The organism is Actinosynnema sp. NPDC050436 (genome assembly GCF_040655415.1).
GTDB lineage: Bacteria > Actinomycetota > Actinomycetes > Mycobacteriales > Pseudonocardiaceae > Actinosynnema.
Window position 1 is genome coordinate 1 of sequence record NZ_JBFAJV010000024.1, and the last position, 57,671, is coordinate 57,671.

Genomic DNA, 57,671 nt, shown 5'->3' on the forward strand with positions numbered 1-57,671 from the left:
AGCAGCAACGTCGAGTCCTTGCCGCCGGAGAACAGGATCACCGGCCGGTCGAACTCGCCCGCGACCTCCCGGAAGATGTGGATCGCTTCGGATTCCAGCGAGCGCATGACCCTGGCCACTCCTGCCTTCATCGCGCAAGCCGTCAATTGCGGTATGCCGCGGCCTGCAATCCGTACAACTGTGCGTAGAGCCCGCCGTGAGCGACCAGTGCGGCGTGATCGCCCACCTCCGCGATCCGCCCGTCCGCCATGACCACGATCAGGTCGGCCATCCGGACCGTGGAGAACCGGTGGGACACCAGGACCGTGATGGCACCGCGCTCGGCGGCGTGCCGGGACGCCTGATCGGCATAGCGACCGAACAGCACGTGCTCCGCCTCGGCGTCCAGCGCCGCAGTGGGTTCGTCGAGCACCAGCAGCAGCGGCTGTTCGCGCATGAACGCCCGGCCCAGGGCGAGTTTCTGCCACTGCCCGCCGGACAGTTCCACACCCGGCGCGTAACTCCGGCCCAGCCGGGTGTCGAGGCCGTCGGGCAGCCGGCGCGGCAGGTCGCCCGCGCCCGCCCGGTCGAGCGCCGCCTCGACCGCGTGCGGCAGGTCGGCGTGCGGCAGGTCGCCCAACCCCACCGACTCGCGGGCGGTGAACTCGTAGCGGACGAAGTCCTGGAACCCGGCCGCGACGCGCTCGCGCCACGCCGCGACGCCGATGTCGGCCAGGTCGCGCCCGTCGACCGTCACGGTTCCCCGGTCCGGGCGGTGGAACCCGCACAACAGCTTGACCAGGCTGGACTTGCCCGCACCGTTCTCACCGACCACCGCGACCGTGCAGCCCGCGGGCAGGGTGAGCGAGACCTCGCGCAGGGACGGTTCGGTCGCGCCGGGATAGGTGAGCGACACACCGTCGAGCCGGATACCGTCGCGCAACCGGTCCGGCGGCACACCCCCACCGCCCGAGGCCGCCTGCTCGGTGTCGGCGACGACGGCCCGGAACGCGCGCAGCCGCTGGTCCACCGACGCGAACCGCCGCAGCGCGGGCAGGAGCATCACGGTGATGGCCACCTGGATGTTGACCTGCGCGGCCAGCACGATGGTGAGCACCACCTCGCCCGCCGACGCCCGCCCGGTCGCGGCCTCCCACACCACCAGCAGCACCGCGCCGATGTAACCGGCCGCGAAGAAGAACTGCCCGAGTGCGCGCAGCAAGGTCGCCTTCACGTGGGCGCGCGCGAGCAACTCCGTGGCGGCGCCCCACAGCTCGGCGTGCCTGCGCCGCACGTCGGAGGCCAACCGGTAGACGCGCAACTCCTTGGCCGACGCCGCGTCGGTGGCGAGCCGGAAAGCGCCGCGCGCCAACCTGTTCGGCTCCGCTGCCGCGGTGCGGGCGTCGTCGACGACCTGTTCTGCCCGCTTGCCGGCGAACAGCGCGGGCACCCCCACGAGCGGGAGCAACAGCAGCAGCGGGTCCACCACGGCGAGCAGCACGGCGGTCAGCGCCATGCCGACCACCAGGCTCGCGGCGGTCAACAGCGCCTGCAGCGCCATGCGGACGTGCGGGACCTCTTCCTGCAACACGGCGAGCCGGTCGGCCTGCTCGGGCGTCTCGTGCACGTCCAGTCCGGTCGAGCCGTTGGCCAGTCCGATCAACTCGACGTCGAGGTTGACCAGGTTGAGCTCGGCGAGCTCGCAGTAGGCGATGTGGGCGAAGTGCGACAGCGTCACCGCGCCGGTCAGCAGCACCGCGACCACCACGCCCGCGACGGTCGCGGTGTCGCCGTCCCCGTCGTTCGCCGCCTCCAGCAGCACCTTGATCCCCAGCGCGGCCAGCGGGAGCATCGCGCCGGCCAGGAGCATCAGCACGACGGCGGTCCAGGTCTTGAGCGGGCTCTGCCGGTGGCAGCGGGCCAGCAGGTCGCGTGCGGCGGAGAAGACGTGCTTCACGCGACCACCTCCGGTGCGCCGCCGACCGGGTCGGCGAAGCGGTCGGCCTGCAGGTGGAACAGCCCGGCGTACCGCCCGCCCATGGTCATCAACTCCTCGTGGCTGCCCTGCTCGGCCACCTTGCCGTCGGCGAGCACCACGATGTGGTCCGCGTGGCGCACGGTGGAGAACCGGTGCGAGATCAGCAGGCTGGTCCGTCCCGCCGCCAGCCGGTGGAACTCCCGGAAGAACCGGGCTTCGGACCGGACGTCGAGGCTCGCGGTCGGCTCGTCGAGTACCAGCAGCGCGCCGCCGTGCCGGAGCCTGAACAGCGCGCGGGCCAGGGCGACGCGCTGCCACTGACCACCCGACAGGTCGACACCGCCGGTGACGTGGCCGGCCAACGGGGTGTCCGCGCCGGAGGGCAACCCGTCCAGGACGCTCGCCACCCCGGCCGCTTCGGCGGCGGCCCGGATGCCGTCCTCGTCGTCGAGGTGCTCGACCGCGCCCAGGCCGATGTTGTCCTTAGCGCTGCGCTCGTGCCGGATGTAGTCCTGGAAGACCACCGCGAGCCGGGCGCGCCAGTCGTCCACCGCGAACCGCCGGACGTCCACGCCGTCGACGGCGACCACGCCCCGGTCCGGCTCGTGCAGCCGGGTGAGCAGCTTCACCAGAGTGGTCTTGCCCGCGCCGTTGACACCTACGACGGCGGTGCAGCGGCCCGCCTGCAGGGTCAGGTCCAGGTCCTCGAAGACCGGTTCGGCCGCACCAGGGTAGCGGAACGCCACGCCGCGGAAGGCGATCTCGACCTCGGGCTGCGGCGCGGGCTCCGTCCCGGTGTCGGCGCGCGCGTCGTCGGCCATGCCGCGCTCGAACGCGAGGACGGCGTTGTAGGCGTCGGCGCCGTACTCGGTCTGGAGATCGGCCTCCGGGTAGTGCTCGGCCAGCCGCAGCGCGCCCATCACGGCTTGCACGACCAACGCGACCTCGGCCGTGGCCGGCTGCGCCACGCCCAACGCGCCGAGCACGACGGTGATCGACAGCAGACCGAGCACCGCGTAGCCGTAGAAGGGCCGCAGCATGATCCGGCGGCGGTCCGACCACGACGGCAGCAGCCACGACAGGTGCCGCCCGCGATACCGGTCGGCGAGCCAGCCGCGCAGGCCGAAGACCCGGATCTCCTTCGCCGCAGGCGCACCCATGGCCAGTTCGCGCAGGTAGTCGCACTCCCGGCGGATGCCGGAGGCGGCCCGGTAGACATTGGAGAACCGGTGCAGCCCCCGGCGGTGCCCATACCGGAACGCCAGCACGGTGGCCAGCAGCGCCGCCGCCGCGAGCCACGAGAACGCGATGCCCACCAGCGCGACGAAGCCGACGAGTTGGGTCGTGCGGGCGATCAGGTGCAGCAGGCCCGCGCACCCCTTGCCGGGGCTCTGGAAACCCCGGTCCAACTCGCGTCGCGCGCGGGTGAGCAGGTCGAGCCGGTGGTGGTCCTCCAGCCCGCCGATGCCGGGCGCGCGCAGGGCGGCGGCCATCAGCCGGTCGAACACCCGGCCGTCGACCCGGCGTGCGATCAACTCGCCCAGGCCGTGCTGCACCGGCAGCAGCACCTGCTGGCCGGCGAAGGCCAGCGAGGCCACGACCAGCGGGGCCAGCGCGCCGGACCAGACCGCGCCGCCTCCGGCGACCGCCTCGGGCAGCCGGTCGATCACCGCGCTGGTGGCCAACACGAACACCACGGGCAGCACACCCAAAGCCAGGTCGCACAGCACGGTCGCCCACACCAGCGGTCGACCCGCCAGGGGCAGCAGCGAGGCCAGTTGCCGGCGGGCCGTGACCGCGCCGCGCAACTCCGCGAAGTACCCGGGCCGGGCCGCCCGGGCGGTCGTCACGGGCCGACCTCCGGGCCCGGCACCGCGCCGACCACCGAGCCGAGCACCCGGGCCGCCGACCGCTCGGTGACCCCGTCCTGGGCGGCGAGCACGACCCGCACCCCCGGCTTCGGCAGCACCCGGTTGCCCAGCAGCCCCGGATCGGGGTCGATGCGCTGGTCGGGCTCCAGGTCCAGCCGGAACCGCTGCGCGACCCCGCCGACGATGGAGCGGAACGCGTTGCGCGCCAACTGCTTGCCGATGCACGACCGCTCGCCGATCCCCCACGGCTGGAACGCGGCCGAGGGGTAGCCGCCGGGGCCGCCCAGGAACCGCTCCGGACGGAACTCCAGCGGCTCGGGGAAGGACTCCCCGCTGCGCTGGGTCACCCACGGTGCGAGCATCAGCGCCACACCGGCGGGCAACCGCTGCCCGCCGACCTCGACCGGCCCGACCGCGCGCTTGACCTCCCACGCGGCGGCCGGGTAGAGCCGCATCGTCTCGTCCAGCACGGCCTCCAGGTAGGGCAGGGACCTCACGTCGGAGGGCAGCGGCACCCGGCCCTCGACGGCCGTCGCCAGCTCGTCGAGCAGGGTGCGCGCGGGCCCGGGGTGCAGTGAGAGCAGCAGCAGCGCCCACACCACGGCCGACGCCAGCGAGGTGAGACCCGCGAAGTGCAGCTGGAGCATGAAGTCCCGGACCAGCCCTGGATCGCGGGGCACCTCCTCCCGGTCGAGTTCGTCCAGCAGCGCGCGGGCCAGCGAGTGGTCGGCGGGCCGCACCCGCCCGTCGGCGATGGCCTCGACCTCCGCGTCGATGGCCGCCAACGCGACGCGCAGCTTGCGGCGCTGGGCGAGCCCGGGGACCTCGACGGGCAGGAACGTCGTCGCCAGCCTGCGCGGGGTGGATTCCAGGATGTCGATGTAGAGGTCCACGGCGGCGTCGGCGGCAGGCGAGCGCACGGCCGGGTCGGCGCCGAACATGTACCGCTTGAAGATCCGCCGGGTCAGGCCGGTCATCACCGGCAGCAGGTCCAGGTGGTCTCCGGGCGACCAGGTCGCCAACAGCCGCTCGGTCTCCTGCGCCGCGATGGTCGAGTAGGACGCCAACGACCGCCCACCGAGGGCGCGGTGGCAGATCCGGCGGTACAGCGCGTGCTCGGCGCCGGTGGAGTTGAGCACGCCCCGACCCTGCACGGTGTGCCGGGGTGGCAGGTCGACCCCACCGCCGCCGTCGATCTCGACCTGTTCCCCCAGTCCTTCGTTGACCGCGTCCACCTCGTCCGGGCCGAACGCCGCCACCGGGCTCCCGACCAGCGGCAGCCGCACCAGGTCGCCGTGGTCCCGGTGGGCCCGCTCCAGATATCCCAGGGGGTCGCGCAGGAACCGCCACTGGCCGACGACCGGGTTGCCCTCGGGTCCGGGCGGTCGCGGTCCCGGCGACGTCTCGGAAGGTGTCATGGCTCGGCCTCCTCTGTGCTGGTGCTGTCGTCTGGTCCCGCGGCGGGACGGTGGGCGAGGCTCGGGTGGTGGCCGCGCTCAGACCCGGTGCAGGCAACCGGTGCCGGTCAGGTCGGCGACGTCCACCACGACCTCGCACCGCAACCGGTGGAAGTCCAGGGTCAGCTCGCCCACCAGCCGGGCGGTGCCCGCGCCCACCGCGAAATCGGCACCGGAGACGTCGGTGGCGTCCTGGTCGAGGGCGATGCCGAGTTCGGAACCGCCGTCGGTGTCCGCGAACAGCACGTGCACGTACCCGTCGCGGACCGCCGCAGCCAGTCGTTCGGCCGACGCGGTGGGCCGCAGCACCACCCGCGCCCGGTGCTCGCCCGCACACAGCCTGGTGACCAAGTCGGGCCCCTCCGGCAGGACGGCCTCAGCGGGCGGTCGGTCGGCGGCCTCGGCGAGCGCCCGGCGCAGGCTCGCCGGGCGCATGTCCGTCCACACCCGGTCGACGTGTGCGACGCAGTCCTCCTCCGCACCTCGGAACCCCTCTGCGTGCCAGCCCGGGGGCAGGTCCCGGTGCGCGGGCCAGATCGAGTACTGCTCCTCGTCGTTGCGGACCACCAGGTAGGTCTCGCCCGTGGTTCGGCCGGTCATCGTGCCTCCTGCTCGATGGCGTGGGTCGACGGGAATCGGGGGACTTCAGGCCGAGCGCATCAGGCCCGCCCGGTAGGCGAAGGACACCAGTTGGCTGCGGTCGCGCACGTTGAGCTTGCAGCGCAGGCGGTAGACATGGGTGCGCACCGTCGTGATGCCGATCGACAGGTCCTCGGCGACCTCCCCGGTGGACTTGCCGCCGGCCAGCATCACCAGCACCTGCCGCTCGCGCGGCGTCAGCTCGGTGACCACGGTGCGCAACGGTTCCTCGGACTGCCCGCCGCCCCGGTTGAACCAGTCCACCAGGCGCTGCGCCACGAGCGGCGCGAGCATCGTCTGCCCGCGCGCCGCCGCCCGGACCGCCACCGTGATCTCCTCCCGGGTGGCGTCGGTCAGCAGCAGGCCGTTGGCGCCTGCGCCCAGCACGGAGCGCACCACCTCGTCGGTGTCGCGGGTGGCGAAGGCCACCACGCGGGGGCCGGAATCGGCGAACTCCTTGGTGAGCCTGCGAATCAGCTCCAGGCCGGACATGCCGTCAAGGACGAGCCCGGTGATCACCACGTCCGGGCGGCGGGTGCGGGCCAGCACCAACGCCTGGACACCGCTGCTGGTGCTGTCGACCACGGTGATGTCGGGCGAGGAACTCAGCAGGGTCGACAGACCGTCCCGGACGATGGGCAGCTGATCACAGATCAAGACTTGCAGAGACACAACGAACCCCCGAAGCACCGTCGCTCAGCGTCTACCTACTGTGGAACCCGCTCGGCTCCTCCGGCTGCCGAGGCGGCGGTCGTGGTCCAGTCCGCGACGCGGTCGACCAGCAGCCGCGCGCACGAGTCGATCCCGACGTGCTCGGTCTCGATGCGCAGATCCGGCTCCTCCGGGACTTCGTACGGCGCGTCGACCCCGGTCAGCCCGGTGATCTCGCCCCGGGCGTGCCTGGCGTAGAGGCCTTTCACGTCCCGTTCCCGGCACACCGCGAGCGACGTCGCGATGTGCACCTCGTGGCAGCGCAGCCCCTCGACCGCGTGCGCGTCGACGAATGCCCGGCGCGACGCGGCGTAGGGGGCGATGGCCGAGACCAGCACGACCACGCCGTTGCGGGCGAGCATCCGCGCCAGCAGGCCGATGCGGGCCAGGTTGCTCTCCCGGTCCGCGCGGGACAGGCCGATCTCCGGCCACAGCTCGCGGCGCACGACGTCGCCGTCCAGCACCTCGGCGCGGTGTCCCCGCGACCTCAGCTCGACCAGTGCCGCAGCCGCGATGCTCGTCTTGCCCGCGCTGGACAACCCGGTCAACAGCAGGGTCGAGCCCTGCCCGGTGTTCGCCGGCATCCCAGACCTCCCGTGTTCACACCGTCAGCCGGTGTTGCCGCAGCGCCTCGTAGAAAGGCAACTGGTGTTCCAGGTGGCCGCGCAGGTGGCCGAGGTCGGCCATGCGCAGCCCGTGCCGGGCGGACCGGCTCTCGAAACCGGTCGTCTCGGCGACGTCGCGGTGCCACCGGCCGGTGGCCCGCCACTCGGCGCGCTCGCCGGTGCCCCACGACATCGTCTCCGGCAGGTGCGGCACGCCCAGCCGCCCGAAGTAGGCGCGCACCAGCGACTCCGGCTCGCGCACCAGGTCGGCGGCATCGATCACCACCGGTCGTTCGCCGGTCACCCGCCACACGTGCGAGAACAGCTCGTGCAGGTGTTCGCACCCGATCTGGTCGGGCCGCACGTCCGGGTTCACCGCGTAGTAGGAGGGGATGGTCTCGGCGGGGTGCCGGATGAGGAACGTGCTGCGCACGTCGCCGGCGAGGAACGCCCGGTCGCCCAGGACCGCCGGGTAGCGCTCGTCGGTGGTGTCCTTGAAGAACAGCGGGCGTTCCCGGGACAGCGCCCGCAGCCGGTCCACCACCCCGTCCTCGGTGCGCACCACCTGGCCGCCGAGGTCGACCGACCCGAGTTCCGCCCTGGTCGAGAACGGCTCGTGCAGGGCCAGGAAGTCGGGCCGCTGGAGCACCATCCGGAAGAACGCGGTCGACCGGCTGCGCGGCAGGCTCCACAGCGCCACGATCCGCGCGGCGGCGCTCACACCGGCTCCCGGTCGCGGGTGCGCGCGTCCACCACTCGCGCCAACAGGTCGCGGTGCTCCCACACCTTCGCCAGCGCCTGCGCCACCATCTCCAGCACCGGCCCGGCGGCCGGGTTGAGGTGGACCCGCTGGAGCACGAACGAGTCGTCGAGCACGGCCCGCGTCACCGGCACGTCGAGCGACCGGGAGGCGACCGTGCGGCCGGCGAACACCGGTTGGTCGGACAGCGGCGTCGTCTGGTAGCGGGACACCGCGACACCCTCGGCGCGCAGCGCCCGCATGACGATCTCACGCAGCGCCGACGCCTGGCTCCGGACCAGGCCGAAGGCCGCCGGGCGCACCCGGAAGCGCAGGATGTGCCAGCCGTGCCCGCGATCGGGCGCGGCGGTGGGCACGGCGAACCCGGGCAGCTCGGCGACCGAGGTCAGCAGCCGCCGGACGTTCTCCTCACGGCGCGCCTGCGCCTGGTCCAGCCGGGTGAGCTGGACCCTGGTGAACGCGGCCTGGATGGCGTTGATCTTGGCGTTCCAGCCTGCCACCTCGGACACGTACGGGCGCTCGCCCCGGTCCGGCAGCCGCTCGCCGAACTGCCTCAGCACGCCCGCCCGGTCGGCGAGCGCCGGGTCGTCGGTGGTGATCAGGCCGCCCTCGCCGCAGGTGGGCAGGTTCTTGGAGACGTTGAGGCTGAACACGCCCGCGTCGCCCAGTGCACCGGTGACCCGGCCCCGGTAGGCCACCCCGTGCGACTGGGCGGCGTCCTCCACCACGACGAGCCCGCGCGCCCGGGCGAAGGCCAGCACCTCGTCCATGTCCGCAGGCAGGCCGTGCAGGTGCACCGGGAGCACTGCGGCGGTCCGGGGGGACAAAGCCGCCGTCAGTTGTGCGGTGTCGAGGTTGAAGGTGGTCGGGTCGACGTCGACGAACACCGGCACCGCGCCCAGGTGGACCGGTGCCAGCGCGGTGCCGACGAAGCTGAGTGCGGGCACGACGACCTCGTCGCCGGGGCCGACCCCGGCCGCCGTGAGCGCGATGCTCAGCGCGATCGTGCCGTTGGCCACCGCGAGGCAGTGCGCCGTGCCGACCCGCTGGGCCCATTCCCGTTCCAGCGCCGGGATCTCCTGCTCACCTGCGGCCGCTGCCGTGAACCTCCCGGTGCGCAGCACGCCGAGCACGGCCTCGCGGTCCTCCTCGGTGATCACCGGCCAGGCCGGCGGCGGAGTGCCGCCGGGTACTGCGGGGCGGCCCCCGAACATGGCGAGTGTGGACATGTCGGTCTCCCGGTGGAGTCGTGGGCGGATCGGCGGAAGGGGAATTACTCGCCCCAGTCCTCTTCGACCTCCGGCGCCAATGCGAGCAGCACCGGCTCGGTGGTGACCACTTCCAGCTCACTGCGGCACTCGCCGCATTCGACGATCTCGTTGGGCAGGGTCGCGCCATCGACCACGACACCCGCATCGCACGCCGGGCACAAGGTGGCAGTCACAAGTCTCCTCAAGGCTCGGTCCACGACACAATGAAATCGAGAGCGGCGACCGTCAACGCGATGATTACCCGACACTCGACTTTCGGCGCATTCCCCTAACCGCGCCGATCGCTTACTCATCGACAATAGCGTCACCGCGCGCCGCCGTGTCAAGCAGAGAGGTCGGATGGTCGAACGAAAGCACCCGGGGCCCGCCGAACGGGTTACCGGCGGACTTTGTTCGGACCAACCGGTTTGTCCCGGCGGCTTCGGCAGTCGCGCACGGCCTGCTACCCGTGGGCGGAGCAGGGGGCCGGTCGGCATGCATCCGCCGTTCCCCCAGTGCCGGCGCAGGCGCTGCTACGGCCCGGAGGAGCCGATCCGCGCGGCGGCGGCCCGCAGACTCTCCGCGCACCTCATCGCGAGGTCCGCGACCACCGACACCAAGTGCGCGGGCACCTCGTCCAGCACCCGGGACTGCTGCTCGCCGCTGATCGCGCAGACGGCGTCGAGCCAGCGCAGCAGAGCCCGACCGGTCTCGGTGAAGCGCAGCACCGGGTCCTGGCGCAGGGCCTGCAACGCCGCCTCCCGGTCGTGGGGGCCGCGCGGCACGCCCCGGTCCTGGTCGTCCGCGCCTTTAGCCTGGCGGTACAGGCCTTCCGGGATCGGGCTCTCCCCACGGCGGACACGTTCGCGTACGTCACGTGCGGTGGCGACGGCGATGCCGGACGCCTCGGCGATCTCCCTGAGCGAGGCGTCCGGCCTGCGCTCGAGGAACTCGCCCGCGCGGCGCCGTCCCGCCACCGGGTCGACCGGCCGCCGCCGCCCGTCGAGGCCTATCCGCACACCGCCGCTCAACTGTTGGGTTTCGACGGTTGAACGCCTGCGGATCGAACCGACGGTGTCGGCCGACAGGCCGGTCGACCGGGCGATGGACCGATCGGACCGGTCCGGGCACAGCGTGATCAGCCGCAGGGCCGCCGCCTCGCGGTCGGCGGAGGAGAGCGGCAGGCCGTGGGCGATGTTGGCCTCCACCGCCAACTCGACAGCGGCGCTCTCGTCGCCGTCGAAGAACTCCACCTCGATGGTCCGGCGACCGCGCAGCACCGCGGCACGCAGCCGGTGCATCCCGTCGACCACCCGCATCGTCGACCGGTGCACGAGGATCGGCGGCAACTCGGCCTCCGCCCGCGCCAGCGCCCGGACGTGGGCCGGGTCCTCGCCGACCCGGCGCGGCGAGTACGAACCCCGGAGCCGGTCGACGTCGATCACGGCGAACCGGTCCGCGCGCCGGTCCGGCGACGCCCCGCGCGAGGCCACCGCACCCGGGCCCGCTCCCGTCGACGCCGCGTCCACCTCGTCCAACTACTCCGGCCCCCTCGCTCGACGACACCCCCGACGACACCCGGCCCGCGTGCCGCGACCGGGGTGCCACCGATCACGGGAAACGAACGCGGAACACCGGAGCCGGGAAATTCCCACCGGCCCCGAGGCGTCGATGCACACGAGCCGCAAGGCGTCCGCCGCTTCGGCCGACGACCTATCGCACGAGCCACTCCGCTCGACCGCCTCGGCTCGCCGCAACGCGTGCACGGGAACAATGCGACTCCACCCCTGCAAAGCCGGCACCGACCGGACCCCCTTGAACCGACATACCGGCGAAAACGTACTCAAACACCACCGAACCACAGAGAGGTCACGCATTCAAGTACCACCGAGTACGCCGGAAGGGTTGTTTTCCAGGCCGCCCGGCACATCTGTCTCCGAAGCACTCCGCAGCCCGATCCGCCGGCGGGAACAAGTGCCGACCTGTGCCGATGCGACCGCGAAAGGCCGGGCCGCGCCCAGCACGTGGCACCGAACGCCAAGTCGTGCAAAAATGTCGCGCGCGAGGTCACAACGGATTCCCACCGACGTGGACGAGCTCGCAATCCTCCGGCCACAAGACGGCAAGAACACCGCAACCGGGTGTTCACCGCACACCACCGCCTCCCCTCGAGGCGTCCGACCGGGTGTCGGTACGGACCGAGTGATCGCCGACGCTCCCCCGGCGACAAGCGCACGGTCGCGCTTCTGTCCCAACGGAACCGACATGGGGGCGGGAAGTGACGACGCTGCTTTCAGCAGGCGTTGCATTAGGCCTACGGAGGAGCTGGCGCTGGTTCGCCCAGTGATCGAGGAGTTCGCCGCAGGCATGTTCGGCGGGTTCGCGCGGCATGACCAACGGTCCAAGCGCGAACTGTGTCTGCGCGGGCTGTTGTCGGACGGCAGACGCAAGTCGATGCAGCCGATGGCCGAACGCCTCGGGGATGGATCATCAGCAGTTGCAGCAGTTCGTCACCACCTCGGCCTGGGATCACGCCGAGGTGTGCCGCCGTTTGGCGGTGTGGACGCGCGACTTCGTCGACCCCGATGCCCTGGTGCCGCGTCCGCCTGATCCGGCCGTCCTACCGCAACCGGACTCCGCACCCGGGCGAACCCCTGCTCAAGTCCGTCCGCCAACTCGTCGAGTCGGTCAACGACACCTTGAAGGGACCTTTGTGTCGACAGTCAGTCGCACAACCGACCCCGTCGTCGTCAGCCACCAGGGCGATGACCGCGCGACGGCTGACCGGCCACCTATTCAGTAGTCGGAGTATCGGCTCACCTGCCCCCGCCGTGTCAGCGGAGGGGTTGTCGAGTTCAGCGAGTTGCTGTTGGACGCGTTCGGCGTCGGTGGAGCGGTCTTGTTCGCGGTACAACTCCAGCGCTTCCCTCCACACCGCGCGTGCCTGCTCGTGCTGTCCGAGGGCGGCGTGAGGGTAGCCGATGCTCTCCAGGGCGTCCGCGACCTGGTAGCTGGTGCCGAGTGAGCGGTATCGACCGAGGGCTTGACGGTACCGGTCGAGGGATTGCCTGTGGTCGCCGGCGCGGTGGGCGATGAGCCCTAGCTCAAGTCTTAACCTTCGAGCGGTGTTCGAGCACCCCGTTGATCATGGGTGCAGCCCTGTGATTGATCATTCCTTCTTGCGACAGTTGGAAGATCGACCAGAGGGCTGCGGTGATCAGTGTGCCTCATGCCGGTGGCAGGCTTGCAGATGGGGAGTTGTCGAGGTTCCGGCGGGCGCTTTATGAGCGTCTGACGCGGCGTGCGGATGCGTTGTTCGAGCTCGCCGACGCGGTCTTGTGCGCGGACGGGCCGGTGCGGTCGATCGCCGAGTTGTCCCTGGTGGGCGAGCATCGTCGGGGACACGGCAGTGGGTATGCGGCGCCGGCGCGCGGCGGGATCGACTTCGTACGGTTGAAGACGGCACTCGGCGCGGTGTCGGTCCCGCGCGCGGCGGACGGCAGGTTGGTGTCGGCGGTGGACGTCACCTGTTGGCTGCGTCCGGAGGCGCACACCGCTCGGCAGCGGATCCTGTGTCACACCTACGGTCGCGGCAAGGACCAGCACATGATGGTGCCCAGCTGGCCCTGTTCGGTGGTCGTGGCGCTGGAGGCCGGGCGTGGTTCGTGGACCGCGCCGCTGGACGCGGTCCGGCTCACTCCCGGCGACGACGCCGCGACCGTGACCGCCGCCCAGGTGCGCGGTGTGGTGGACCGTCTGATCGTCGTCGGGCACTGGCGGCCCGGGGATCCTGAGATCCTGTTGGTGGCCGACGCCGGCTACGACGGCCCCCGCCTGGCCCATGTCCTGGCGGACCTGCCGATCGTGGTGCTGGTGCGGATGCGCTCGGACCGGGTCCTGCGCCGCCCCGCACCACCGCGCGCGCCCGGTGCCCTGGGCCGGCCCCGGCGGCACGGCGGCGAGTTCGTCTTCGGCGACCCCGGCACGTGGGGCGAGCCCGACGTCGCCGCACACGTCGAGACCCGCCGGTACGGCCAGGCCCTGGTCCGGGCGTGGGACCGGCTGCACCCGAGGCTGACCCACCGCATCGCCTGGGCCGGCCGTGCCGGGAACCTGCCGATCCTGGAAGGCACCGTGATCCGCTTGCAGGTCGACCGGTTGCCGTCCGGGGCGATTCCGAAACCGGTGTGGCTGGACCACCCCGAAACTCCGGACGCCCGAGCAGGCCGACCGGTGGACCTGGTTGCTGCTGGCCACCTGCAGCCAACTCCGGCTCGCCCGCCGGTCGGCGGTCGACCTGCGCCGACCCTGGAAGAAACCGCTGTTGCCCCCACAGTTGTCCCCGGCTCGCCTCCGGCGAGGGTTTCGGCACCTACGCCCGAACACCGCAGTGCCCGCACGTGTTCCGACGTCGTCCCACAAAATCACGCTTGAAGCGATCATTGCACCAGAGACCAAGGAATACGTCCGGTCCACTGCGCAGTACTCGACAGGCCGCTGCGTCGGAGACGGCTTGTCCTCCACCCATCCGATTCCGGACCGGTTCGCCACGACGCTCGCGGTGGGTGCACGCCCAGGTCCAAGCCATGCGGGTCGGCTGCCGGGCCGGATGTCCAGGCGCATCAACCACGTCGGACCACCGTCCACCCTTACCGAACAGTCAGGTTCCCGTCAGGCACCGTGATCGCCACGGCGCTTGTCAGGGCGTTGACAGCCGTTACGTCGGTCAGGACCACGGAGGGCGGTACCAGAGGTGGTGGGTGGGCCGGGGTGAAGTCGACCGGGATGCCGATCAGGCCCAGCACGCTCACGACGCCGGTCAGCCTCAAGGCGAACAGTTCGACCGACGCGGCGAATGCGGTGGTGGCGTGCCCTGCGGTTGCGATCGTCAACCGGTGCCCGTCACCCAGGTCGGCGGTCTGCACCGGGTTGTCGGCCTCGACGCGCTCTGCGGTGAACCGCATGGTTTCGACGGGCCGACCGTTGACCACGATTCGTTCGATGCCGTGATACACGACGCCGTCCAGCCGGACCGTGCTCGCCGTCACCGTCCAACTGGACGCGAGCGGCGTGTCCCGGGCATTCGTGGTCCCGGCACCGGTGGCGGGAGTCATCGCGAGGAGCAGCACCACGCCGACGTGCAGCACCGGCCGTCGAGGTGGTTTCGGCTGGTCGGTCCAGGCCAGGGCGAGAGCTGCCCCGGTCAACCCCGCGAACGTACCGACGAGGAAACCCCCCAGGTTGGTCACGACCAGGGCGACCAGCGACAGGATCGCCGAGGTCACGCCTGCGGCGAACCGGAACTGCGGTCGCAACCACAGCGACAGGCCGCAGACCGCGAGCAGCGTTCCGATCAACAACGCCGACACGCCCCCCATGGTCGTGATGGAGATCATCAGATCCCCCACCTGGAACGTGGCGTAGGGCGGGAGGGCGATCACGGCACTGGACAGCAACAACAGCACACCAGCGGCGAATGGTCGGCTCCGACGCCAGTACGTGAACCTCCGCCAGACGCGGCCCGCTCGCCGCCACCCGCTACCCATGAGGTCCTCCCCTCGTCGCCGCTACGGTCAAAAGCACTCGCCTCCCCCGTTGTGCAGGGTCAGTTGGGCGTTCTTCAGGCGCAGCGTGTAGGCAGAGGCGCTCCACGCCGTCAGTCTCGGGCCGATGATCGTGGCCCCGTCCGCCTGCTGGCCGAACCCCCCGGCCTGGCCGACCACTCCGGGCGGGCCTTTCGACACCTGTCCGGCGTCCACCCCGATCTGCGGGTTGACCAGGGTCAGGTCACCGCTCAACCCGGCCACGCCGAGCACGATCTCCGACGCTGTCATGCTGCCCTCACCGGGAGAGGCGATCCGCAGCGTCACGTCGCCGACCAGCGGCAGGGAGCGCAGTGACACCGACTGGCAGAAGTTGTCGAGGACCACGGTGCGGAACGCGCTGGCCGCCACCGGGTGTCCCTCGGTCGCTCCGCTGTCGACTCCACCGAACTGGACGAATCCCGTTCCCTCCAGCTTGTCGGCCGCGATCTTGAAGCTGGTCCCCGACACGGTGAACGACGCCGCCAGTGCCCCCTGGGCCAGCGCCAGCGACAGGAGGGCCGCCGAGGCCAGCCCTGCGGTCAGCACGCCGGCGAACAGCCCACGACGCGTTCTTCCGTGAACCCGCGGTTGCGGCATGACGGCTCCTTCCAGTGGCTGTCTCCGATGCGTCGAGACCTCGACCGGTTGCGATGGCCTGTGATGACGACACCGAAGTTTCCGTTGTGGTGTATGCGGTTTGTGGGCGAAGGTCCGGTGGTGCGCGGTCGTCAGGACAGTGGCCTGCTTCGCGGCGGGGGGACCAGCCACGTGGCCGGCTGCTGCCGTTTGCTGGCGCGGTGGCACTCGTCGGGATCGACCAGCTTCTCGTACAAGGCGGTGAACGCCGCCTCGGTGCGGCTGTCGGCATCGAGTTTGACCAGTACCGTGTGCACGTAGTTCTTCGCCGTCTTCTCCGAGATCTGCAGGGCGTTGGCGATGTCCCTGTTGGACAACCCTGCCGCGACCAGCGTCAGCACGCGCCTCTCCTGCTTGGTCAACCAGGGTTCGTAGTCACCACCGCCGTAGCGGGCGGTGACGACGGGAGGTGTCTCGGGCTGCATCCGGCTTCCGCCCCGTTCCTCCGCGAGCGTGAGTGCCGCCTGTTCCACGGATGCCAGAGCCTGTCGGACGCATTGCAAGGCGTACTTGACCATGTCGAGTGCGGGATCGGCCGGTTCCCGCTCCTGCTCCGGCGAGGGCGGAAGTCCTCGTGCCGACGGGATGGCAACTGCGTCGGAGCCTGTACTGGTCAATCTTCTTCTCCTCGGTCGTCACGGTGGTTCCGGTCTCTGCCGCGCAGGAGGTCACAGGTGGCCGGATGTCACACCTTCCTGCTCGGCCGGCGGCTTTCCGGCGGGTGGCGGACCCAGCACTTCGTCGAAGCTCTCCCGCAGGCAGGTCATGAAGACCTCGGGCTCGGTGACCGCGCCGGAGTCGAGCGCGATTCCCAGGCAGGCTTTGTCCTGATAGGACACGAGCGCGATGGAGGCTGCTCCGCACAACAGTGGCGCGTACGGCTGGATGGCGGTCACCTTGGCGCCGGCGAGGTAGATCGGCTTCTTGATACCGGCGAAGTTGCTCGCCAACAGGTCGTTGTCCCGGAACATCTGCGTGGCGATGTGCCCCACCCAGGACGGTGGCAGCGGGGTGATGGGGCGGGACAGCAGGCCGAGGGCGTGGAGCGTCGGGCCGTTGCGTATCGCGGCTACCCGATCGTTGATCAACCGTACCCGCTGCGTGGTCGACTGCTCACCGGTCGGCAGGACGAACCGGGAGCTGGCGAGGTGGTTCCCCCCGGCCACCGCTCCCGGCCGGCGCACGCTGATGGGCAGCAGGGCCGGAAGGGCTTCGGACACCATCCCGAATCGCCGGTGGTAGCGGTCGAACCCGCCTGCCAGGGCTGCCAGGTAGGCGTCGTTGAAGGTCCCGCCGGCAGCCTTGCCCGCCGCTCTCAACGCCTCGAAGGGAACTTCGAGCATGTCGAACCAGGCTCGCCGGCTGCGGCCGGCCAGCAGCGGTGACGGGGGGATCGACGGCAGCACGGTGGCACGCGCGAGCGCCGACAGGGTCGGGCGCAGGAGTGGCAGCAGTCGCAGGAGGTCGCGCGACCGGACGCGCACCGGCCTCCGATCACCAGGTCCTGCCGTGGATCGGGCGGCCCGGGTGACCGGGAGCCTGCGAACGCCACGCGCCAGTCCACCGGCCACCCGCACCAGCCGTCCGGCCAGGAGCAGCCCCCGGTTGGCCCGCGCGCGGCCCGGAGCCGCCGGCGGCGGCAATTCGGGGTGCGGTGGCACCTCTTGTGCGTCGGTGAGCAGGTGCACCAGCTGGGAGGCGCCGGTGCCGTCGGTGAGGCTGTGGTGGAGCTTGAGCAGGTAGGCAGCCTCGTGGTCGTTGACACCCTCCACCAGCACCGCCTCCCACAGGGGCCACCCTGCGGGAAAGGGGGTCATCGAGAACGCTTGGGCGAAGTCGAGGAGTTGGCGGTGCGAGCCCGGTGCGGGCAGTCGCACGCGGCGCAGGTGGTGCTGGACGTCGAAGTACGGGTCGTTGACCCAGAACGGGCGGCCTGCGCGCAGGGGCGGCTCGACCGGACGGCTGCGCAGCAGCGGTGCCACCCGGGCCACCCATTCGTGCTTGGCGACCAGCCGGTTCCAGTCGGGTGAGCGGTCCAGCAGGTGCAGGCCGACGAGGTTGACGTCCATCCCGGAGCTGGTGCTCCCCCGCCAGAACATGGTCTCCACCGCGTTCATCTCCCGTACCGCGCCCCACGTCCGGGAACCGGCCAAGTGCCGGAACGGATCAGCGCTCATACTTCGACCACCTCGCTTTCGCGTCGACGCTTCCAGGGGTGTCGGCGGCACGCGCCGGCGCAACCGGAGATCCCTTCCCGGACCGCCGCTATACGACGAGCATTACGCCGGCGCCGTTTCGGCTCGGGACCAATTACAAACATCGGGGCCCGACCGGTAAACCGCCGATGGGGTGTCCGAGCGCAACTCGGATGGAGCCCGGGGTGACACTCCGTCGCGCAGGAGGAAGAAGCCGGTACCATCGGGCCGCTTTCGTCGCGGGCGAAGGGCGGTCTGTGCCTCGATGGGGAGCGGATCGCGGTCGGATCCTTTCGAGCGCCACGATCGGTCTAGTGCGCGCGACCCATTCTCTTGTGGTCGTCGTGCATTGCACACTGGACCGGAGACAGCAGGCCGGATCCCGCTATCGAGTTCGGAAACAGCGGCCGAGCCGGCCCGCGCAATTCGACGTTCCCGAGTTCGCCCGGGCGGTTCGCGCCCGGGCGACGCCTGACGCGTTCCCTTGCACATCGACCAGCCGAGGAGTACCGGGCATGACCACCAGCAGGAGCACGGGCCGCAGTTCGCGCAAGCGCAGCGGCATCATCGGGTACCTGGGGAACATCGTCGACGACACCAAGGAGTACATCGACGACGTGCTCGACCGTGGCCACGACGTGGACCACGACGTGCGCAGCACGGCCCGCCGGGCGTTGCACGGCGACGACTCCGACGCCACCGAGGACATCACCGCTCTGCGGAGCGAGCTCGACGAACTGATCGAGCGCGTCGAGCAGTTGGCCGGCGCGCAGTCCGGATCGTCGAGCCCGGGCGCCAAGAAGAGTTCGTGACCCACCGGCAACCGATTCACGTGATCACACGGGACCAGGCGTGATTGCGAAAGAGCCGCTGCGGGACGGCCGGGTGCGGCGGATGCTGGTACGAGAATCGGACGGCAGCCTCCTCGACGTCGACGAACAGCGCGTCGTCGCCGTCGAGGAACTGCTCGACGACCTGAGAGCGGGCCGCCGCTTCCGGGTCCACCGGCGCAGCACCGGAACCGGGTGCACCGTCGAGGTCCTCGTCGACGTGCTGAACGCGGCCCTGTCCGGATCACCCGTCCACCACGACGGCCTCGCGAATCCGCTTTCGCTCCTGCGCCGGGCGTTCCGGCTCGACGAGCGGGGAGCCGACCGTGGGTGACGGTCGGTTGCACCTGATCGCCTCGACGCTGGCCAGGCTGGCCGCGAGCACCCTTGCCACCGGCACGAGCAGTGACGTCGTCCTGCGGCGCGGGCGACGGGCGCGGGCCGTTCGGGAAGCCTTCGAACGGCTGGGCCCGCTCTACATCAAGGTGGGGCAGATCCTCTCCACGCGGCCGGACTTCGTCTCCGCGGAGACCATCGAAGAACTCGGCAAGTTGCACGACCGGGTGCCGGCGGCGCCGTTCCGGGACTTCGAAACCGTCCTGGCCGACGAACTGGGCCGCGACTGGCACCGGCTCTTCCGCCACATCGACGTCGAGCACCCGCTCGGCTCGGCCTCCCTCGCCCAGGTCTACCGGGTGACGCTGGCCGACGGCCGCCGCGCGGCGCTGAAGGTGCAGCGCGGCGGCATCCGGCAAGTCGTGGCGACCGACACGGCCCTCCTGCGCAGGGCCGCCGCCCTGCTGGCCGCTGCACGACCGAAGTTCACCAGCGTCGTCGACGTGCACGCGATGCTCGACCTGATCTTCAAGGCGGTCGAGGACGAACTCGATTTCACCGTCGAAGCGCGCAACATGGACCGCGGGCGTGCGCAGGCAGCGGCGTTCGACCACCTCACCGTGCCGGAAGTGCTGTTGGCGACGCCTCGCGTGCTGGTGCAGAGCCTGGCCGCCGGCAGGTCCATCCGGGAGGTCCCGCCGGGCGCGTTCCCCGCCGACGAGCGCCTGGCGATCGCACACGACCTGCTCGCCTACATGTACCAGGGCTACTTCGTCGACCGGCTGTTCCACGCCGACCCGCACCCCGGCAACATCTTCGTCGAGCCGGGCCGGGGCGCGTCGCTGATCGACTGGGGCATGGTGTGCCGGCTCGACCGCCCGACGAGCCTCAAGCTGGCGCTCACCCTGATCAACATCGTGGAGAACGACGGCGACGGTGCCGCGAAGGCGTGGGTGGAGATGGGCACGCCGACGCAGTGGGCCGACATCAGCGGGTTCACCAGTGATGTGGCGGTGCTGGTGCCCAAGGCGGCGACCGCGTCGTTGGAAGAGCTGAACTTCGGCCTCACCCTGACCACCGTGCTGGGCCACTCCACCCGGCGCGGGATCAAGATCAGCCCGGTGATCCCCATGCTGGGCAAGTCGTTCGCGAACATGGAGGGCTCGATCCGGCACCTGGCGCCCGAGCTGTCCGCCGCCGAGGTGCTGCGCGCCGAGCTGGCCGACATCATGGTCGACCTCGCCGCCGAGACGCTGTCGGAGTCGTTCCTCGCCCGCGGCGTGGTGGAACTCCTGCTGACCGCCAACGGCAGCTACACCCAGGCACGGGGCATTCTGCGGGACCTGTCGAACAGGAAGTTGCAGATCCCGATCGACTCCCTCAACGCGGCACCGAGTCGGCCGACGGCGGCGAAGGTGTTCTACGGGGCCGCCGCGGTCGGCGGCGTGCTGCTGTGGCGCAAGCACCGCGGCGGCTGACGGCGACCGGTTCAGGACCGGCGCATCAGCTTGATGACGGCCTGCGTGCGGTCGCCCACGCCCAGCTTGTAGAAGATGGAGTGCAGGTGATTCTTCACGGTGCGTTCGGAGATCTCCATCTGCCGCGCAATCTGGCGATTGGACAAACCTTCCACCAGTAGTTCGGCGACGCGCCGCTCGCGGCCGGTGAGGTTCCGACCCCCCACGTCGTCCACGGTGTCCGGCGACTTCGCCGCCCCGCACCGGTCCACCTTCTCGGCATGGGCGAGCAACGCCTGGGCGATGGCCTGGTGGATGCGCGCCAAGCGGATGAGACCTGAAACAGTGAATACCCCGTCGACACCGGAATCGCGCTCCTGCGGACTCACCCCGGACACCTCCGCGACGCCAAACGAACCGCGCTCGACTTGCCGCGGCTGATCCGACGACCCGAGCATACCGGGCGAGGCAGCGACCATTCAGGCTGTTTCGGATCCGACGACTTCCAGCCGAATGCACATGCCGGTGCCCGTCAATCACTCTGAGTCAAGGCCGGTCGACCCCGTTCGAGCAATGTCGCGGACCGGACCGCCCGACAGGATGAAGAAGTGAACTGCCGCTCCCGCCGCGTTTGTCGGGGCTCACCCCGCGACGATGCGGACTGCGGGCGTGCCCCGGTAGATGCACCTGCCGTCGACCCAGAGCCGTGCCTGCGCGACCACGACCGGGCCGCGCTCGTCCCGGCGGATCTCCAGCACGTCGGCTTCCACGGTCACCAATTCGTCGGTGGGCAGTACCTGTCCCCGGTAACTCCACTCGAACGGGTGCCCCAGCGCCACCGGTTCGAAACGGGGGTCGACCATCCCGGCGGTGAGTCCGCATTCGACGGCGTACCACCGCACGAGCTGGACCATCGACTCAAGCCCCAGGGAACCCGGTTGCACGGGGTCCTGGAAGAAGTGCGCCTTGAAGTACCACTCCCCGGCGTCCACGCGCTTCTCACCCCTCACCCGGCCCAACCCGGCCGGCCCGCCGGTCGGCCAGTAGCCGGTGATCCGGTCGAGCGCGAGCAGCAGGTCGACCGACAGCCGGGGGCCGGCCGAGCCGGCCGGCCCCCGGAGATCGCACACTTCCTGCGCGGGTCCGGCGATCGCAGCGCGTTCGGCCTCCGTGGCAGGAAGGCCGGTCTGGAGGGCGAAGGCGTCGGGAGGGAAGAAGCCGAACACCGTGGACATCGTCAGCACCGGCACGTCGCCCAGCCGGCAGGCGACCTCGAACCGTTGGATGGTGACCTCACCGCTGGTGGACGACTCGGTCGTCTCGACCCGGGTGCGCAGTACACCCGCGCCCGCCCGCACCACCCCCCGCACGGTGGCGGAGCCGTCGAGATTGCGGAAGCGGCGAACCGGGTCGAACCCGCCGACGTGCGCGGCGAGCCAGCCGCACGGTTGGAGCACCGTCTCCAGCATCACCGCGAACGGCATCACCGCGTTGTCGTCGTCCTGGTCGAAGAACCACGCTCGGTCCGGAACGTCGTACTCCACCTCCACGGCGCCGCCGGCCTGCGTGCCGCGTGGCGGCCCGCCGGTCTCGGCGATCCTGCTCATGAAGTGGTAGGGCGGGCCGGGACAGCGCGGGGCGATCCAGTCCGCGTCGTCCAACGCGGCGGCGGCCGGCCCCATCGCCTCGCTGGGCCGCCCCCAGGCACAGGCCAACAGCGCGGGGTAGTCGAGCCGCAGACCGTCCACCCGGGCGGCCGGTCGGTCGTCGCGGTGCCCGGCCAGGCCGCCCAGCACGGCGGGTGGTCCGGCCGGTGCGACCCGGCGTGGGATCGCCGGTTGCGAGCGCCACTGGTCCAGCGGCCAGTCCGGCACCAAGCGCACGGCCATCTCCCGGGCGTGCAGCGCGCCGACCCCGTCCACCGAGCACCGCACGTCGGCGACCACGGTGGGGCGACCCCGCAGCGAGAGCTCGCGCACGAACACCTCGTAGACGAGGTGGCGGTTGCGGGGGGTGACCTGCGTGCGGCAGGTGAGCCGGACCGGGCGCTCCGGTACGGGTTCGAACCGCCACCCGTCCCGCTCCACCGTGCAGCCGGAGGCCGCCAGGTAGAAGGACAGGGCCTGCGCACAGCCTTGCAGCATGAGCGATCCCGGCATGCAGGGGTCGCCCTCGAAGTGCCCGGCGAAGAACCACTCGTCGCCGGTCAGGGCGCTCTCGGCGCGCAGGTAGCCCCGGCCCCACGGCCCTCCCCCGAACTCCAGCCGGGTCACCTCGTCCAGCACCAGCAGTTCACCGCCCGCGATGCGCGGGGTGCGCAGGTGCGCCCGCGTCCGCCGCCACGGCGAGCCGAAGCAGTCGGAGGGGCTGCCGGCCGCCAGCGCCCGCACCTCCCGGGGCCCGAAGGCGGACCGCTCGGCAGTGCACAGCGGCGGGTCGACCGGTCCCGGTCGCGGGGGTGCGGAGCCCGGCCGCCACGTCACCCCCTCGGCGCCGGCGAGGTCTGCTTCGGTGAAGAACCCTGCTCGGGCGTCGCGCACGGTCAGACGCGGTTGCCCGGCCACCCGGCACTCTGCGCGGAAGGCGACCACCAGCAGTCCGCTGTGCTCGGCGAACGACTCGACCGTGGTCTCGAACTCGACCGTGTCGCCGACCTTGGGCGGGCTGCCGTGGTAGGTGAGCTCGCAACCCAGCGCGCGGTAGACCCGGTCACCGCCGGTGGTCAGGTCCACGCCGAGCCAGCTCAACAGGAGGATGTTGCCCTGGCCCAGTTCCGGCAGCAGCGCGGGTGCCAGCCGGCCGGTGGGGTCGACGTACCAGTCGTCGGCGCGGAGGTCGGTCTCGGTCCTGATCGTGCCGCGGCCCATCGAGGCGGGTTCGGCGTCGAGCGCCACCACGCGGTCGACCAGCAGCACCGGCGATCCGGGCAGTCGTGTCTGCCTGCGGAAGCCGTGCTGGTCCGCGAACAGGGGTCCGAACAGCTCGCCGACCCGACCGTCCGCGTGCTGTTCGAGTTGGGCGCGGTCGAAGACGGGTTTCCTCGACGACCACCACGGGCTCGCCGCCGGTGGGCTGTCGGACGGCGAAGTGGTGTCGCCCGTCGGCGTGCCGGTGCCCCCGCCTCCGCGCAGCACCGCGTCGACTCGCGCACGCAGGTCGAGGAATCGCCGGTGCACGGCCCCCTCGCGTTCGACGAACTCCTGGTGCAAGCGCGCCACCTGCACGTGGTGCGCGACCGGGAGCGCAGGTGCCGCGTCCATGGCCGACCGGTCCGAGAGGTGCTCCAGCAGTGCCGCCACGTCCATCCGCACGCCTGCGGCGAGCAGTTCCGCGATCACGCCGACCAGGTGGTGGACATCCCCGCGGCCAGGCACGTCGAGTGCGACCGCCAGGTGCTCGCGGCCTTCGAGCACCTGGTCGACCCACCGGGAGCACACCCCTCGCGGCCCGTGCTCCACGAACACCCTCACCCCGTCCTGCCACGCGCGCTCCACGGTCCCGGCGAAGTCCGCCGTGCCGACCAGCTGCGCGGTGAGCGCGTCCGAGACGTTCTCCGGCGTCGGCAGGTACCAGCCGGTGGTCGCGCACGAGTAGAAGCGGGTGTCCCCGACCTCGTTCGTGGGCTGGTGGTAGAGGGCGCGGAACCGGTCGCGGACCCAGGCCAGCTCGGGCACGTGCGCGACGACCGGGTAGTCGATCTCCCAGGCGCGGTCGACGCCCAGCCGGTCGACCACCCGCGCACAGCCGCCCGGATCACCGCCGATGACGCACGACTGCGGGGCGTTGAGCAGCATCAGGTGGACGCCGCGCTCCCCCGCCACAGCGGACCGGACCTGCTCGGGCGCAGCGTGCACCAGGTGGCACGCCCATCCCCGACCGGGCGCACCGGTCCGCTGCCGGCCCTCCCGCAACGCCTCGAAACCGCCCACGACACCCGAGGTGTAGAGCCAGGACTCGCGTACCTGCCGGACGACCTCGCCCGGGTCCCGCCACACCCGCATGACGGCCATCGCGACCATCTCGCCGGAGGAGTAGCCGATCACCGCGTCCGGCCGGATGCCCAGCACCGTCCCGGTCACCTCACGGTGCACCCCCGCCAGCGTCCCGGCGCCCCAGATCTGCCGCAGTGCCGCGGGCATCGGGTCGTCGCCGGACTCGGCCGCCGGCGTCAGCAGGCCGCGGACGGGGCCGAACACGCGCTCGACGTCGGCCACCGGTCCGGGCAGGGCGGTGAGCAGCTCCGCACCCATGCCCGGGTAGGCCGCCGCGCCGTTCCCGAAGACGAAAGCCACTTCCCCCGCCAGCGGGCCGTGCCGGTAGACCGCGGTGCGCGGCTTCGGCCCGGTGCCCGCCAACCACCGGCACGCGGCTGCCTCGACCTCGTGCAGCGGCCGGCCTTCGGTGGACCACACGACCAGCCGGGCGGGCCCGAGGTCGGACGGTCGCCCCGCCTGCACCGACGCCACGACTCCGGCCCGGTCCGCTCCCGAGAAGACCCGCAGCGCCCAGGGGGCTCCGGCGACCCACGGTACCGCGTCGGCGGTGCGCAACCGGACAGAGCGCGCCCCGGTGTCCACCTCGGCGGTCCACCCGCCGGGCCACGGGCGGGCGGGCGCGTTCGCCTCCGGCACCGTCCGGTGGCGCACCGCCAACGCGGCGCACGCCACCGCGAACAGCCCCGTCACCGGCACGCCCGTGCAGGCGGCGGGGTCGAACCTGCGCGGTTCCCGGTCGTCGCCCGCTCCCACCGCCAGGTCCGCCGGGCCGTCCAGGTCCGCGAGGAGCGCGGAGACGACCTCACCGTTGCGGCGGGCGTCGGCGAGGCGCTTGAGCACCACCACCACGGCGATTTCCGGTACGCCGGGACCGGGGGCCGCGAGTTCGACGGCCAGCGCGGTGTCGACCGCGCGGGAGGCGACTGCGCCGGCGGCCACGTCCAGCGGGGTCGAGTGCGGGGGGACGGGGAGCACGGTGGCGGAACAGCCCAGGCGGGCCAGCGGTTCCCCGGCCCGGTCCGCCGCGCCGGCCACGGCGATGCCGCGCGCGGGCAGGAGCGCGGTCCTCGCCGCCTCGTCGAGCGCGGCGGACACCGGTTCGACGACCACCCCGCGCGCACCGGTGGCCGGCCACGCCGCCCCGTCGAGCAGGGCACGCCACAGATCGGCGGTGGTCGCACCGTCAGCGGCCGCGACCACGACCGCGACCACGCCTACCGGCTCGTGATCCTCCACGTCCTCACCTCTCCTGCCGGTCGACGGGCACGTCGGGCCGGCGCACCAACACGATGTCGGTCAACTCCGCCACCACACCACCGCCGTCCTGGATCCTGAGGTCGCACCGCAGGGTGTCGTGCTCGATCCGCCCGATTCGCACGACGACGTCGGCCGGCGCGGTGAGCAGCCCCGCGCGGCCGACCGCGAACCGCCCGACCGACATGGGCAGCCAGCCGCCGCCCAGCCGATGTGCCGCCCAGAACCCGGCGAGTTGCAGCGCTCCGTCCACCGCTGCGGGATCGGTGTGCCGGCTGCCTGCCGGCCAGCCCATCGCGCGCAGGCCGACGACGACGCCGGTGGCCGTGTCCTCGCCGAGGACCACCTGCTCCTTCAACATCTGGAACGCCGGCCCGTGGAACAGCTGGACACCGTCGTAGAGCCTGTCCGGACCGAACGGCTCACCGCTCGGCAGAGGCCACGGCGAGGGATCGGAAGCTCCGACCGGGGACGCCGTCGCGCGGTAGTGGATCGTCCCGGCGTTCCCGACCAACTCCAGGTCCCACCCGGCTTCGGCGTGCTCCGCCCGCTGCCTGCCGCGCACGCTCAACCGGTGTCCGGTGGTGGCGAGGTCGGGCAGCAGGACTTTGTGGAGGACCTTGACGTCGTCGAGTACCACGGTGTCCGCGCCCGGCGACAAGGCGACCGCCGCGCCCTGCAACCACTCCAGCACGAGCGCCATCGGCAGCACGGGGCTGCCCGCGACGGCGTGGTCGACCAGGTGGCCGTGCGATTTTGCGCTGAGCAGCACCTCGGCGGCGAGCGTGCGCTCGACGCCGTGCGGCGCCCCGCCACCCGGCGCTCCCACGACCACCCGCACGTCCGACGAGTCGGCGGACAGGTCGGCGACGAACGCACGTGCTCCTGCTGCCGGATCGATCAGGGGTACGCCCCGGCGGTCGAACTCGCGGGCCAGCTCGGGCGCGACCATGCCGCCGCGCCACGGCCCCCAGGCGATCGACCGCACCCGGCAGTGCGGGCGGGCGGCCCGCTCGACGGAAGCGACGTGCGCGAGCACCTCGTTGGCCATCGCGTAGTCGCACTGCCCGAGGTTGCCGTGCACGGCGGCCACCGACGAGAACACGCAGATCAGTTCCAGCGGATCGGTCGCGGTCGCCGCGAGCAGGCCGCGCAGCCCCTCGACCTTGGTGTCGAACACCCGGTCGAACTGCACGTCGGTCTTGTCCTCCAGCCGCCGGTCGGCGAGCACCCCGGCGGCGTGCACGATCCCGGTGACAGGTCCCCAGTCCGCGCGCACGTCGGCGAGTCGCGCGTCCAGGGCGGTCGCGTCGCGGACGTCCACGCAGACGTACTGCACCGTCGAGCCGTGGCCGCGCAACTCGTCCAGGGTCCGGTTCAGCTCACGGCCGGCCAGCACCCGGGCGGCCAGAGCGGCTGTCTCGGCGGGGGTGGGCAGGTGCCCGGTCCGGTCGCGTTCGCGCTCGGCCAACGCCCTGGTCAGCGACCGCACATCCCCGTGGGCGCGCAGCGCCTCGGGTTCTCCGGTCAGCGGGGTGCGTCCGAGGAGCACCAGTCGCGGCCGGTGCCGCGCGGCCAGCGCGGCCAGCGCACACGCGGTGATGCCCCGCGCCCCGCCGCTGACCACCAGTACCGAATCCGGGCGGATGAGGTCGTCGTGCTCGTCGGTCAACGGCGCGGGTACCAGGACGGGCGTGGTGCGTGCCCCGTCGGCGCGCAGACCGGCCTCGGGGGCCGTTCCGCCGGTCAACAACTCCTCGGCCAGGGCGTGGGCGAGAGCTGCGGCGTCGCGGTCACCGCGTTCGCAGTCGATCGCCTTCACCGAGGCCCGGGGCCACTCGACGGCCGCGGTGCGCGCCAGGGCGGCGATCCCGCCCAGCCAGGCCCGCTCCCGATGCGCGCCGCGCTGCCCGAAGTCGCCTCCGGTGTCCTGCACGGTGACCAGGAGCCCTCCGTCGCGGGCGAAGCGCGCGGCGAGGTCGCGGGTGAGCCGGAACGCCTCGCGCTGAACGGCGAACGCGTCGTCGGGCGAGTCGACGTGCCGGAGGCCGCCGAGGAACACCACCGCGCGGGCGTCGGCGGGCACCTCGGTCACGGCCTCGGCGGGCACGCCGCAGGCGGCGAGCCGGGCCGCGAGCGCTTCGGCCAAGCCGGACTCCGCAGGTGTGATCAGAACGGGCCCGTCGGACAGGCCGGCCATGCGCAGGCCGGGTGCGGGCGCGGGGACGGTGCGCAGTGCCAGCCGCGCCGCCGGCGGCGGTTCGGGATCGAGCGGTCCGGGCGTGCGGGCCCCGGGTATCGGGGCCGGCACGGGCGCGACGGCGCCGAAGAGGTCCGCGATCTCGCGCAGCGTCCGCGTCTTGCCCAGCCGGGCGGCGTCGACGTCGGCCAACGCCGGCACCCGGTCGCGCAGCGCCGAGAGCACCTCGACCCGTTTGATCGAGTCGACACCGAGGTCGGCCTCCAGGTCCATGTCGCCGGAGAGCATCTCCTCCGGGAAGCCCGTGCGTTCCGCGACCACCGACAGCAGCACTTCCTCCAGGTTCGGCGGGGTCTCCACCGGTGCGGGGCCGGGCGGTGCCGGGGGTCCTTCCCGTTCGACGGGGGGCGGGGGTGGTGCGGCGAGCGGTTCGGGAGCGGGTGGCGGCTCGGTGGGGAGCACCATCCGCGCGACAGGCGCGGGGGCAGGCGTGATCGCGGACCGGGTCGTCGGGGGCTCGACCTGGTCCGACCCGGGGGTGCGGTGTCCGTCGCCGTCCAGCGCGGCGGCCATGGACGTGAGCGCCACCTCGGTCAGCTTCAGGAAGGCGGTGTGGTTGTCCGCCATCGCCCGCTGGTAGGCGGCGTGGGCGAGTGCCGTCTCGCGTTGCGATTCGTGCAATGCCCGCCACCTGTCGCCGTTGAGCGGGACGGTCGCGGGCGGCGGAGGGGGCGACGGCGGTGGCACGGTGCTCGGCGCTGCGGCCGGCAGCGGTGCGGACACCGCCGGTGCGGCGGGCAGCCGGGTCGGGGCCGGCAGGGCCGGAGCGTGCGGTACGCCCGAGGCGACGAGCCCGCCCTGTACCGGCGGTTCCGGTGCAGGCGTGGGCGGTGTCGCCGACCTGCTCTCGGTGGAGCGGGGCTCGCGGTAGTTGGCACCGAGGATCGGCACCGTGGCCCGCCTGCCGGCGGGCTTGTCGTGGTGTCCGGTCCCGATCCGGTCGTAGGACTCCCAGAGTGCCGCGAAGTCCAGCGGGACGCCGGCCACGGCCAGCCTGCCCAGGACCTCGAACAGCCCCGCGATGCCGTCGCCGCGACGGGGTTCGGTGCTCGCCGCCGCGTGCGGCCGGTCGCCGAGGGTGGCGGTGACCAGACCTGTCAGCGCAGAGCCGGCACCGACCTCGATGAAGGTTCGGGCTCCGCGCCGGTACAGCTCCTCGACCTGGTCGGCGAACCGGACGCGGGCGCCGACCTGGGCGGCGAGGGCGTGCCGGATCTCGTCCGGGTCATCCGGGTACGCTGCGGCGTCCCGGTTGCCCACGACCGGAATCCCCGGCGGGCGCACCGGCACGGCGCGCAGGAAGTCGAGCAGGGGTGCGCCGGCGTCCGCCACCAGCGGCGTGTGGAAGGCGTGCGACACCGGCAGCCGGCGCACGCGCACACCACGCTCGTCGAGCCAGCGCCGGAAACCGTCGACGCGGTCCGCGAGACCGGAGAACACGACCTGTTCCGGACCGTTGTCGTTGGCCAGCCACAACCCGTCCGCGCCGAACTCGGCCAGCAGGTCCTCGCCCTGGTCCACCCCGACGGCGACGGCGCACATCGCGCCGGGTGCGGCGCGGACCGCGCCCATCAGCTCGCCGCGCTTGCGCGCCAGGCGGACGAGGTCCGGTGCGTCGAACACGCCTGCCGCGTGCAGGGCCACCAGTTCACCGAGGCTGTGCCCGGCGACCAGGTCGGGCCGGACGCCCACCGACCGCAGCACCTCCAGCAGCGCCAGGCTGTGCACCGCCAGGGCCGGCTGTGCCCACTCCGTGGCGGTCAGCAGCGCGAGCTGCGCGGTCCGCTCGTCGTCGGTGAAGACCGGTACCGGGTGCGCGACCTCGTGCAGCATCCGCGCGTCCGCGTCGATCGAAGCCGCCGCGTCCCAGACCGCCAACGCCTGCGGCAGGTGCACCGCGACGTCGCCGCCCATGCCCGGGTACTGGCCGCCCTGCCCGGGGAAGAGCAGGCACAGCGCGCCGGGCGCGGCGTCGCCCACCGCGTAGTGGGCACCGCCCGGGGTGGCGAAGGGCTTGTCCGGGCGGCTCCCGACCAACCGGCGGATCTCGGTCGCCTGGTGCACGAGATCGTCGCCGTCCCGGGCCACGAGGGCCAGCCGGTGTCGGTCGCCGGCCCGGAACTCCTGCTGAGCGCACCTCGCCACGGCGGTGAGATCCGCCTTCCCCGACGCCAGTTCGTCGAGTCGGGCCAGCAGGTCGTCCGATGTCGCGGCGCTCAGCGTCACCAGCTCGGCGGGCAGCGCGCGGAACCGGGGAGCGCGGTGCGCCGCGGAGTCGGGGCCGGGCACGTACTCCTCGACCGTCAGGTGGAAGTTGCTGCCCCCGAAACCGAAACTGGACACCGCTGCCCGCCGGGGGTGGCTGCCACCGCGCACCCAGGGCCGGGCCGTCGTGTTGAGGTACAGGGAGCTGCTCTCCAGCAACAGGTCCGGGTTGGGCCGTTCCACCTTCGCGGTGGGCGCGAGGACGCCCTGGTTGAGCGCGAGCAGCGCCTTGAGCAGGCCGACCGCGCCCGCGGCGCACTTGAGGTGGCCCAACTGGGACTTGACCGACCCCAGTGCGGTGCGCGGTGCGCCGCCGGTCCCGAACACCTCACGCAGAGCCGCGACTTCGGCTGCGTCGCCGGCCTTGGTCCCCGTGCCGTGCGCCTCGACCAGTTCCACCGTGTCCGGTCCGTAGCCGGCCACCTCGTAGGCGCGTCGCAACGCCCGCTGCTGCCCCTGCGGCACGGGGGTGTAGACGGCCGCGCCCTTGCCGTCCGACGAGCTGCCCACGCCCTTGATCACCCCGTAGACGCGGTCGCCGTCGCGTTCGGCGTCCGCCAGCCGCTTGAGGGCGAAGAACACCAGTCCCTCACCGAGGACGGTGCCGTCGGCGCGGTCGGAGAACGGGCGGCAGTCCCCCGACGGCGACATGGCGGGTGTCTTGGAGAAGCACATGTACATCAGGATGTCGTTGGAGGTGTCGGCACCTCCGGTGATCACGACGTCGGCCTTGCCGAGCGCCAGTTGGTCGACCGCCGTGGAGATCGCGGCCAGCGAGCTGGCACAGGCCGCGTCGGTGATGTAGTTGGTCCCGTGGAAGTCGAACCTGTTGGCGATCCTGCCCGCCACGACGTTGCCGAGCAGGCCGGGGAAGCTCTCCTCCTGCCACTCGGGGTAGTGGCCCGCGATCCGGTCGCAGATCCGCTCCGCCTCCGGTTCGGTGATCCCGCTCGCCCGCAGGGCCTTGAGCCACACGGGGCGCTGGAGCCGGGCGGCCATGGTCCAGAGCAGCTCGACCGCCGACGTGCCTAGGACGACGCCGATCCGCTCGCGGTCGGGGGGTGTCCGATCGCCGAACGCGTCGGCGAGCAGTCGTTCCACGACCACCAGCGAGAGCAACTGGGTGGTGTCGGTCGCCGGCAGCGCTTTGGGCGGGATCCCGAACGCGAGCGTGTCGAACTCGGTCGGCCGCAGGAAAGCGCCCCGACGACCGTAGGTCTTGTCCGCAGCGGACGGATCGGGGTCGTAGTAGTCGTCCACCGACCAGTGCGTCGTTGGGACGTCGCCGATCAGGTCCCGCCCGGTCAGCACGGACCGCCAGAAGTCCTCGATGTCGTCGCAACCCGGCAGCAGGGCACCGACGCCGACCACCGCGATGGGCACCTGGCGCGGATGGGGGGTTTCGCTCGTCATGTCCACCTCAGACTCCGTGCTTCTCGGCGGTCAGCCGGCGCGGCGTGAACGAGAAAGCCCGCGCCGGCACCGGAAGGGCGTGGCTGCGCAACTGCTGCGCCCGGGTGACGACCGAGGCGCCTTCCATGAGGTTCAGCGCGATCTCCCCCACCGAGCGGTTGTCGACCGGGGCGAGGTGGCTGCCGGCGGCCCACCGGTTGAACGCGCCCATGGCCGGGCCGCACCACACCTGGTAGTCGGCGCGGCGCGTGCGTTCCCCGTCGATCGCCCAGCGGCTGGACCTGCCCAGGTACCAGCGGAACAGCAGTGCCATCCGGTGCTTCGGCTCGGCCTGCGCGTGGACCAGCTCGCTCGGATCGGTCGCCTGCCAGAACCGGGTCGTCTCCTCCCAGACCTCCTCCAGCGAGGCGTGCAGCACCTGCCGTTCGAGCTTGTCGCGGACTGCGCCCGGGATGTCCTCCACGGAGGGGTGGTCCACGTAGAGCTGGTACAGCTTGGCGGCCCTGACCGCGTACATGGTGCCGCGGCACAGCACCTGGACCTTGCCGCCGAACTCGAACAGGTCGGCGGCCGGCGCCATCACCACGTCGGCGAGGTCCGCGGCGGCGAGCATCTTCTTGGCCTCGGCGGAAAGCCCGGACTCCACGGCGGCCTGGTTGACCGACCCGGTCAGCACGTAGGCCGCGCCGAGCGCGAACGCCGCCGCGACACCGGCCGGCGTGCCCAGGCCGCCGGCGGCACCGACCCGGATCGGTTCCCGGTAGCCGAACCGGCGCACCACCTCGTCGCGCAACGCCGTGATCGTGGGCAGCAGGGCGACCAGGGGTCGGTTGTCGGTGTGGCCGCCGCTGTCTCCCTCGACGGTGATGTCCTCGGCCAGCGGGATGCCGGCCGCCAACTCGGCTTCCTCGCGCGTCAACCGGCCGTCGTCCACCAGCTCCCGCAGCAGCGCGGCAGGGGCGGGGGACATGAACCGCTCGGCGACGACCGGGTGGGAGACCTTCGGGAACAGCCGCACGCGGCGGCTCACCCCGTGCGGCCCGCGCCGCAGGCCGGTCGCCGCGCACCGCACCACGGCAGCGCTCGGTTCGGTGAAGGCGGACACCGACACGCACCGGACGCCCCGGCGCAGCAGGAGTTCGACGATGCGGTCCTCGGTCGCCGGCTCCTGGGGCGAGCGGATGAGGTTCACGCCCCACGGCGCGTGTTCGCCCGGGTCCACGGTCAGCTCGTCCAGGGCCCGGTCGACGGCGCTGACGGACAGCCCCGCCGCGCCGAAGAAGCCCAGCAGGCCCACCCGCGCCGCCGCCGCGACCATGCCGGTGGTGGCGATGCCGTTGGCCATCTCCCCCACCACGTAGGGAAACCGCACGCCGTGCACTTGGCCGAACGAGCGGTCCCCGAGCCACTCCGGGTAGAGCGGGGGCAACGTGCCGACGAGGCCGGCGGGCGGCAGGTCGGTGTCGCCGTCGAACGCCACACCGATCCGCTCCCCGTCCACGACGAGGTGCACCCGCTCCCGGACCCGTCGAGCGGCCGCGAGGAGCGCCGCCTCCTCGGACACGGCGTGTCCCGTTCCGCGCGGGTGATCGGAGTCCTCGTGCTCGTGCGCCAGCGCCCGGACATCGGGACCGACTGCCATCAGCCCTCACCACCTCTCCGTGACCCGACGCCGCCCGGTGCGGTGGTCACCGGTCTGAAGTCTGCGTGGGACGGGGTGGCGGACGACAGCCGTCTCCTGGTGCCGGCCCGAAGGTGTGACGCGGTCGAGGTGCGGTCGGGCCTCCCCCGGCAGACCAGCGCGAACACCGCGCAGGACGACCGCGCCGGTCGGATGGTCCGGTCTGTCCGACCGGGGTCCTGCGCCCCATTGTCCTCGGCTCAGCAGGGAGTGGTGCCGTGGCGCGGGCACCCGTCGACCGGGTCGACCACGCGGGGTGCAGGCGGCCGGCCCGTCCTGGACGGGATCAGCCGCCGACCACCGGGAGCGCCAGTCCACACGTGACCGGCCGCGCACGAGGGGCATCGAGTGCGTTGAGGACGTGCCCGAGGGCTGCGGAGTCGAAGGAGATGCCGAGGTGTTCGGACGCCTGCAACGGACCGCACAGGCCCTGGAGGGTGATGTTGTCCACCTCGGGACCGTCGAGGAAAGCGGAGGTGTAAGGAGTGACGACCTCGTCGTAGCGGGTGGCGATCACCGTGTAGTGCACGCCCGGCACGGTGTCACCGCCCGCGTTGAGCTCGCGCAGGAAGTCCGACCCGGCCACCTGGTCCACGACCGACTCGCCGACGGCGGCGGCGAGCAGGTCGGGCACACCGGGCAGCCGGGCCAGGCCGATCACGGTCGTGCCGTGGTTGGGCGGCGCGAGGCCCACGAGGTGGTGCACTTTGGCGGCACCGCCGAGGAACTTCAGGTAGTGGCGGGGCATCAGTGCGCCCTGGCTGTGCCCGACGAGGTCGACCTCCGGCGCGCGGGTGCGGGCCAGCACCTCGTCGACGAAGGCGGCGAGTTCGACCGCGGAGGCCGCAACGGGCGCGACGCCGCCGGCGAGGCGGGATCCGGGAAGGCCGACGACGCGTCCGGGCCGCTGGCCGTAGTTGAACGCGAAGACGCAGTAGCCGGCTTCGGCCAGCAACGGCGACAGGGCGAACCAGTTGTAGGTCATGTTCTCGACGGTGCCGTGCACCAGCACCACCGGTCGCGGGTGCTCGGCCGACGGTCGGCACGAGAAGTCGTTCGCCCCGGCGGGCGGGGTGTCCGGGCGCAGAGCGGCGTTGGCCAACGCCGCCGCGCCCGAACCGATCGCGGCCGCAGCACTCCCCGGGGTCGCCGACAGCAGGGAAATCAGGGCCAGAAGCGCCAAGGACCGCCACACGCCGCAAGACCCTTTCCTGGACAGCCGATCGCCACGTCACGTTAGTGGTTCAGAGGCGGATCCGGGTCGTCGGCGGCCTCACACGATCGAGTGATCGAGGCGAGGGTCGAGGGGCGGCGACACCGCGAGTCTGGGCATTTTCCGGGCTTCCGGTCGGTGGTCCTCTCGTCACGTGCACCGGGACCCGGGACTCGTGGAGGTGTCATGCGCCGACCGGCGGGGGCAGTGTCCCCTCTGCGATGAGGTGGGCGATGAAGCGGCAGAAGTGGTCGTGGTCCAGTGGCGGCGGGTTCAGGCCGGTTCGGGTGAGGACGTCCCACGTCCGGTCGGAGCGGATGTCCGGTGTGTGGCCGTTGGTCAACGCGGGTTTGGCGACGTCGGTGAGGATGGCCAGTCGGGACACGCCGGGGTCGTCCGCCCGTGCTGCGACGTGACGCCACCACAGGTCGGTGGAGACGGTGGGCAGGCGGTACCCGAGAGTGCGCAGCGCGTCGAAGATGTGGCTGAACGGCACCGGCGTGGGGCGGACGTGGTGGTAGGTGTGGCCGGTGTTCTCCCGGGAGCGGAGCGCCGCCATCCCACGGGCGATGGTGTCGACGGTGTCGAGCGGGAACCAGGACGTGGTGTCCGGGGCCACGCCGAGTACGACCACGGCCTGGGCCAGCACGGCGAGGGTGTCCGCCTCGACCATCGTGCGACCGGTCCGCGAGTGGGCGGTGATGAGCCCGGGCCGGTGGACGGTGAGGGGGAGGCCCTGCGCCGCTGCGGCCCGCAGTTCGGCCTCCGCGGTGATCTTGCTCAGGGCGTAGCCCCAGGAGTCGGCCATGGGGGGATCCGGGGTCACCGCCTCGTCCACCTCGGACAACCCCGTGCGACGTGCGTGCAGGAAGACCCCGACCGAGGACACGAAGTGGAAGTGCACGGGGTCGCCGCCGAGTCCGGCGCGGCGCTCGGCCAGGTCGAGGAGGAGCAGCGTCCCCTCGACGTTGGGGCGGACGAGTTGGTCGTAGGGAGCCGACATGTTGATCGACGCGGCGCAGTGGACGATGTCGGTCACGGACGAGGCGAGTTCGTCCCGGGTGCCGGGGGCCAGGCCGAGGTCGGACCGCGTGATGTCCCCGACGACGGGTACCGCCCGCCGTATCGACTCCTCCGTTGCGTCCGCAGCGGACAAGCGTGCGTGGAGACGGCGGGCCGCCGTCGTCCGGTCGGGTGCGCGGACCAGGCAGTAGACGGGGGTGTCCTCCTCCTTCAGCAGCTCCGCGCAGAGCTGGCCGCCGAGGAAGCCGGTGGCACCGGTGAGGAGTGTCGCCATGGTGTCCTCCGGTCCTCAGGCGGTCGGGTGTGCCGAGGAGTGCCCCAGCCGGGTGAGGATGCGCTGGGTCAGGGCCGTGAGGTCGGCCGCGCCGAGGACTTCGAGCACGGGCACCTCGCAGCCGAACCGACGGCGGATCCGGGTGGAGATCTCCGCTCCCATCAACGAGTCGACGCCCATCTGGTCCGGCCGCCGGTCGTGGTCGACCTGGTCGGCGGGCAACTGGAGGACGTGGCCGAAGACTTCCGCGACCGCCGACCGGGCGGCGAGGACGACGTGCTCGGGAGAGGCTTGTGCGAGGTCGGCGAGCAGGCTGTCGTCGGTGTCGGAGTCCTCGTGCGAGGAGAGCAGTTCCCGGGTGCGGGGAGCCGACAGCGCGACCATGAACCGGTGGGCCGCACCCCAGTCGAAGTGCCCGACTGCGACGACCTCCGGATCCGGGCTGCCCAGCAGGTGGTCCAGGACCGACAGCGCCTGCGCGCCGGGCATCAGGCCGATGCCGGCGGCGGAGATCTCGCGCTCCATCCCGGTGCGCTGGACGTAGCCGGCGTCGGCGATGGCACCCCACTGGACGGCGAGCCCGGGAAGCCCGCTGCGGCGCCGTGCGCGGACCATCGCCTCCATAGCGGAATTCGCCCCTGTGTAGGCGGACTGGAGCAGGTTGCCCATCAAGGCGGACACGGAGCTGTAGACGACGAAGAAGTCGAGTTCCCGGTGCCGCGTCAAGGCGTCCAGGTGAAGACCTGCGGTCAGTTTGGGTGCCAGGACGGTGCGTACCCGCTCGTCGGTCAGCTCGGTGAGCGGCGCGTCGTCGAGCACCATGGCGGCGTGCACGACGCCGGCCAGCCGGCGGTCGTAGAGGTCGTCGAACACGGCCCGCAGGGCGTCGCCGTCTGCGGCGTCGACGGCGTGGACCGCCACCTCCACGCCCGAGCCGGCGAGGTCCTCCAGCAAGGCGGGGGCTTCCGGCGAGCGGTCGCCGCGTCGGCCCAGCAGCGTCAGGTGGCGTGCGCCGCGTGCGGCCAGGTGTCGCGCGGTGGCCGCGCCGAACCCGCCCAGACCGCCGGTGATCAGGTAGGTGGCGTGCGGGTCCGCGGCCATCGGGGGCAGCGGTTGGTGCAGTGGTGCCGGTTCGTCGAAGGTGATGACGATCTTGCCGATGTGGCGCGAGTGTTGCAGGCTCGTGAATGCCTCCTGCACCTCGGCGGGGGCGTAGCTGCGAAAAGGGAGCGGTCGACAGCTCCCGCCTCGGACCGCGCGGCCGAGCTCCTCGACGGCGGGGCCGATCCGCGTGGAGCCGGCGAGCATCGCCGAGACGTCCACACCGAAGAACGCGATGTTGTGCAGGAAGGGTGCCAGCGGCAGGCTGTTGTCGTCGAGGAAGTCCCGCTTGCCCAGTTCGACGAATCGGCCGTGCGGCTTGAGCGCCCGGAGGCTGCGGACCATTCCCTCCCCCGCCAGGGAGTTGAGCACGACGTCGACACCACCGCCGCCGGCCGGGTCGTGCAGCTCGTCGGCGAAGCGCAGCCCGCGCGAGTCGTGGACGTGGTCCACGTCGAGCAGGCGCAGCAGGTCGCGCTTGGCGGGAGTGCCCGCGGTGGCGATCACCCGCGCGCCGGTGTTCTCCGCGATCTGCAGGGCGGCGAGGCCGACCCCGCCGGCCCCGCCGTGGACCAGGACCGTTTCACCGCTGCCGAGTCGGGCGAGGTGCTTGAGCCCGTAGATCGCGGTGAGGAAGACGGTCGGCATGGTCGACGCTTCGGCGAAGCCCATCGGGTCGGGGATGGGAAACAGGTGGTGGGCATCGGCCACGGTGTGGCTGCCCAGGCACCCCATCGTCGCGCCCGCCACGCGGTCCCCGGCGGAGAACGCGGTCACGCCCGGACCGACCGCGCGCACGACGCCGGCGAAGTCGCACCCGAGGCTGGGCAGGCCCGGACCGCGTCGATCCGCCATCGGGGGCACCATCCCCATCGCGAGCAGCACGTCGCGGTAGTTCAGCGCCGCCGCGCGGACCTCGACGACGACTTCGCCGTCGCCGGGCTCGGGCACGGACAGTGGGCGCCAGTCCAGTTGGTACTGCGGACCGGGACGGTCCAACGCCAGGGCGTAGGGCGCGGTGTCGCACGCACTCGGCACCGGGTGGGTCGGCACCGGCCGAACACGGGTGACGAATCGCCCCGCTCCGGTGAGCAGGACCTCGTCGTCCTCCTGCCGCGCGTGCAGCTCGGCGACCAGGTCGCGCACCGCCGATCCGCTGGATTCGCTGCGGTAGGCTAGCGAGATCCGGCGGACGGCCGTGCCCGGGTGTTCGTTGGCCGCGCTGCGCGCGGCTCCCCAGAGCGCGGAACCGACGCAGGACGGCGAGGGCGAGAGGGCGACCGGAACTTCCTCGACGGTGCAGTGCACCAGCCACAGGGTCGGTCGGCGGTGTTCGGGCAGCCGTTCGAGGGCGACCATCGCCCCGCGCAGAACCCCTATCCGCCGGACGGCCTCCTCCGTCACCTGAGCCGGTGACAGATCATCTCGTGGCTCGTCGAGCAACAGCACCACGTCGAGCGGCTCGGGTTCGGCGTTCAACACCGCGTCCCAGCAGGTGGGGTCGTCGGTGAGGGGGAAGGAGCGCACGACGCCCGAAGCGCGCCGGTCGAGTTCGGTGATGACGGCGTCGTGCAGCACCGCGGCCCCCTCACCGACCACCACGACCGACGACGGGGCTGCGTCGGAGGCAGCGGTTCCGGTCGCGACGACGGCGCGGGGCGAACGGGCGGCGAGGATGACGGAGAAGTCGTTCCTCCCGGGCTCGGTCGAATCCCCGGTCTGAACGGTTCCGGTGAAGCCGTGCTCCGCCAGCAGCGGTGCCCACCGCTCGCGCGGGAGCAACGGCCCGTCCGGGCGCAGGACGGGGTCCTGCGCCGACCAGAAGGAGTCGAGCATCCCGAACACCGGTGCCAGCAGTTCCAGGTTGTGGGATTCGAGTGCCAGCAGGTGTCCGCCGTCCGCCGTCAGCCGGCGGAGGTGGTCCAGCGTCGCGCCGAGGTCCTTGGTGGCGTGCAGCACGTTGGAGGCGACGACCAGGTCGTAGGACGCTTCCGAGAAGCCTTGGTCGTGCGGGTCGGAGTCCAGGTCGAGCTGCCGGTAGTCGATGAAGTCGTAGGCGGCGAAACGGCTGCGGGCACGGGTGAAGAACGCCGGGGAGACGTCGGTGAAGGTGTAGTGGGTGCGCTCGGCCGGCAGCTCGGGCAGCAGGGAGGCGGTGAGGCCACCGGTACCGGCCCCGACCTCCAGGATCCGCAGGCAGCGGTCGCCGGGCCATCCTGCCACCACCTCGCGCAGCAACTGCCTGGCCAGCTTGTTGTGGTGCCGCAGCACCGGCCACCCGTCCCAGAGGCGGGCGGCGAGGGCGTCGGCCTCGGAGACGAGCAGCTTCAGCGGGTCTCGGACGCCTCGGAGCACGTCCGCGAGGTTGCGCCCGCACACGCCGAAGACCACGGCGTCCACGCTGTCGGCGGGGAAGTCGCGCAGGAAGGTCCGCATCGAGCGCTGGTGCTGCGGTCGGTCGGGCAGGTCCCAGCGGTCCGGTCCCGCCCCGACCACCACGCCGTGCCGCTCCGCCGAGCGGAGGAGGGTGCGCAGGAAGCGGGTGTGCTTGCGGTCGACTCCCGCCTCGAACAGGTCCTCCAGGGCTATCGAACGCCGGTCGGGCAGGATTTCCCGGAGGGCGGCGGCGGTGAAGTGGCTCGACAACTCGCGCAGGCCGGCTTGCGCCTGCGGGTAGCGGTTGTCCTGCCAGGTGGCGTCGAGTGCGGCGAGTTCGGCCTTCGCGCGGTGCAGGACGATCTCCGGTGGCGGCACCGGGGAGGGGGGTGCCGGTGTGCCGGGCAGCGGGGCTGCTCTGAGCACCTCGGTCACGTGGATCGGCTCGGCGGCCTGGTTGCCGTCGAATCGGCGCAGGCGGCACCCGAGCAGTTCCAGCACGACGGTTCCGTCGAGGTGGGTGACGGTCACGTCCAGGACGGCTTCGCGGTCGTCGTGGAAGCGCTCGCGGGCGTGGATCAGACCGGTCGCGGGCAGGCGCTCCCAACAGCACACGCGTTCTGCCGACGCTGGCAGGAACGCCTGCCCCGTCGACCCCACGAGCGCCACCGTTGCCTGTAGGGCACCGTCGAGGATCGTGGGGTGTGCGACGTGGACACGCCCGGGGTCGGTGTGCGCGGCGTACTCGGCCAGGCACTCCCCCTCCCCGCCCACTCGGCCGCCGACCAGCGTGCGGAAGTGCGGCCCGTACACCAGGCCCAGCCGGGCGCAGAGCGCGTAGTGCTCGTCACCGACGAACTCGCCGTCCAACCGGGCCCGAATCCCGGTGACGTCCAGCACCGGGGGGCGGTCACGCAGCAACTGCTGCACGTGCCCCTTGGAGTGCTCGACCCAATCCGACCCGTCGCCACTGCCGGAGTGGACGCGGAACACCCCGTCGGCGGACAGCGCGGTGTTCACGCGGACATCCATGTCCGGGTCGGTGACCGGTAGTTCCAGCGCGCGGTGGAACGTGATGCCGATGATCTCCGCCGGGGCGTCGAAGACGCTCCGGCCGCTGGACAGGGCCATGTCGATGTAGGCGGCGGCGGGCAGCACCACCGAGTCGCCGACCCGGTGGTCGGCGAGCCAGCCGGGTGAACCCGGCTCGAACTGCTGCTGCCAGACCGGCTCGGGGCCTGGCCGTCGGGTGCCGAGGAGTGGGTGCCGGTCGTCGTCGACACCCTGCTGTGACGCTTCTTCCGCCCACCAGTCGGGTGCGCCGTTCCAGTGCCGTTCGCGTTGCCAGGGGTAGGCGGGAAGGGACACCACACGTCCCTCGGCCGGGAACAAGGCGGCCCAGTCGATGGTGCCGCCGGCCGCGATGACGTAGGCCACCGCCGTGTCCACCGCCCGCACATCCGCGGCGGTGCGGCTCAAGGTGGGCAGAACCGCGACTGCTCGTGCGCCGGCCGCTCGCCGCAGGTAGGTGCGCAGCACGGGGTGTGGACCGATCTCCACCAGGACGTCGCAGCCGTGCGCGCGTACCAGAGTCCGCACCGCCCGCTCGAACTGGACCGGTTCACGCAGGTTGCGCCACCAGTAGTCGGCGTCCGCCGGGGTCTTGCCCAGTGCGCGCCCGGTTACCGTGGAGATCAGCGGAATGCTCGCGTCGGTGGTGTCGACGCCGGCCAGCTCGTCGAGGAAGGACCTCCGGATCGGGTCCATCGCCTCGCTGTGGAAGGCGTAGTCCAGCTCGAGATCGCGGAAGAACACCCCTTCGGAGCCGAGCGCGGCCCCGAAGTCCGCCAGCGCGTCGACGTCACCGGAGACGGTGACGTCCCGGGGGCTGTTGACGGCGGCAAGGGCCAGCCGGCCCGCGTAGGCAGCGAGCCGCCCTTCGATCTCGGCGGCACCGAGACCCACCGCCGCCATCCGCCCGGTTCCGGCGGTGCGGGCCTGGTTGCGGCTGCGCACGGCGATCACGCGACAGGCTTCCGCGCGATCCAACGCCCCGGCGCAGTAGGCCGCCGCGACCTCGCCGACGCTGTGCCCGAGCACCGCCGCGGGCCGTACGCCCCGAGCGGCGAGCGCCGCCACCAGGCCCGCTTGGACGGCGAACAGCAGCGGTTGGGCGAACTCGGTCCGTTCCACCCGGCGATCGCCGGGACCCGCGTTCTTCATCAGCTCCAGCACCGACCAGCCCAGCCACGGTGCCAGCTCCCGGTCGACGGCCTCGACCTCGGCGCGGAACACGTCGTCGCCGGCCAGCAGCTCGGCCCCCATCCCCGCCCACTGCGACCCGTTGCCGGTGAAGACGAACCCGATCGCACCGTGTTCGACCGCCGGGCTCGACGCGGTACCCGGCTGTGGCCGGCCGGCCGCCGAGGCGCGGAGCCCGGCGGCGGCCGACGCCGGGTCGGCGGCCAGCGCGACGAGGCGGTGCTCGTGCCGACCTCGACGCCGGCAGGACGTGTAGGCCGTGTCGTACCAGGCTCCGTTCTCCACCCCGTCCAGGTGGTCGGCCCAACGCTGTGCTGCTGCGCTGAGCGCTTCCGGTGTGCGGGCCGACACGACGATCGGCACGCTCGTGCGGACCTGCCCGCTCTGCGGCGAAGCCGGCGGGGCCGCGAGGATCGCGTGCGCATTCGACCCGCCGAAGCCGAACGAGTTGACGCACACGACCTGGTCATCGCCTCCGCGCAGCGGCCGTGCCTTCACCACGGTGGTCAACCCCAGGCCGTCGAAGTCGATGGCCTCATTGACCGGTTCGGCGTGCAGGGTGGCGGGAACGGTCTTCTCCCGCAGCACCAGCGCTGCCTTGAGCAGCCCGGCCACGCCCGAAGCAGCCTCCAGGTGTCCCAGGTTGGACTTCACCGAGCCGATCGGCACCGGTTGCGCGCCGCCCCGGGCGCCCAGCACCGAGCCGAGCGCCGAGCACTCGATCGGGTCGCCTGCCGGCGTCCCCGTGCCGTGGGCTTCGACGTAGGCGACCCGGTGCGGCTCGACACCGGCCGAGCCGTGCACCAGACGGATCAGCTCCGCCTGGCTCTCCTCGCTCGGCAACGACAACCCCTGGGTGCGGCCGTCCGAGTTGATCCCGCTGGCAACGATCACCACGTGCACGCGGTCACCGTCCGCCAGCGCGGCCTGCAACGGCTTGAGCAGCAGCACAGCCGCGCCTTCCGCCCGCACGTAGCCGTCGGCCAGCGCCGAGAACGGCTTGCACCTCCCCGTCGGCGACAACATCGTCGCCTGGGCGAAACCCACTTGGGAGTGGGGGCTGAGCAGCACGTTCACCCCGCCTGCCAGGGCGGCTCCGCTCCGCCCCGTGCGCAGCACCTCGCAGGCGTGGTGCACGGCCGTCAACGACGACGAGCAGGCCGTGTCCACCGCGAACGACGGGCCGCGCAGGTCGAAGGCGTAGGACACCCGATTCGCGGTGTTGTTCACCGCCCCGCCGCCCATGGTGTAGGCGTTCGTGGTGCGCCGCCTCCTGGTCTGGAGGTCGGCGTAGTCGTGCGAAGCGCAGCCCACGATCACCGCGGTGTCGCCACCGCGCAGGCCGTCGGGGTCGATGCCGGCGTCGTCGAACGCCTCGACCGCGCATTCGAGCAGCAGTCGCTGCTGCGGATCGATCCGCGACGCCTCCTTCGGTGAGATCCCGAAGTACCGCGCGTCGAACCGGTCGATCCCGTCCAGCAGTCCCGCCGCGCCGGTGTCGGACTTCCCCTCCTTCCGCACGCCGGGCGACACGAACCGCTCGACGTCGAACCTGTCCGAAGCCAACTCCCCGACCAGGTCCTTCTCCTTCGCGAGCGCATCCCACAACTCGTCCATGGTGCGCAGACCGCCCGGCAGGCGAAGGCCGACACCGACGACGGCGATGGATTCGACTCGGTCATCGAAAGTTCCTGGACGATCCATCAGCGCCGCCTTTCGTCATGTTCCCCGGTCGGGCCGTAGCCGTGCTGCCGGAACCCGTGACTCACCCGTCGCGGGCACCGGCCCTCGATTCGACGGGATGACCGCGAGCTGCCGGGACCTCGACGGTGGAGAATTCGCCGAGAGCACTGGATCCATCGTGCACCAGGGATTCCCGGCGATGAATAGTCCGGACCTCCCGGTCCGTTCTGCTCGAAACGTTGTGCCTCGACTGCCGGCGGGGAAATCGCACTGCCGCTGTCCGGCTGGCGTCCCTTCCAGCCGGACGGGACAACCGGGAGCCGCGCGCCGACCACGTGTCCTTGCGCCCGTCTGGACCGCAACCATCGGGCCCGGGACGACGGTCTGCGTCCGCGCCCCGCGAGGACGCCTGCCCACAGAGCCTGTCCGACATGGGCGCATAGCCACGGGCCTCGGGAGGATTCGGCTGCGCTCCGGGACTCCGCTTGGTCGTCAAGGCCGGATCGTCACGGGCGGAGGCGTTGGTGGCGTCGAGCTCAGGTGGCCGGGCGGAAGGCTCCTGTGGAACGCAGGTGCTGCTCCAGGAGCGCCAGCCCGGTGGGGATGTCGATGGTCGGGGCGAATGCCAGGTCCGCCTTGGCAGCGCCGATGTCGAACCAGTGGGAGGTGGCGAGTTCCGCGACCAGGAAACGGGTCAGCGGCGGGCCTTGCGCACCGGGGGCGCACTTCCACAACCACTCCATCAGTCCACCCGCGATGTAGGCCGACCGGCGTGGCAGTCTGCGGAAGGTCGCCGGCACCCCGGCCGCCGCCGTCAGCCTGCCGATCATGTCGCGCAGGGCCACCGGCTGGTCCTGGCTGATGAAGTAGATCCGGCCCGTCGTCGTGGTCCGCTCGGTCAGCCGGTCCAGGGCGAGCAGGTGCGCCTCGGCGGCGTTGTCGACGTGGATCGTGTCGATCCGGTTGTCGCCGTCCCCGATCAACGGCAGTGGCCGGCGTGCGGCGCGCAGCAGGCGCGGCAGGAAGTGGGGGTCACCGGAACCCCAGATCAGGTGCGGGCGCAGGACCGTGGTGGCCAGGTGCGGTCCGGTGGCCGCCAGGACGACCTGCTCCGCCAGCGCTTTGGACCACGGGTACCCCGCCAGGTACCTCTCGGGGTACGGGGTCGTTTCGTCGGCACCGGTCAGGTCGGTGCCGTCGAAGACCACGCTGGCGCTGGAGGTGTGCACCAGCAGGCCGACTCCGTGGTCACGGCACGCCGACACGACGTGCTGGGTGCCGCGGACGTTGATGTCGTAGAACTCGCTCCGGGTGCCCCAGATCCCGGCCTTCGCGCCGGTGTGGATCACCGCCGAGCAGCCGTCGACGGCGGTGGCGACGGCGGCCGGGTCGCGGAGATCGCCGCGGTGCTGTTCCACTCCCAAGCCGGTCAACTCGGTGCTGTGGCCGCGGCTCAGGCTGCGCACCGCATGTCCTTGGCGCGTCAACCGCCGGCAGATCGCCCGACCGAGGAATCCGCTGCCTCCGGTGACCAGGATTTTCACGAGGCTCCTCCGGTGCTGCGGTTCGCGGGCCCGTGCAGCCTCCGTCGCGCCCACTGCGCCAGCAGGTCACGGTCGATCTTGGCGTTGTGCCGGATGTCGACGGGGAGTCCCCGGTGGATCAACACCTCGTGCACGACGTCGATCCCGCACACCTCGACCAACCGTCGGCGCAGCGCCGCCACCAGGGCCCGCTCGTCGCTGCCCTCCGCGGTGCCGTCGGGTTCGGCGCACAGCACGGGCACACCGGCGTCGACCAGAGCGGTGCGGCGCACACCCGGCACAGCGTCACAGGCAGGCTCCACGCATTCGGTGTCCAGGTGGCCCGAGCGCGTCGGCACGCGGTGGCTCTTCCTCCCGGCGAGCCACACCCGGCCCTGCTCGTCGAGGCGGCCCAGGTCGCCGGTCCGGTGCACGACCTCGGCTCCGTCGCGGATCTTGGCGGCGGCGTCGGCTTCGGGTCTGCCGAAGTAGGCCCGGCTCACCCCGGGGCCGCAGACCGCGATCTCACCGGTCTGTCCCGGAGGGACGAGGAGGCGGTCCGACCAGGGGGCCGCGTGATCGACACCCGGGTGGATGATCCGCACCGACACTCGCGGGAGCGGCTTGCCGAGGCAGGTTCCGGCCCCGGTGTCCCTGGCCTGTCTGGTGTCCGAGAGCTCGCTCCGCTCGATGAGGCAGACCGGGAGGCACTCGGTGGCCCCGTAGACGCTGCGGACGAGTGCCGGCGGCGGAACGCAACGTGCAAGCAGGTCCACGAGAGAGCCTGGCATCGGCGCTCCGAACGATGCCACACAGGTGACCGTGTCCAGCACGACGCGTCGATGCACGCAGTGGCGGGCCAGGGTGTTCAACCACGCGGGCGACCCGAACAGCACCGAGGCACCGCACCGGGTGATCGTGGTGACGAGCCGACGCGGGTCCACCTCGGCCGGTTTGCGGAAGTCCATGTCCGGTATGACGATGGTGGCCCCGAGGGCCGGTCCGTAGAGCGCGAACGGCGCGAACCCGGCGACCGCCACGGCTCCCGGCCGAATTCCCAGCACCGCGCCGGCCGCCTCCGCTTGACCGGCCAGTTGGCGTTGGGTGTACTGCACCGCCTTGGGCGGTCCGGTCGAACCCGAGGTGAATGCCAACAACGCCAGGCCGTCTGCATCGGGTGTCACCGGCTCCGGCACCGCATGTCCGTCGCCACTCCCCTCGTCGACCAGGTCGCCGACCTTCACCGCGATGCGCGCGGAGTGCCGTCCCCATCCCAGCAACAATCGGGCGGCGTGCACGGCGGTGCCCCCGACGAAAGCCTCCGGCGCGACGTCCGCGAGACAGCGGGCGAGCGCGCGCCGAGGCAGCCCGGCATCGAGCAGGATCGGCACGGCTTGCAGCGCGGTGAGGGCGTAGATCGACGCGACCAGGGTGACCGGATCGCGCACCAGCACCGCCGTGCGGGTGCCACGGCCGATCCCCGCCTCCGCGAAGGTGGTGACCGCACGCGAGTAGGACCGGTGCAGCCCGGCGAAGGTGGTGCGGACGTGGTCCGCACGCGACGGGCGGCAGATCATGGCGACCTGGTCGGGTCGGGTCCCGACGTGGTCGAGGAACGCACCGACCAGCGTTTCCCCCACCCCTCGGTAGGGCGACTCCGGTATCACCATGTCAGCACCATCAATCCCACGCTCAGGCCGCTGGCAACGCCCAGCAGTGCCACGAGGTCACCGGGGCGCAGGGCTCCCGCCTGCTGGGCCAGGTGCAGCTGCAACGGAAGGGTCGCCGCCCCGACGTTGCCGTAGAAGGGCACCGTGTCGCGCACCTTGTCCTCGGGGATGCCGAATCCCGCGCACAGGAGACGGGTGAACTCCACGGACGGTTGGTGCACGCACACCAGCGCCATGTCGTCCATGCTCATGTCCAGTTCCGCCAGCAGGCCCGCCACCTCGTCACGGGTCCGGACGTCGAGCGCGTTGCTCAACTCCCACGACCGCACGACCCCCTCCCCCACCACCGTCTCGCCCATGCTCTGCTGGAGGTACACGTTCGGCAGGGTCGCGGCGGACCAGGCACGCGAGTTGGCCGAGAACCGGGCGGCGATGATCCCCGGTGCGTCCGCCGCCTCCAGCAGGACGGCCGCCCCCAGGTCGGCGACGGAGTACGACGCCAGCGACTCCAGCAGTTCGTCCCGGTCCCGGATGGTGTGCCTGCTGTGCCGCGACAAGGTCTCGCCGGACACCACCAGCACCCGGCGGCAGCGCGCGTCGGTACGGATCAGGGCATCGGCGACCTGCAACGCGTTGAGCACGCTGTTGCAGGCGTTCTTCAGGTCGAACACCGGACAGCGCGCGCCGATCTTGTCGGCGACGATGTGCGCGGTCGCCGGCTCTTCCACGTCCTCGGAGACTGCGGCGAACACCAGCAGGTCGAGATCCTCCGGGTGCCAACCCGCCGACTCCAGCCCCTTCCGGGCCGCAGCCGCAGCCAGGTCGGAGGGATAGCACGCTGCATCCGCGACAGTCCTGCTGTGCAGGCCGAACATGCGGGTCAAGGTCCGCTCCGGAACCTTCAAACCGGGTGCCGCCGCCTTGCGTATCAGCGCGATCAACTCTTCCTGCGGCTGCACCTGCGACGGGACGTGAACGGCCACGGCACGTATCCGCGCGTAGTCGCAAGGCATTTCAGATCTCCTCTTGTCGCGGGAGTGACGCGTGGTGTTCCGCGTCGAGGAACGACCGGATCCGGGGGATAAGATCGTCTGCCGCGTCTTCCAGGACGTAGTGCCCGGCATTCGGGTACCGCTGGACCACCGCGTCCGGGAACCGGTGCAACCACTGATCCAGTACCAGACCGTTGAATACCGGGTCTCGTTCTCCCCACCCGATGAAGAGCGGAAGTCCGGTAGCGGTCCTCGCTCCGTCGTGGAGCACGTCCCAGGAGGCATCGGTGGCTGCCAGGGGAATGTCCTGGACGAATCGCGTGACGGCCAGGCGGTGTCGTCGACGGGCGTACGGGGCGATGTACGCCCTGCGCACTGCGGGCGGTAGCGGACGAATGGCACCGAATCGCGCGGCGGCCAGGGTGAAGAGGTTGGTGCGGTCGACGAACCAGGCCGCCGAGCGCCAGTCGCGGATGAACCGGAGAAACCACGGGAGCCGGTACGCGGGCGGCCAGGGGAGCACGCCGGTGTTCAGCATGACCAGTCGGGCCACCACACCGGGGTGCCGCTGCGCCCACGCCAGGCCGATCGGTCCGCCCCAGTCATGGGCCATCAGAGTCCACCCCCGGTCGGGCAGCCCTTTTCGACCCACGAGGAAATCGACCAACCTGTCCAGATCCTCCACGCGTCGTGCGGCGCTGTAGGGGTACGCCGCTTCGGCGGGCCGGTCGGACAACCCCATGCCGATGTGATCCGGAACCACGCACCTGTGACCGTCCTGCAGCGCAGCGACCAGGTGGCGCCAGAAGTAGCTCCACGACGGGTTGCCGTGCACCATCAGCACCGGTTCGCCTCGGCCTTGGTCGAGGTAGTGCTGGCGGAACCCGTCGTTGTCGAACCAGCGGGATTCGAACGGGTACTCCGTCAACGGCCGTTCCGGCGAAAAGCCGGTGCTCCCAGGTGACTTCTCGGGTCTGCCGCGCACTGCGCTCCCAACCTTGCGTCGACTCGGCCACCACGCATCACGACTCACCTGGTTCTCGGCGATTTCGGTCGCATTGGAATCACAAGGACCGCGAGCACTTGACTTGATTTTGAGCATCGGACAGACGTTCCTCAAGGCGGTTCACTCATTCGCACGGATACAACCGAAGACCTCACTCGGACGGCCCAGAAGGTCCGGTCTCCATTCAGGTGAATGGGTCGCAAGTCGACGGGACGGATCTGTCCGGCCACCCTCGGCTCGACCGCGGCGAGGCCAATACCGGCGGCCGGGACCAGGCAAGGCAATCCGCGATGGAATCAGCTGGCGAACAGTGGCGATTTCCGGACGACATCCCCCGTCCGGCCGAGTCGGATGGGTTGCGGAACGAGCAGACGGCCTGTGTAATGAGCCAGGAAGCCAGAATCGAAGTTTCTGCGAAGCGCCGACTCCGTCATCTCCGGCCGCACCTGCTGCCACTATCCCACTGCCGCACCGTCGGGAGGTTCCCTTGCACACCGACCCGAGCACCGTGTCGAAAGCGTTCATCGCATTGCTCGCCGAGATCGCCGAGATCCCCGAGGAGAAGATCCACCCGGAATCCGCGCTCCGGGCCGACCTGGACATCGACAGCCTGGCCATGGTCGAACTGTTCGACGCGACCGAAACGCAGTGGAATATCAAGATCCCCGATGAAGAGGCCCAACTGCTCACCACGGTCGGCGAGATCGTCGACTACCTCCGGCAGAAGACGTAAGCGGTCGGCGCCCCGGCCCACTGCGACCACCCGGCACCAGGAGCCCTCGCATGTCAGGCACAGCCCCCACCGTCGTCGTCACCGGCGTGGGCGCCACCACACCGCTGGGCGGAGACACCCACACCACGTGGTCGGCCCTGCTCACCGGACGCAACGGCATCCGAACTCTGGACTTGCCGTCCCCGTGGACCGATCGGCTGCCGGTGCGCATCGGCGCACCGGTGGCCGTCGAGCCGGACACCGTCCTGTCGCCGAAGCAGATCCGACGCACCGACCGCGCGACCCAACTGGTGCTGGTAGCAGTGACCGAAGCGTGGTGCGACGCCGGTTTCACCATCCCTGCCTCCGACAGCGACAGTCCGGTGGACCCGCTGTCGGTGGGAACGGTGATCAGCTGCGGCCTGGCCGGCGTCCACTCGGTGATCGCGCAGTACGACATCCTGCGCGACCGAGGAGCGGACGCCATATCGCCGTACTGCATACCGTTGACCATTCCCAACAGTCCCAGCGCCGAGGCGGGGCTGGTGATCGGGGCACGAGCCGGGGTGCACGCGCCGGTGAGCGCCTGCGCCGCAGGCGCGGAAGCCGTCGCCTACGGTGCGCAGATGATCCGTTCCGGCCGGGCGAAAGTGGTCGTGGCCGGCGGCGCGGACGCGTCCATCCACCCGGTGGTGCTGGCGGGGTTCGCGCGGATGCGCGCACTGTCCCGCCGCAACGGCGACCCTCGGCACGCCTCACGCCCGTTCGACAGCGAGCGCGACGGCTTCGTCCTCGGCGAGGGGGCGGGCGTACTGGTGCTGGAAGATGCCGACCACGCCAGGGACCGCTCCGCTCGCGTGTACTGCGAACTGGCCGGCTGCGGTTTGGCCGCAGACGGCCATCACATCACCGAACCCGATCCCGACGGCGTGGGCGTGGCGCGCGCCATCACCTCCGCACTGCGCGACGCCGACAGCACCGCCGGCGACATCGTCCACGTCAACGCCCACGCCACCTCCACCCCCCTGGGCGACCTGGCCGAAGCGACCGCTATCCGACGAGCCTTGGGTCATCACGCCGACAACGTCTGCGTCTCGGGCACCAAGTCCTCAACCGGACACCTCATCGGCGGCGCGGGCGGGCTCGAATCGGTGCTGACCGTGCTCGCGGTACACCACCGGGTCGCACCACCCACCATCAACCTCACCGACCTCGACGCCGCCATCGACCTCGACGTCGTCGGCCCCTCTCCACGCCCCCTGCCGCCAGGACCCGTCAGCGCCCTGAACAACGCCATGGGTTTCGGCGGTCACGACGTGTCGCTCCTGTTCCGCTCATGCTGACCACCCTGATGACACAGTCCCGGCCTGCTGTGCCGTGGCGGACGCGGCGATTCCGTTCGCCCCTACTGCTGCGTCCCGCCTCCGAACACGACCACCACCCGCAGACCGTGTCCTGCGCCCGGTACCGCAGCTTCACCATCTCGATGTGCAACAACCGCTTCGCTGCACGCAGTCGGGGAAGCGGACCTTCCCGGCGAGTGGTGTCAGCCGGCGGCCAATTCCTCACACAGGCGGTCGATGTGCTGCTCGGTGACGTGTGGCATCACCACCAGGGCGGCGTGCGACTCGTCGCGGACGAGATGCCAACGGCGGCAGAAGTCCGATGACGGCGCGTCGAACAACACGATGGTCCCGCCGCGCGCCCTGGTCGGGTGGCGTCCCAACGCGGCGAGTTCACGCTGGGCATACGCGGCGGTCCGGTGGCACTTGCGCGCCCGGTCTGCCAACCCGTGCCGACCCAGGCTGCGCAACTCGTACCAGAGCAGCGCCGGGGCCAGCGCGTTCCGGGATCCCGTGATCGTGTCGTCGTCCGAGCCGACGGCCACCCCCTCCGCACGAATGTTCACCACGTCAACCTCGGGCACCAGAACCACTCCACAGGGCACCGGACAGCCCACCACCTTGTGACCGCTCATGGTGACGCTGTCCGCGCCTGAGGCCAGGTTCCACGGGATGGGCTCGTCGGCGAACTCGGCGAGCAGCCCGCCGAACGCCGCGTCAGCGTGCACCCAGGTCCGCTCGACCTCGGCCATCGCGAGCGCGCGCCGCACACCGGGCAGGTCGTCGACCGCACCCCGGCCGGTCGTGCCGATCGTGGCGGTGACCACCGCAGCCCGGCCGGGATGTCGGGCCAGCTCGCGGACCAGTGCGGTGGTGTCCATCGTGCCGTCCGCTCGGGTCTCCACCGCGACGTAGGGCATCCGCAGCAACCTGGCCAATTTCGGCAACGAGTAGTGCGCCTCGGCCGAGGCGTACAGCACGGCGTCGGGGTACCGCTCCCGCGCCACCCACACCGCGAAGGTGTTGCCCTCGGTGCCGCCGCTGGTGACGTAGCCGAACACCTTCCCCTGCTCGCCGCCGGCCAGGTCGACGAAGAAGTCGAGGACGGCAACCTCGAACGGCTTGGTGTCGATCCGGTACATGCTCTCCTCGCGCGGATTGCCGACGTTGTTGGCGTGTACTGCCAGGAAGTCCGTCAAGGGCCGGCAATCGAAGTCGAGGTTCACCGGGAACCCCAGCATGCGGTCGCGTTCTTCGCGCATCCACCGGACGGCGTCCGACAACAGCGCGGTGTCCGAGTTCCCCTCGTCACCGATGCGCAACTGTGCCGGGTCGAGAACTACCATGATCACTCCCTCAACCTTGGTGGTGGGCCGTGACCACGGCCCGTCCGGCGTCCCCTCCGACCGGTGGCCGGGACGGGCCCACGAACCGCGCTTCGGCTTGACGATGCCGCAGGTCCGGTCACGCACCCCGATACCGGTCGACCCCTCGTGTTCGGGATTGCACGGAGTCAGTGGGCTGATCATCGCCGGTCACGGCGGATTCCCCCTTGCAGGATGAAGTCCACCTTCCCCATGACGGCCATGTCGTCGAGAGGATCGCCGGGAACAGCGACCAGGTCAGCGGTCGCACCGGGTCGCACACGGCCGAGTTCGGGGCAATCGAGCAGGTCCGCAGCGACGGACGTGGCGGCCTTGAGCACCCGCTCCGAGCCGATGCCGACCCTGCTCATCGCGGTGAACTCGCGCCACGTGTCCTCATAGGGCAGCATGCTCGCGTCGGAGCCGAGGGCCAGCAGCACTTCGCTGTCGGCCAGGTGGCGTGCCGAGGCGCAGATCCCCTCTGCGAACTCGCCGAACTTGGCGCGCAGGAACCCGGGCGTGTCACGCCAGAACTCCCCGTCGTCGATCCGGTCGATGAAGTGGAACATCACCTGGAGGGTGGGCACGAGGTACACGCCGCGTTCGGCGAGCAGCGCGAAGGTGTCCGCGCCGGCCAGGTTGGCGTGCTCGACCGAGCGCACGCCGGCGCGCACGGCTCGGCGCACCGCTTCGTCACCGAACGCGTGCACGGCGCACGGCAGACCCAGATCGGTTGCGGCCGAGACGAGCGCGTCGATCTCCGATTGGTCGTAGGTCACCGTGTCCGGCCGGTCAGCCGGTGAGGCGAAGCCTCCGCTGGCGGCGAACTTGATCCAATCGGCCCCGGCCCTGCGCTGACTGCGCACCTGCCCGACCACCTCGGCAACGCCGTCGGCCACGGTGCCGACCTCAACGCCGAATCGCGTGGTCAGGTCCGGTTCCTTGTCTCCGTGCCCGCCTCGTGCGGAGATGATGTTCGGCGCGACCAGGAGGCGCGGTCCGACCACGACGCCGTCCTGGATCGCCTGCCGGAGGTCGACGGTGATCGGCGAGTCTGCGGTGCCCAGGTCGCGCACGGTGGTGAAACCGTGGTCCAACAGGGTGCGCAGCTTCGGAAGCGCCGCGAGGGTCTGCGCGCTGTGGGAAGCGGTGTTCAGCCCTTCGTCGACCACGTGCACGTGGCAGTCGATCAAGCCGGGCAGCAGCGTGTGCCCCGGCAGCTCGACGACCTCCGCATCCGGCGGTGCGGACACGTCCGGACCGACCTGCTCGATCCGGCCTCGGCGCACCAGGACGCGGACGCCTGCCCGCATTCGCTCACCGTCCCACAGGCGGTCGGCGATGACGATCTGCTCGGCGGGCGCGTCGTGGCGGGGCTTCGCCACCGCGGGCGGGGTGCTCGTCGGCCGGTCCACCACCTCGGCGGGTGACAGCGGCCGGAACTCGGCCCGATGCCAGACGTCTCCGGGCCCCGGGTTGTCCGGCGACGTCCGGCCGCCCAGGCAGCGCAGCACGCCCCAGGCAGCGTTCAGACCGGACGCCATGGCGTGGTCGAGCCATCCCGACGACCACGCCAGGTCGTCGCCGGCGAGGAACAACGGGTTGGCCGGCTCGCCCGGTACGGCGGCCGAGCCGGCTGTGTCCTTCACGAAGTGGGCGAACAGGTCCCACTGGTAGGGGTACTCCCCCGGCCGCGAGAACCGGCAGATGCCCCGGAAGTTCCGCTCTTTCTCCCAGGAGATCGTGCAGGTCTCACCCTCGGCGACCTGGCGGCGCAGCTCGTCGGCGACGCCGGGGTGGATCTCGCCGAGTTCGCGCGTGAAAGCCTCGACCCGCTCGTCGAGGGTGGACGCGCCGACCTTCATGGCGTCCTCGGCCCACGTGAAGCTCAGCACCAGCACCGACCGCCGGCCGCCCGGCTCCTCCGGCTCGCCGTAGTCCAGCGTGTAGGCCGCGCGGGGCAGCCGGTCGGTCAAGGTCGCCCCGTCCAGGCTCGTGCCCTCCCAGAACGGCGTCCTGGTCACCAGGGCGGTCTTGGCCGACTGCCAGTAGCTCAACCTGCGGATGGCCCGCAGCAGACGCGGGCCCAAGGGTGCCGCGCCGCCCGCCCGCCGGGGACGGACCCGGACGGAGGTCTCCAACACGTGCAACTGCGGGGTGAAGATCACGGCCGGATACCACTCGGCTCCGCCGTCCTCGTCGTGCACCACCACGCCCTCGATCGCGTCCTCACCGACGTCCAGAGCGGTGACCGCGGGCCGCGGCACACCGTCGTTGAGTTCGGCGAGACTGGTGGTGCTCCCGTCGGGCAGATCGACCCGACGGGTCCAGAACGCGTCGGCCAGTGCGCTGAGCCCTTCGCGCAGGTGGTACACGGCCGCGCCGTCGGTGGCCAGCATCAGACGCACGACCTCGGTGAACGACAGCTCGAAGAAGCAGTCCCAGGCCGCCGTCGCCACCCCGGCGGTGCCGAGCAGGCGGGCCTGCTCCCAGGTCAGGCCGACGCCCTCGGGATCGATCAGGAACCGGTGGAAGCTCCAGTGCTCGTACCTGCGGAGCAGGACCGTCCACAGCCGTCGGATGGTGGTCCGGTCGCGGTCGGCCACGGCCCGCCGCAGGTCGGGCAGGCCGACGCGCTCCAGCGCCCGCAGCCACCGGGTGTGGGCGTCGCGGAACTGCTCGTCACCGTCGTAGAGGTCGGTGAGCGCGCGCGCGGTGCGGGTGCGGCCGTCGACGTCGAGGACCGTGCGCGGCGTGACCCCTTCGACGTACTCATCACGGAAGCGTTGCCAGTGCAGGCCGAATTGCTCGACGTACTGGCGCACGAGGCCGGCGGAGTCCGGAACGCGCATCGCACCCATCTCGACCACCGCGGTGTCGGCCGGGTCGAGGCGCCGGGAGTACACCCGGCCGCCCAGCCGCCGGCCACCGGGGCCGTCCGGGTGGCGCTCGGCCTCGTACAGGACCGGCGCGCAGCCGATGCGCATCAGCTCGTAGGCGGCGGTCAGCCCGCTGCCGCCGGCTCCGATCACCGCCACCCGGGTGCCCAGCGCCGATTCGGGCAGGCGGCCGATGCGGCGGTCACCCGCGACGTGAGCGGCGTAGTCGAAGGGGAAGTCCACTTGCAGATCCGCAGCGGGAGGGGTCTCAGTCACCAGGCAGCTCCTCGGGAAGGGCTCGGCCACGTGTGCACCGGTTGGTTGCTCGTGCTCAGCCCGGCGTAACGGCGGACCAGTTCGCGCAGCGCCCGTTCGGAGGAGCCGTGCTCGCGCAGGGCCTCGAAGGTGAGCCGCTGCCACCGCGCGCCGGTCCGCCCGGTGGCCGCGCGGCGTTCCACGACCGACAGGTACCGCTCCGCCTCGGCGTGGTCGACGCCCAGCGCCCGAAGGCCGTCCGTTGCCGCGGGCAGCAGGTCGGTCACCAGGTCGGCAGCCGCGACTTCCCGGACCCCGCCGGGGAACGGCCACCGCACCACGGCAGCGGGACCGACCGCAGCGGCCCGGTAGAAGTTCTCCCGGGCCGCCTCGAACGACAGCCCGGCAGTGAAGTCCCCGCCCGTCGCTACCAGATGGCCGGTGAGACCGGCCAGGAACGCGGTGTTGGCCGCCATGTCCACCGCAGTCGGGCCGGAGGGCAGCGCACGGACCTCGACCCGGACGTTGCCCGCCGGGTCGTACACCGGCCGGTTCCACCGCCACACCGTGCTCTGGTGCAACCGCAGCTCGCGCAGGCGCGGAATGCGACCACGCCGCACCACCGCCAACGGCTCCTCGTCGGACACCTCCGGCACCAGGACGTCGTGATCACGCACCGCGTCCTCGAACACGTCCCTGCCCCCGCGCTTCCACTCCGTCCCGAACGACACCCGGGACGCGCTCCCGGCCGCCGCCGCCGTGGCGCGGTCGCCCATGCCCTGCTCGTACAGCGCCACCCTGGTCTCCTGCCACAACCGCCGCCCCAACAGCAGCGGGGAGTTGCCGGAGACGGCCAGCAACGGTGCGGTGATCATCTGCACCGCGTCGTAGGTGGCCGCGAGCCGGTCCGGGATCGCGGTCAGGTGCACCTGCCACGAGCAGCAGGCTGCCTGGACCGCGATGGAGTCCACCTCGATGTCGCAGTGGTCCGGTCCGCTGATGCTGATCCGGAACGGGGAACCGTTGCGACGGCGGCGCAGGATCCGGTCGATCACCCGGTACCTCGTCACCTCGGTCATCGCGTCCCGGGCGAGGTCGGCCAAACCCAGGGTGGGGAGGATGCCGACGAACACCGCCCGCGCCCCGAACGGCTTCCCCACCTCCGCCAGCAGGTCCTGCACGGCGACGATCTCACCCTCCAGGCCGCTGAACGGCCGGTTCGCGGTGTGCTGCGGGGTCAGGTTGAGCTCCATGTTGAAACGGCCCACCTCGTGGGTGAGCCGATCGTCGTCGGCCTCGGTGAGCAGAGCGGTGTTCAACGGTGCCGGCACCCCGTCGTCGGTCACCAGGAACATCTCCAGTTCGGCGCCGATCGTGTCGGCGGGTGCGCCGAAACCGGGTCGCTTCAGCACCGCATCCAACGCCACCAGCGAGTCCTCCAGCCGACGGCGGAACACCTCGCGGGTGCCCGCGTCGAACACCTCGGACTCGATCCGCTCGCCCACCGGTGGTCCGCTCAGCCCTCGGCGGCGAAGCGCCACAGCTTGGCGAGCAACGGCTCCACTCCCGGTGCGCTGCGGGTGATCCGCTCCGGGTCCTCACCGGAGGCCAGTGCCCACTCGACGACGTCCGTCGCCGCCTCCACGACCTCCGGCGGCGGCTCGGAGTACTCCCGCAGGTAGTTCAGGAGTTCGGCCGGGACGTCACTGCCGTCGAGCACCCGGACCAGTTCCGCGCAGGTCGCCGTCCACAGGGTGAAGTCGGCTCGGGCGACGAGCGCGGCTTCCCCCGCACCGGCCTGGAGACCCATCCACGCGAGGAACGTCGCGGCCTCCTGGGTCGCCGGCGTCAGCGGGGCCCGGCGCAGTTCTCCGACGTCCCACCCGACCACCGGGGCGACCTCCCCGACCAGCAGGCGCCTGGCCTTGAGCACCCGGTCGGCCACGTAGACGAACAGGCTCGCGGGTACCTCGTGCCGGAATCGGATGGCCAGCAGCGGATAGGCCGAGAACTCCAGTTCCTGGGTCTGGAACTCGAGTTGGAGCAGCCTGCGGAGCTGATCCTTTCCGAGTTTGCCTTCGCGCGCGGCGATGACGAACTGATTGTTTTCCACGTGCTGCTCAACCGGGATGTCGAACCCGCTCACGATCGTGCCGGCGTCCGCCACGACTGCCTCCGTTCTTGGGAAATCCAATTCCACTACCCAGTCAACACGGCAACGCGCAGTGCGCACAAGGTGCACCGGCGGACGGGTGTTGAAAGTGTTGAATCCCGGGCACGGCATCCATATTGCGCCGTGACAGAGCACGAGGACCACACGGTGAAGAATCAACCATGCCGCCGGACCGGTGATAACGTCGGCCGCAAACCCGTCCATCCGGGCGACGGTCCGGGGCGTCGTGAGAACGGTGTGTGCGCCGCAATGGCGGATGGCATATTCGAATGGAGGGCACAGCCTCCACCTGTCCGTTCCGACGCTCGCTGACCGCAGGCACGAACTCCGCTGCGTGGCTGGAGGCGGCATCCGGGGCGGGCGCCGGTCCGGCGACCCCGGCGGTGGGAGACTGCGGTCGCCCGCGCCCGACGCGCGCCTACCGGGCTCGTCTGCGAACCAGTGACCTGCCCGACCGCCGTTTCACCTCGTCCCGTGGTCTCGGGTCGGTCGACCGTCAGTCGTACCGGCCGAAGTCCTGGGCGGCTGATCGCGAACGGTGTCGGGCGGCCGACGTGCCCGACGAGGTGGGGGTTCGCCACCGGGTTCCGCCAGGGCCGCGCCGACGAGCCGGTCGCGTGGTCGTGGTGAGCAGCACCCTCACCTGCTCCCTGCCCACTCCCACC

The 57,671-nt window shown here is 71.6% G+C and carries 34 protein-coding genes and 4 pseudogenes; 7 read left to right on the plus strand and 31 right to left on the minus strand.

Features of this window, described 5'->3' with window-relative positions:
* The 11 genes and pseudogenes from AB0I60_RS35290 to AB0I60_RS35340 all read right to left on the minus strand — a co-directional run.
* Nucleotides 1-131, minus strand: a pseudogene (locus AB0I60_RS35290) (sulfate adenylyltransferase small subunit); the annotation flags it as partial.
* A gap of 11 nt (nucleotides 132-142) precedes the next feature.
* Nucleotides 143-1,936 carry an ABC transporter ATP-binding protein gene (locus AB0I60_RS35295; protein WP_360738019.1) on the minus strand — a complete coding sequence of 598 codons (1,794 nt, stop codon included), beginning with the start codon at nucleotides 1,934-1,936 and terminating at the stop codon, nucleotides 143-145.
* Nucleotides 1,933-3,807: an ABC transporter ATP-binding protein gene (locus AB0I60_RS35300; protein WP_360738020.1), complete on the minus strand. Its 1,875-nt coding sequence runs from the start codon at nucleotides 3,805-3,807 to the stop codon at nucleotides 1,933-1,935. The genes AB0I60_RS35295 and AB0I60_RS35300 overlap by 4 nt, the downstream gene beginning before the upstream one ends.
* The gene (locus AB0I60_RS35305; protein ID WP_360738021.1) at nucleotides 3,804-5,246 is read right to left on the minus strand and encodes a cytochrome P450; all 1,443 of its coding nucleotides are present in this window, start codon (nucleotides 5,244-5,246) and stop codon (nucleotides 3,804-3,806) included. The genes AB0I60_RS35300 and AB0I60_RS35305 overlap by 4 nt, the downstream gene beginning before the upstream one ends.
* 438 nt (nucleotides 5,247-5,684) lie before the next feature.
* A pseudogene (locus AB0I60_RS35310) lies at nucleotides 5,685-5,885 on the minus strand (MbtH family NRPS accessory protein); the annotation flags it as partial.
* Nucleotides 5,886-5,930: 45 nt separating this feature from the next.
* Nucleotides 5,931-6,581, minus strand: a complete 651-nt coding sequence (locus AB0I60_RS35315; protein WP_360738024.1) for a response regulator transcription factor — start codon at nucleotides 6,579-6,581, stop codon at nucleotides 5,931-5,933.
* 50 nt (nucleotides 6,582-6,631) lie between these two features.
* The gene (gene cysC / locus AB0I60_RS35320; protein ID WP_360738026.1) at nucleotides 6,632-7,219 is read right to left on the minus strand and encodes an adenylyl-sulfate kinase; all 588 of its coding nucleotides are present in this window, start codon (nucleotides 7,217-7,219) and stop codon (nucleotides 6,632-6,634) included.
* Nucleotides 7,220-7,235: 16 nt separating this feature from the next.
* The gene (locus AB0I60_RS35325; protein ID WP_360738028.1) at nucleotides 7,236-7,961 is read right to left on the minus strand and encodes a sulfotransferase family protein; all 726 of its coding nucleotides are present in this window, start codon (nucleotides 7,959-7,961) and stop codon (nucleotides 7,236-7,238) included.
* Nucleotides 7,958-9,229 carry a DegT/DnrJ/EryC1/StrS family aminotransferase gene (locus tag AB0I60_RS35330; RefSeq protein WP_360738030.1) on the minus strand — a complete coding sequence of 424 codons (1,272 nt, stop codon included), beginning with the start codon at nucleotides 9,227-9,229 and terminating at the stop codon, nucleotides 7,958-7,960. The genes AB0I60_RS35325 and AB0I60_RS35330 overlap by 4 nt, the downstream gene beginning before the upstream one ends.
* A gap of 44 nt (nucleotides 9,230-9,273) precedes the next feature.
* Nucleotides 9,274-9,444 (minus strand): lysine biosynthesis protein LysW, encoded by a 171-nt coding sequence (locus tag AB0I60_RS35335; protein ID WP_360738033.1) that lies wholly within the window; start codon nucleotides 9,442-9,444, stop codon nucleotides 9,274-9,276.
* Nucleotides 9,445-9,783: 339 nt separating this feature from the next.
* Nucleotides 9,784-10,779: a ParB/RepB/Spo0J family partition protein gene (locus AB0I60_RS35340; RefSeq protein WP_360738110.1), complete on the minus strand. Its 996-nt coding sequence runs from the start codon at nucleotides 10,777-10,779 to the stop codon at nucleotides 9,784-9,786.
* 856 nt (nucleotides 10,780-11,635) lie between these two features.
* Between AB0I60_RS35340 and AB0I60_RS35345 the strand changes: the two are divergent.
* Nucleotides 11,636-11,807, plus strand: a pseudogene (locus AB0I60_RS35345) (transposase); the annotation flags it as partial.
* Between the two features lie 63 nt (nucleotides 11,808-11,870).
* Here the strand turns inward: AB0I60_RS35345 and AB0I60_RS35350 are convergent.
* A pseudogene (locus AB0I60_RS35350) lies at nucleotides 11,871-12,350 on the minus strand (tetratricopeptide repeat protein); the annotation flags it as partial.
* Nucleotides 12,351-12,415: 65 nt separating this feature from the next.
* On the opposite strand from AB0I60_RS35350, the gene AB0I60_RS35355 reads away from it, so the two are divergent.
* Nucleotides 12,416-13,684 (plus strand): transposase, encoded by a 1,269-nt coding sequence (locus AB0I60_RS35355; protein ID WP_360738035.1) that lies wholly within the window; start codon nucleotides 12,416-12,418, stop codon nucleotides 13,682-13,684.
* A gap of 215 nt (nucleotides 13,685-13,899) precedes the next feature.
* Here AB0I60_RS35355 and AB0I60_RS35360 read toward each other — a convergent pair whose 3' ends face one another.
* The 4 genes from AB0I60_RS35360 to AB0I60_RS35375 form a co-directional block, all read right to left on the minus strand.
* A complete protein-coding gene (locus tag AB0I60_RS35360) occupies nucleotides 13,900-14,796 on the minus strand; it encodes a DUF6114 domain-containing protein (RefSeq protein WP_360738038.1) in 897 nt (298 codons plus the stop codon).
* A gap of 27 nt (nucleotides 14,797-14,823) precedes the next feature.
* The gene (locus AB0I60_RS35365) at nucleotides 14,824-15,381 is read right to left on the minus strand and encodes a DUF6230 family protein (RefSeq protein ID WP_360738040.1); all 558 of its coding nucleotides are present in this window, start codon (nucleotides 15,379-15,381) and stop codon (nucleotides 14,824-14,826) included.
* Nucleotides 15,382-15,563: 182 nt separating this feature from the next.
* Nucleotides 15,564-16,088 carry a LuxR C-terminal-related transcriptional regulator gene (locus tag AB0I60_RS35370; protein ID WP_360738042.1) on the minus strand — a complete coding sequence of 175 codons (525 nt, stop codon included), beginning with the start codon at nucleotides 16,086-16,088 and terminating at the stop codon, nucleotides 15,564-15,566.
* A gap of 51 nt (nucleotides 16,089-16,139) precedes the next feature.
* A complete protein-coding gene (locus tag AB0I60_RS35375) occupies nucleotides 16,140-17,648 on the minus strand; it encodes a wax ester/triacylglycerol synthase domain-containing protein (RefSeq protein ID WP_360738044.1) in 1,509 nt (502 codons plus the stop codon).
* A 533-nt stretch (nucleotides 17,649-18,181) separates the two neighbouring features.
* Here AB0I60_RS35375 and AB0I60_RS35380 point away from each other — a divergent pair.
* The 3 genes from AB0I60_RS35380 (at nucleotide 18,182) to AB0I60_RS35390 (ending at nucleotide 20,310) form a co-directional block, all read left to right on the plus strand.
* On the plus strand, nucleotides 18,182-18,478 hold the full coding sequence (locus tag AB0I60_RS35380) for a hypothetical protein (protein WP_360738046.1): 297 nt from the start codon (nucleotides 18,182-18,184) through the stop codon (nucleotides 18,476-18,478).
* 73 nt (nucleotides 18,479-18,551) lie between these two features.
* A complete protein-coding gene (locus AB0I60_RS35385; RefSeq protein ID WP_360738048.1) occupies nucleotides 18,552-18,830 on the plus strand; it encodes a hypothetical protein in 279 nt (92 codons plus the stop codon).
* Nucleotides 18,823-20,310, plus strand: coding sequence for an AarF/UbiB family protein (locus AB0I60_RS35390; protein WP_360738050.1), 1,488 nt, complete (start codon nucleotides 18,823-18,825; stop codon nucleotides 20,308-20,310). Before AB0I60_RS35385 ends, AB0I60_RS35390 begins: the two co-directional genes overlap by 8 nt.
* An 11-nt stretch (nucleotides 20,311-20,321) precedes the next feature.
* On the opposite strand, the gene AB0I60_RS35395 is transcribed toward AB0I60_RS35390, so the two are convergent.
* From AB0I60_RS35395 to AB0I60_RS35445, 11 genes are all read right to left on the minus strand, one after another.
* A complete protein-coding gene (locus tag AB0I60_RS35395; RefSeq protein ID WP_360738052.1) occupies nucleotides 20,322-20,678 on the minus strand; it encodes a response regulator transcription factor in 357 nt (118 codons plus the stop codon).
* Nucleotides 20,679-20,930: 252 nt separating this feature from the next.
* Nucleotides 20,931-25,520 (minus strand): hypothetical protein, encoded by a 4,590-nt coding sequence (locus tag AB0I60_RS35400; protein ID WP_360738055.1) that lies wholly within the window; start codon nucleotides 25,518-25,520, stop codon nucleotides 20,931-20,933.
* 4 nt (nucleotides 25,521-25,524) lie between these two features.
* On the minus strand, nucleotides 25,525-31,476 hold the full coding sequence (locus AB0I60_RS35405; protein WP_360738058.1) for an SDR family NAD(P)-dependent oxidoreductase: 5,952 nt from the start codon (nucleotides 31,474-31,476) through the stop codon (nucleotides 25,525-25,527).
* 7 nt (nucleotides 31,477-31,483) lie between these two features.
* Complete coding sequence (locus AB0I60_RS35410) at nucleotides 31,484-33,118, minus strand: PfaD family polyunsaturated fatty acid/polyketide biosynthesis protein (protein WP_360738060.1); 1,635 nt, start codon at nucleotides 33,116-33,118, stop codon at nucleotides 31,484-31,486.
* A gap of 325 nt (nucleotides 33,119-33,443) precedes the next feature.
* Nucleotides 33,444-34,352 carry an alpha/beta fold hydrolase gene (locus tag AB0I60_RS35415; RefSeq protein WP_360738062.1) on the minus strand — a complete coding sequence of 303 codons (909 nt, stop codon included), beginning with the start codon at nucleotides 34,350-34,352 and terminating at the stop codon, nucleotides 33,444-33,446.
* 202 nt (nucleotides 34,353-34,554) lie between these two features.
* Nucleotides 34,555-35,667, minus strand: a complete 1,113-nt coding sequence (locus tag AB0I60_RS35420) for an SDR family oxidoreductase (RefSeq protein ID WP_360738064.1) — start codon at nucleotides 35,665-35,667, stop codon at nucleotides 34,555-34,557.
* Nucleotides 35,668-35,682: 15 nt separating this feature from the next.
* Nucleotides 35,683-43,110: an SDR family NAD(P)-dependent oxidoreductase gene (locus AB0I60_RS35425; protein ID WP_360738066.1), complete on the minus strand. Its 7,428-nt coding sequence runs from the start codon at nucleotides 43,108-43,110 to the stop codon at nucleotides 35,683-35,685.
* Nucleotides 43,111-43,625: 515 nt separating this feature from the next.
* Entirely contained in the window at nucleotides 43,626-44,687 is a 1,062-nt protein-coding gene (locus tag AB0I60_RS35430) for an NAD-dependent epimerase/dehydratase family protein (RefSeq protein WP_360738069.1), read from the minus strand.
* Nucleotides 44,630-46,282 carry an AMP-binding protein gene (locus AB0I60_RS35435; protein WP_360738071.1) on the minus strand — a complete coding sequence of 551 codons (1,653 nt, stop codon included), beginning with the start codon at nucleotides 46,280-46,282 and terminating at the stop codon, nucleotides 44,630-44,632. Before AB0I60_RS35435 ends, AB0I60_RS35430 begins: the two co-directional genes overlap by 58 nt.
* Nucleotides 46,276-47,157, minus strand: coding sequence for a 3-oxoacyl-[acyl-carrier-protein] synthase III C-terminal domain-containing protein (locus AB0I60_RS35440; protein WP_360738113.1), 882 nt, complete (start codon nucleotides 47,155-47,157; stop codon nucleotides 46,276-46,278). Before AB0I60_RS35440 ends, AB0I60_RS35435 begins: the two co-directional genes overlap by 7 nt.
* Before the next feature lie 139 nt (nucleotides 47,158-47,296).
* Nucleotides 47,297-48,376: an alpha/beta fold hydrolase gene (locus AB0I60_RS35445; RefSeq protein WP_360738074.1), complete on the minus strand. Its 1,080-nt coding sequence runs from the start codon at nucleotides 48,374-48,376 to the stop codon at nucleotides 47,297-47,299.
* 391 nt (nucleotides 48,377-48,767) lie between these two features.
* Between AB0I60_RS35445 and AB0I60_RS35450 the strand changes: the two genes are divergently transcribed.
* Complete coding sequence (locus AB0I60_RS35450; protein WP_360738076.1) at nucleotides 48,768-49,013, plus strand: acyl carrier protein; 246 nt, start codon at nucleotides 48,768-48,770, stop codon at nucleotides 49,011-49,013.
* Nucleotides 49,014-49,063: 50 nt separating this feature from the next.
* Nucleotides 49,064-50,335 (plus strand): beta-ketoacyl-[acyl-carrier-protein] synthase family protein, encoded by a 1,272-nt coding sequence (locus tag AB0I60_RS35455; RefSeq protein WP_360738079.1) that lies wholly within the window; start codon nucleotides 49,064-49,066, stop codon nucleotides 50,333-50,335.
* A 203-nt stretch (nucleotides 50,336-50,538) separates the two neighbouring features.
* On the opposite strand, the gene AB0I60_RS35460 is transcribed toward AB0I60_RS35455, so the two are convergent.
* The 4 genes from AB0I60_RS35460 to AB0I60_RS35475 are packed head-to-tail and all read right to left on the minus strand — an operon-like array spanning nucleotide 50,539 to nucleotide 57,000.
* A complete protein-coding gene (locus AB0I60_RS35460) occupies nucleotides 50,539-51,864 on the minus strand; it encodes a histidine decarboxylase (protein ID WP_360738081.1) in 1,326 nt (441 codons plus the stop codon).
* The gene (locus AB0I60_RS35465; protein ID WP_360738083.1) at nucleotides 51,861-54,854 is read right to left on the minus strand and encodes an FAD-dependent oxidoreductase; all 2,994 of its coding nucleotides are present in this window, start codon (nucleotides 54,852-54,854) and stop codon (nucleotides 51,861-51,863) included. The genes AB0I60_RS35460 and AB0I60_RS35465 overlap by 4 nt, the downstream gene beginning before the upstream one ends.
* Nucleotides 54,851-56,338: a glutamate--cysteine ligase gene (locus AB0I60_RS35470; RefSeq protein ID WP_360738085.1), complete on the minus strand. Its 1,488-nt coding sequence runs from the start codon at nucleotides 56,336-56,338 to the stop codon at nucleotides 54,851-54,853. Before AB0I60_RS35470 ends, AB0I60_RS35465 begins: the two co-directional genes overlap by 4 nt.
* Before the next feature lie 11 nt (nucleotides 56,339-56,349).
* Nucleotides 56,350-57,000, minus strand: a complete 651-nt coding sequence (locus tag AB0I60_RS35475) for a hypothetical protein (protein ID WP_360738087.1) — start codon at nucleotides 56,998-57,000, stop codon at nucleotides 56,350-56,352.
* Nucleotides 57,001-57,671: the final 671 nt, after the last annotated feature.

What these genes read in the sequence shown, in the direction of transcription:
- AB0I60_RS35305 (WP_360738021.1), bottom strand. Translation starts at nt 5,246, where the DNA reads ATGACACCTTCCGAGACGTCGCCGGGACCGCGACCGCCCGGACCCGAG.
- cysC (WP_360738026.1), bottom strand. Translation starts at nt 7,219, where the DNA reads ATGCCGGCGAACACCGGGCAGGGCTCGACCCTGCTGTTGACCGGGTTG.
- AB0I60_RS35330 (WP_360738030.1), bottom strand. Translation starts at nt 9,229, where the DNA reads ATGTCCACACTCGCCATGTTCGGGGGCCGCCCCGCAGTACCCGGCGGC.
- AB0I60_RS35360 (WP_360738038.1), bottom strand. Translation starts at nt 14,796, where the DNA reads ATGGGTAGCGGGTGGCGGCGAGCGGGCCGCGTCTGGCGGAGGTTCACG.
- AB0I60_RS35375 (WP_360738044.1), bottom strand. Translation starts at nt 17,648, where the DNA reads ATGAGCGCTGATCCGTTCCGGCACTTGGCCGGTTCCCGGACGTGGGGC.
- AB0I60_RS35380 (WP_360738046.1), top strand. Translation starts at nt 18,182, where the DNA reads ATGACCACCAGCAGGAGCACGGGCCGCAGTTCGCGCAAGCGCAGCGGC.
- AB0I60_RS35405 (WP_360738058.1), bottom strand. Translation starts at nt 31,476, where the DNA reads ATGACGAGCGAAACCCCCCATCCGCGCCAGGTGCCCATCGCGGTGGTC.
- AB0I60_RS35410 (WP_360738060.1), bottom strand. Translation starts at nt 33,118, where the DNA reads ATGGCAGTCGGTCCCGATGTCCGGGCGCTGGCGCACGAGCACGAGGAC.
- AB0I60_RS35420 (WP_360738064.1), bottom strand. Translation starts at nt 35,667, where the DNA reads ATGGCGACACTCCTCACCGGTGCCACCGGCTTCCTCGGCGGCCAGCTC.
- AB0I60_RS35425 (WP_360738066.1), bottom strand. Translation starts at nt 43,110, where the DNA reads ATGGATCGTCCAGGAACTTTCGATGACCGAGTCGAATCCATCGCCGTC.
- AB0I60_RS35435 (WP_360738071.1), bottom strand. Translation starts at nt 46,282, where the DNA reads ATGGTGATACCGGAGTCGCCCTACCGAGGGGTGGGGGAAACGCTGGTC.
- AB0I60_RS35440 (WP_360738113.1), bottom strand. Translation starts at nt 47,157, where the DNA reads ATGTTCGGCCTGCACAGCAGGACTGTCGCGGATGCAGCGTGCTATCCC.
- AB0I60_RS35445 (WP_360738074.1), bottom strand. Translation starts at nt 48,376, where the DNA reads ATGCTCAAAATCAAGTCAAGTGCTCGCGGTCCTTGTGATTCCAATGCG.
- AB0I60_RS35455 (WP_360738079.1), top strand. Translation starts at nt 49,064, where the DNA reads ATGTCAGGCACAGCCCCCACCGTCGTCGTCACCGGCGTGGGCGCCACC.
- AB0I60_RS35460 (WP_360738081.1), bottom strand. Translation starts at nt 51,864, where the DNA reads ATGATCAGCCCACTGACTCCGTGCAATCCCGAACACGAGGGGTCGACC.